Annotated in this window: 54 protein-coding genes and 1 riboswitch (2 of these 55 running past the window's edge); of the genes, 20 read left to right on the top strand and 34 right to left on the bottom strand. The window is 35.1% G+C overall.

Annotated elements, in window-relative coordinates:
* Window positions 1-1,462, top strand: partial view of a chaperonin GroEL gene (groL, locus tag NO995_RS14490; protein ID WP_240573587.1) — the 3' portion only. Its footprint begins 164 nt before the window's first position; 1,462 of the gene's 1,626 nt are visible here — the last part of the coding sequence; its start codon lies off the left edge, out of view; it ends in the stop codon at window positions 1,460-1,462.
* Between the two features lie 72 nt (window positions 1,463-1,534).
* Here the strand turns inward: groL and NO995_RS14485 are convergent, their stop codons facing one another.
* Window positions 1,535-1,963 (bottom strand): exosortase F system-associated protein, encoded by a 429-nt coding sequence (locus NO995_RS14485; protein WP_258228117.1) that lies wholly within the window; start codon window positions 1,961-1,963, stop codon window positions 1,535-1,537.
* Entirely contained in the window at window positions 1,956-2,507 is a 552-nt protein-coding gene (xrtF, locus tag NO995_RS14480; RefSeq protein ID WP_258228116.1) for an exosortase family protein XrtF, read from the bottom strand. Before xrtF ends, NO995_RS14485 begins: the two co-directional genes overlap by 8 nt.
* Before the next feature lie 77 nt (window positions 2,508-2,584).
* Between xrtF and NO995_RS14475 the strand changes: the two genes are divergently transcribed.
* The 8 genes from NO995_RS14475 to def all read left to right on the top strand — a co-directional run bounded on the left by NO995_RS14475 (window position 2,585) and on the right by def (window position 11,134).
* Window positions 2,585-3,040, top strand: a complete 456-nt coding sequence (locus tag NO995_RS14475) for a GAF domain-containing protein (protein WP_258228115.1) — start codon at window positions 2,585-2,587, stop codon at window positions 3,038-3,040.
* Between the two features lie 157 nt (window positions 3,041-3,197).
* Window positions 3,198-4,730 (top strand): bifunctional phosphoribosylaminoimidazolecarboxamide formyltransferase/IMP cyclohydrolase, encoded by a 1,533-nt coding sequence (gene purH / locus NO995_RS14470; RefSeq protein ID WP_240573591.1) that lies wholly within the window; start codon window positions 3,198-3,200, stop codon window positions 4,728-4,730.
* A gap of 168 nt (window positions 4,731-4,898) precedes the next feature.
* Window positions 4,899-5,927 carry a rod shape-determining protein gene (locus NO995_RS14465; protein WP_240573592.1) on the top strand — a complete coding sequence of 343 codons (1,029 nt, stop codon included), beginning with the start codon at window positions 4,899-4,901 and terminating at the stop codon, window positions 5,925-5,927.
* 11 nt (window positions 5,928-5,938) lie between these two features.
* A complete protein-coding gene (mreC, locus tag NO995_RS14460) occupies window positions 5,939-6,763 on the top strand; it encodes a rod shape-determining protein MreC (RefSeq protein WP_258228114.1) in 825 nt (274 codons plus the stop codon).
* On the top strand, window positions 6,756-7,259 hold the full coding sequence (locus NO995_RS14455) for a rod shape-determining protein MreD (protein WP_258228113.1): 504 nt from the start codon (window positions 6,756-6,758) through the stop codon (window positions 7,257-7,259). The genes mreC and NO995_RS14455 overlap by 8 nt, the downstream gene beginning before the upstream one ends.
* The gene (gene mrdA, locus NO995_RS14450; RefSeq protein ID WP_258228112.1) at window positions 7,260-9,203 is read left to right on the top strand and encodes a penicillin-binding protein 2; all 1,944 of its coding nucleotides are present in this window, start codon (window positions 7,260-7,262) and stop codon (window positions 9,201-9,203) included.
* Window positions 9,196-10,473, top strand: coding sequence for a rod shape-determining protein RodA (gene rodA / locus NO995_RS14445; RefSeq protein ID WP_240573596.1), 1,278 nt, complete (start codon window positions 9,196-9,198; stop codon window positions 10,471-10,473). The genes mrdA and rodA overlap by 8 nt, the downstream gene beginning before the upstream one ends.
* A gap of 31 nt (window positions 10,474-10,504) precedes the next feature.
* Window positions 10,505-11,134: a peptide deformylase gene (gene def / locus NO995_RS14440; protein WP_258228111.1), complete on the top strand. Its 630-nt coding sequence runs from the start codon at window positions 10,505-10,507 to the stop codon at window positions 11,132-11,134.
* A 1-nt stretch (window position 11,135) separates the two neighbouring features.
* On the opposite strand, the gene gldC is transcribed toward def, so the two are convergent.
* Both gldC and gldB read right to left on the bottom strand, forming a co-directional pair.
* On the bottom strand, window positions 11,136-11,474 hold the full coding sequence (gldC, locus tag NO995_RS14435) for a gliding motility protein GldC (RefSeq protein WP_258228110.1): 339 nt from the start codon (window positions 11,472-11,474) through the stop codon (window positions 11,136-11,138).
* Window positions 11,475-12,437 carry a gliding motility lipoprotein GldB gene (gene gldB / locus NO995_RS14430; RefSeq protein ID WP_258228109.1) on the bottom strand — a complete coding sequence of 321 codons (963 nt, stop codon included), beginning with the start codon at window positions 12,435-12,437 and terminating at the stop codon, window positions 11,475-11,477. It abuts the gene before it with no gap.
* A 92-nt stretch (window positions 12,438-12,529) separates the two neighbouring features.
* Between gldB and nadE the strand changes: the two genes are divergently transcribed.
* Together nadE and NO995_RS14420 are read left to right on the top strand one after the other, a co-directional pair.
* Window positions 12,530-13,318, top strand: coding sequence for an NAD(+) synthase (gene nadE / locus NO995_RS14425; RefSeq protein WP_240573600.1), 789 nt, complete (start codon window positions 12,530-12,532; stop codon window positions 13,316-13,318).
* 97 nt (window positions 13,319-13,415) lie between these two features.
* Window positions 13,416-14,045 carry a response regulator transcription factor gene (locus NO995_RS14420; RefSeq protein ID WP_240573601.1) on the top strand — a complete coding sequence of 210 codons (630 nt, stop codon included), beginning with the start codon at window positions 13,416-13,418 and terminating at the stop codon, window positions 14,043-14,045.
* On the opposite strand, the gene dnaG is transcribed toward NO995_RS14420, so the two are convergent.
* A complete protein-coding gene (gene dnaG / locus NO995_RS14415) occupies window positions 14,040-16,007 on the bottom strand; it encodes a DNA primase (protein WP_240573602.1) in 1,968 nt (655 codons plus the stop codon). The two genes, NO995_RS14420 and dnaG, sit on opposite strands and share 6 nt — an antisense overlap.
* A gap of 192 nt (window positions 16,008-16,199) precedes the next feature.
* Here dnaG and NO995_RS14410 point away from each other — a divergent pair, with 192 nt between their 5' ends.
* The gene (locus NO995_RS14410; protein ID WP_258228108.1) at window positions 16,200-16,817 is read left to right on the top strand and encodes a DUF4386 domain-containing protein; all 618 of its coding nucleotides are present in this window, start codon (window positions 16,200-16,202) and stop codon (window positions 16,815-16,817) included.
* A 36-nt stretch (window positions 16,818-16,853) separates the two neighbouring features.
* On the opposite strand, the gene NO995_RS14405 is transcribed toward NO995_RS14410, so the two are convergent.
* Genes NO995_RS14405 through NO995_RS14395 form a run of 3 tightly spaced genes read right to left on the bottom strand, consistent with a single transcriptional unit; the run spans window position 16,854 to window position 19,298 of the window.
* Window positions 16,854-17,936 (bottom strand): hypothetical protein, encoded by a 1,083-nt coding sequence (locus tag NO995_RS14405; RefSeq protein WP_258228107.1) that lies wholly within the window; start codon window positions 17,934-17,936, stop codon window positions 16,854-16,856.
* 59 nt (window positions 17,937-17,995) lie between these two features.
* Window positions 17,996-18,736: a hypothetical protein gene (locus NO995_RS14400; protein ID WP_258228106.1), complete on the bottom strand. Its 741-nt coding sequence runs from the start codon at window positions 18,734-18,736 to the stop codon at window positions 17,996-17,998.
* Window positions 18,723-19,298: an RNA polymerase sigma factor gene (locus NO995_RS14395; protein ID WP_258228105.1), complete on the bottom strand. Its 576-nt coding sequence runs from the start codon at window positions 19,296-19,298 to the stop codon at window positions 18,723-18,725. Before NO995_RS14395 ends, NO995_RS14400 begins: the two co-directional genes overlap by 14 nt.
* 383 nt (window positions 19,299-19,681) lie before the next feature.
* Here NO995_RS14395 and NO995_RS14390 point away from each other — a divergent pair, with 383 nt between their 5' ends.
* Genes NO995_RS14390 through NO995_RS14380 form a run of 3 tightly spaced genes read left to right on the top strand, consistent with a single transcriptional unit; the run spans window position 19,682 to window position 23,071 of the window.
* Window positions 19,682-21,124, top strand: coding sequence for a circularly permuted type 2 ATP-grasp protein (locus NO995_RS14390; protein ID WP_258228104.1), 1,443 nt, complete (start codon window positions 19,682-19,684; stop codon window positions 21,122-21,124).
* A gap of 22 nt (window positions 21,125-21,146) precedes the next feature.
* Window positions 21,147-22,073 carry an alpha-E domain-containing protein gene (locus NO995_RS14385; protein WP_258228103.1) on the top strand — a complete coding sequence of 309 codons (927 nt, stop codon included), beginning with the start codon at window positions 21,147-21,149 and terminating at the stop codon, window positions 22,071-22,073.
* A gap of 8 nt (window positions 22,074-22,081) precedes the next feature.
* On the top strand, window positions 22,082-23,071 hold the full coding sequence (locus NO995_RS14380) for a transglutaminase family protein (RefSeq protein WP_258228102.1): 990 nt from the start codon (window positions 22,082-22,084) through the stop codon (window positions 23,069-23,071).
* A 6-nt stretch (window positions 23,072-23,077) separates the two neighbouring features.
* Here the strand turns inward: NO995_RS14380 and NO995_RS14375 are convergent, their stop codons facing one another.
* The 9 genes from NO995_RS14375 to rsgA all read right to left on the bottom strand — a co-directional run bounded on the left by NO995_RS14375 (window position 23,078) and on the right by rsgA (window position 33,741).
* Window positions 23,078-24,055 (bottom strand): polyprenyl synthetase family protein, encoded by a 978-nt coding sequence (locus NO995_RS14375; protein ID WP_240573610.1) that lies wholly within the window; start codon window positions 24,053-24,055, stop codon window positions 23,078-23,080.
* Between the two features lie 47 nt (window positions 24,056-24,102).
* Window positions 24,103-25,143, bottom strand: coding sequence for a 23S rRNA (adenine(2503)-C(2))-methyltransferase RlmN (gene rlmN / locus NO995_RS14370; RefSeq protein WP_240573611.1), 1,041 nt, complete (start codon window positions 25,141-25,143; stop codon window positions 24,103-24,105).
* 272 nt (window positions 25,144-25,415) lie between these two features.
* Window positions 25,416-26,465, bottom strand: coding sequence for a tRNA preQ1(34) S-adenosylmethionine ribosyltransferase-isomerase QueA (gene queA, locus NO995_RS14365; RefSeq protein ID WP_240573612.1), 1,050 nt, complete (start codon window positions 26,463-26,465; stop codon window positions 25,416-25,418).
* Between the two features lie 95 nt (window positions 26,466-26,560).
* A complete protein-coding gene (locus NO995_RS14360; protein WP_258228101.1) occupies window positions 26,561-27,784 on the bottom strand; it encodes a 3-phosphoshikimate 1-carboxyvinyltransferase in 1,224 nt (407 codons plus the stop codon).
* Between the two features lie 35 nt (window positions 27,785-27,819).
* Window positions 27,820-28,146 (bottom strand): nucleotide pyrophosphohydrolase, encoded by a 327-nt coding sequence (locus NO995_RS14355; RefSeq protein ID WP_240573614.1) that lies wholly within the window; start codon window positions 28,144-28,146, stop codon window positions 27,820-27,822.
* Window positions 28,147-30,162, bottom strand: a complete 2,016-nt coding sequence (locus NO995_RS14350; RefSeq protein ID WP_258228100.1) for a DUF3857 domain-containing protein — start codon at window positions 30,160-30,162, stop codon at window positions 28,147-28,149.
* Window positions 30,163-30,167: 5 nt separating this feature from the next.
* Window positions 30,168-32,084, bottom strand: coding sequence for a DUF3857 domain-containing protein (locus NO995_RS14345; RefSeq protein WP_258228099.1), 1,917 nt, complete (start codon window positions 32,082-32,084; stop codon window positions 30,168-30,170).
* A 250-nt stretch (window positions 32,085-32,334) separates the two neighbouring features.
* Window positions 32,335-32,787, bottom strand: a complete 453-nt coding sequence (gene dtd, locus NO995_RS14340) for a D-aminoacyl-tRNA deacylase (protein WP_258228098.1) — start codon at window positions 32,785-32,787, stop codon at window positions 32,335-32,337.
* Window positions 32,788-32,790: 3 nt separating this feature from the next.
* The gene (rsgA, locus tag NO995_RS14335) at window positions 32,791-33,741 is read right to left on the bottom strand and encodes a ribosome small subunit-dependent GTPase A (RefSeq protein ID WP_240573618.1); all 951 of its coding nucleotides are present in this window, start codon (window positions 33,739-33,741) and stop codon (window positions 32,791-32,793) included.
* A gap of 88 nt (window positions 33,742-33,829) precedes the next feature.
* Here rsgA and NO995_RS14330 point away from each other — a divergent pair, with 88 nt between their 5' ends.
* Together NO995_RS14330 and NO995_RS14325 are read left to right on the top strand one after the other, a co-directional pair.
* Window positions 33,830-34,279, top strand: coding sequence for a hypothetical protein (locus tag NO995_RS14330; protein WP_240573619.1), 450 nt, complete (start codon window positions 33,830-33,832; stop codon window positions 34,277-34,279).
* Window positions 34,280-34,340: 61 nt separating this feature from the next.
* On the top strand, window positions 34,341-35,012 hold the full coding sequence (locus NO995_RS14325; protein WP_240573620.1) for a hypothetical protein: 672 nt from the start codon (window positions 34,341-34,343) through the stop codon (window positions 35,010-35,012).
* Window positions 35,013-35,064: 52 nt separating this feature from the next.
* Here NO995_RS14325 and NO995_RS14320 read toward each other — a convergent pair whose 3' ends face one another.
* From NO995_RS14320 to NO995_RS14305, 4 genes are all read right to left on the bottom strand, one after another.
* Window positions 35,065-36,147, bottom strand: a complete 1,083-nt coding sequence (locus NO995_RS14320) for a bifunctional 3-deoxy-7-phosphoheptulonate synthase/chorismate mutase type II (protein WP_240573623.1) — start codon at window positions 36,145-36,147, stop codon at window positions 35,065-35,067.
* 89 nt (window positions 36,148-36,236) lie between these two features.
* Window positions 36,237-37,088: a prephenate dehydrogenase gene (locus tag NO995_RS14315; protein WP_258228097.1), complete on the bottom strand. Its 852-nt coding sequence runs from the start codon at window positions 37,086-37,088 to the stop codon at window positions 36,237-36,239.
* Between the two features lie 3 nt (window positions 37,089-37,091).
* The gene (locus NO995_RS14310) at window positions 37,092-38,237 is read right to left on the bottom strand and encodes a pyridoxal phosphate-dependent aminotransferase (RefSeq protein WP_240573625.1); all 1,146 of its coding nucleotides are present in this window, start codon (window positions 38,235-38,237) and stop codon (window positions 37,092-37,094) included.
* Entirely contained in the window at window positions 38,234-39,061 is an 828-nt protein-coding gene (locus tag NO995_RS14305; protein ID WP_258228096.1) for a prephenate dehydratase, read from the bottom strand. The genes NO995_RS14310 and NO995_RS14305 overlap by 4 nt, the downstream gene beginning before the upstream one ends.
* 286 nt (window positions 39,062-39,347) lie before the next feature.
* On the opposite strand from NO995_RS14305, the gene gldA reads away from it, so the two are divergent.
* The 3 genes from gldA (at window position 39,348) to NO995_RS14290 (ending at window position 43,694) form a co-directional block, all read left to right on the top strand.
* Window positions 39,348-40,241, top strand: a complete 894-nt coding sequence (gene gldA, locus NO995_RS14300; protein ID WP_258228095.1) for a gliding motility-associated ABC transporter ATP-binding subunit GldA — start codon at window positions 39,348-39,350, stop codon at window positions 40,239-40,241.
* A 170-nt stretch (window positions 40,242-40,411) separates the two neighbouring features.
* Window positions 40,412-42,502, top strand: a complete 2,091-nt coding sequence (pta, locus tag NO995_RS14295) for a phosphate acetyltransferase (protein WP_258228094.1) — start codon at window positions 40,412-40,414, stop codon at window positions 42,500-42,502.
* A 4-nt stretch (window positions 42,503-42,506) separates the two neighbouring features.
* Window positions 42,507-43,694 carry an acetate/propionate family kinase gene (locus NO995_RS14290; RefSeq protein ID WP_258228093.1) on the top strand — a complete coding sequence of 396 codons (1,188 nt, stop codon included), beginning with the start codon at window positions 42,507-42,509 and terminating at the stop codon, window positions 43,692-43,694.
* On the opposite strand, the gene NO995_RS14285 is transcribed toward NO995_RS14290, so the two are convergent.
* The 13 genes from NO995_RS14285 to NO995_RS14225 all read right to left on the bottom strand — a co-directional run.
* The gene (locus tag NO995_RS14285; protein WP_258228092.1) at window positions 43,680-44,426 is read right to left on the bottom strand and encodes a head GIN domain-containing protein; all 747 of its coding nucleotides are present in this window, start codon (window positions 44,424-44,426) and stop codon (window positions 43,680-43,682) included. The two genes, NO995_RS14290 and NO995_RS14285, sit on opposite strands and share 15 nt — an antisense overlap.
* A gap of 3 nt (window positions 44,427-44,429) precedes the next feature.
* Entirely contained in the window at window positions 44,430-45,527 is a 1,098-nt protein-coding gene (locus NO995_RS14280) for an acyloxyacyl hydrolase (RefSeq protein WP_258228091.1), read from the bottom strand.
* A 127-nt stretch (window positions 45,528-45,654) separates the two neighbouring features.
* Complete coding sequence (gene metF, locus NO995_RS14275) at window positions 45,655-46,611, bottom strand: methylenetetrahydrofolate reductase [NAD(P)H] (protein ID WP_240573632.1); 957 nt, start codon at window positions 46,609-46,611, stop codon at window positions 45,655-45,657.
* A gap of 300 nt (window positions 46,612-46,911) precedes the next feature.
* Window positions 46,912-47,160, bottom strand: coding sequence for a hypothetical protein (locus NO995_RS14270; protein WP_258228090.1), 249 nt, complete (start codon window positions 47,158-47,160; stop codon window positions 46,912-46,914).
* Between the two features lie 13 nt (window positions 47,161-47,173).
* On the bottom strand, window positions 47,174-49,846 hold the full coding sequence (metH, locus tag NO995_RS14265; RefSeq protein ID WP_258228089.1) for a methionine synthase: 2,673 nt from the start codon (window positions 49,844-49,846) through the stop codon (window positions 47,174-47,176).
* Between the two features lie 3 nt (window positions 49,847-49,849).
* Window positions 49,850-50,857 (bottom strand): homocysteine S-methyltransferase family protein, encoded by a 1,008-nt coding sequence (locus NO995_RS14260; RefSeq protein WP_258228088.1) that lies wholly within the window; start codon window positions 50,855-50,857, stop codon window positions 49,850-49,852.
* Window positions 50,858-50,904: 47 nt separating this feature from the next.
* Window positions 50,905-51,032: riboswitch (SAM riboswitch) on the bottom strand.
* Window positions 51,033-51,120: 88 nt separating this feature from the next.
* Window positions 51,121-52,011, bottom strand: a complete 891-nt coding sequence (cysM, locus tag NO995_RS14255; RefSeq protein WP_258228087.1) for a cysteine synthase CysM — start codon at window positions 52,009-52,011, stop codon at window positions 51,121-51,123.
* The gene (gene epsC, locus NO995_RS14250; protein WP_258228086.1) at window positions 51,998-52,768 is read right to left on the bottom strand and encodes a serine O-acetyltransferase EpsC; all 771 of its coding nucleotides are present in this window, start codon (window positions 52,766-52,768) and stop codon (window positions 51,998-52,000) included. The genes cysM and epsC overlap by 14 nt, the downstream gene beginning before the upstream one ends.
* A gap of 159 nt (window positions 52,769-52,927) precedes the next feature.
* Entirely contained in the window at window positions 52,928-53,980 is a 1,053-nt protein-coding gene (locus NO995_RS14245; RefSeq protein ID WP_240573638.1) for an NAD(P)/FAD-dependent oxidoreductase, read from the bottom strand.
* Window positions 53,981-54,050: 70 nt separating this feature from the next.
* Window positions 54,051-54,653 (bottom strand): bifunctional precorrin-2 dehydrogenase/sirohydrochlorin ferrochelatase, encoded by a 603-nt coding sequence (locus NO995_RS14240; protein ID WP_258228085.1) that lies wholly within the window; start codon window positions 54,651-54,653, stop codon window positions 54,051-54,053.
* Between the two features lie 9 nt (window positions 54,654-54,662).
* Window positions 54,663-55,427: a uroporphyrinogen-III C-methyltransferase gene (gene cobA / locus NO995_RS14235; protein ID WP_258228084.1), complete on the bottom strand. Its 765-nt coding sequence runs from the start codon at window positions 55,425-55,427 to the stop codon at window positions 54,663-54,665.
* A gap of 20 nt (window positions 55,428-55,447) precedes the next feature.
* Complete coding sequence (locus NO995_RS14230) at window positions 55,448-57,541, bottom strand: HEPN domain-containing protein (RefSeq protein WP_240573641.1); 2,094 nt, start codon at window positions 57,539-57,541, stop codon at window positions 55,448-55,450.
* Window positions 57,542-57,608: 67 nt separating this feature from the next.
* Window positions 57,609-57,671, bottom strand: partial view of a sulfate adenylyltransferase subunit 1 gene (locus NO995_RS14225; RefSeq protein ID WP_258228083.1) — the final stretch only. 1,185 nt of this gene lie beyond the right edge of the window; only the last 63 of its 1,248 coding nucleotides appear in the window; the start codon falls outside the window, past its right edge; it ends in the stop codon at window positions 57,609-57,611.

The following is a 57,671-nucleotide window of genomic DNA, read 5'->3' as shown; positions in this document are numbered from 1 at the left end:
AGCTAAAGAAATTGAATTAGACGACGCTCTTGAAAACATGGGAGCGCAAATGGTAAAAGAAGTAGCTTCAAAAACTAACGATTTGGCAGGTGACGGTACAACCACTGCTACTGTTTTAGCTCAGGCCATCGTGAAAGAAGGATTAAAAAATGTTGCTGCCGGTGCTAATCCAATGGATTTAAAACGTGGTATCGATAAAGCTGTTGAAGCCATCACAAAAGATCTTGAAGCACAATCTCAGGAAGTAGGAAACTCTTCAGAAAAAATCAAACAAGTTGCTGCAATCTCTGCTAACAACGATGACACTATTGGAGAATTAATTGCACAAGCGTTCTCTAAAGTTGGTAAAGAAGGTGTTATCACTGTTGAGGAAGCTAAAGGTATGGATACTTATGTTGATGTTGTTGAAGGTATGCAATTCGACCGCGGTTACCTATCGCCTTACTTCGTTACAAATACAGATAAAATGATTGCTGAATTAGACAATCCTTATATATTATTATTCGACAAAAAGATTTCTAACCTACAGGAAATCCTTCCAATATTAGAACCAGTTGCTCAATCTGGTCGTCCATTATTAATCATCGCTGAAGATGTAGACGGACAAGCATTAGCTACTTTAGTAGTAAACAAATTACGAGGTGGATTAAAAATCGCTGCCGTTAAAGCTCCTGGTTTTGGTGACAGACGTAAAGCCATGTTAGAAGATATCGCTATCTTAACTGGTGGTGTTGTTATTTCTGAAGAAAGAGGATTTACCTTAGAAAATGCAGATTTAAGCATGTTAGGTACTGCTGAAACTGTAACGATTGATAAAGACAATACAACTATTGTTAACGGTTCTGGTGATGCGGACAACATTAAAGCACGTGTAAACCAAATTAAAGCGCAAATCGAAACAACGACTAGCGATTACGATAAAGAAAAATTACAAGAGCGTTTAGCTAAATTAGCTGGTGGTGTTGCTGTTCTTTACGTTGGTGCTGCTTCTGAAGTTGAAATGAAAGAGAAAAAAGACCGTGTTGATGATGCTTTACATGCAACAAGAGCTGCTGTAGAAGAAGGTATCGTTGCAGGTGGTGGTGTTGCTTTAGTAAGAGCAAAAGCTGTTTTAGAAGGACTTACTACTGAAAACTTAGACGAAGTTACAGGTATTCAAATCGTAGCTCGTGCTATCGAAGCGCCTTTACGTACTATCGTAGAAAATGCAGGTGGTGAAGGTAGCGTTGTTGTTAACAAAGTATTAGAAGGTGATGCAAACTTTGGTTACGATGCTAAATCTGAAGCTTATGTTGATATGCTTAAAGCAGGTATTATCGATCCTAAGAAAGTTACACGTGTAGCATTAGAAAATGCAGCATCTGTTTCTGGAATGATCTTAACTACCGAATGTGCTCTAGTTGACATTAAAGAAGATGCGCCAGCTATGCCAATGGGTGGTGGTATGCCAGGCATGATGTAATTGAGAGCCTCGATACGCAAATAATAAATTCAAAAAACGCTCCAACAAATGTTGGAGCGTTTTTTTATGACTTTATTTATTCAGCTTATAATAGTAAAACGCTGGTAACAACAGTAATAATATTAAAGGCTGAATAAGAAATCTTCTAAAATTGAAAAACAAGTAATAATCTTCCTGTCTCGGATTAACAACAAAATACAGGAATATTAAAATTAATACAATATATGCTACGGCATAAAAGAACACCGAAAACTTAACAATCGACAAATCTTTAAAAAACAAATAGAGAATACCTAACGACACCAAAGTATTCAACCAAAAGCGCAAACTGGTATAAAGCACAAGCTTTGCCAACTCACGCCTTGGGCTATCGATGTATAAATAGTCATTTTTAAAAAACGTAAGATACGGGTCATAAAACAAATTACCTTCGTAAGCGCGGATTAGAATCAACAATCCAAATAAAACAGCAAGCAATATGTAAGTTAAAGCTTTAGGCATTTACACGTTTTATTTTTGAAAACCGATTCACCCAAAATACCCAAAGCAAAAACATCATACCATAAATAATCACGGGAAATATAACTTCATGCAATACAGCTTCATACTCTGGATAGTAATACAACCCTAAATTAATGATAACAATTCGAATAAGATTCACCACATAAATTAAAACACTTCCAAGTAACATGTAAATAGAAGTGGTTTTAAAATCTGATGCAAAGGCAGCAATAAATGATACGAACAGAATAATCACACTAAAGGCATTACAACCTTCAATAATTCTCGAAATATAACTGCCATTCAACAAAACTTTAATAGAAGGTTCGTTTGGATGAGGAATCATATCTACCTGACACCCTAAAACCTGTAACAAATCCTGACATTGCACAGCCACTAAATGCGTTATATAATCCGGATAATACAAGGAACCGTCTGAAAATTGTAAGTAAAACTTATACCCTAACGACAACATCAAATAAACTGACAAAAAGGTCAGTATAAATTTAATAACGAGTTTGTATTTTACTAGAAGTGCTTTCAAATGATAACGTTAAAATTCCTTTTAACTGAATTTCGAAATTACAGCTTTTTAAATACTTTTGCTAAAACTTTTGAATTATGATTTTTGAAACCCTAAAACCTCAAGTAGAAACTATAATCGCAAATACGTCTAAATCGGTAGATGAGCGTCTTTTAAATATTTGCGAAATTTTAGAAGCAAATGTTAGTTATTACAATTGGGTTGGGTTTTATTTTAGAAACGGTGATAAAGAAGAATTAAAACTTGGTCCTTATGTTGGCGAACCAACCGACCACACGATTATTCCGTTTGGAAAAGGCATTTGCGGACAAGTAGCTGTAAGCAACCAAAATTTTGTAGTTCCAGATGTTGCGGCTCAAGACAACTACATAGCTTGTAGCATTACTGTGAAAGCCGAAATCGTTATTCCTATTTTTGTTAATGGTGAAAATATTGGGCAAATCGACATTGACTCTAACACCCCTGACCCGTTTACAGAAGCCGACGAACGCTTTTTAGAATTTGTTTGCGCTCAGGTGGCATCCATTTTATAGTCAAATTTCAGCTTCAAAAGCTTGCATTTTTAGCTTAATTAAAAATTGTTTTTCACCTGATTTTAAAGCAAAAAATTCTCCGTGTTTTTTCAACATTTCTAAGTCTGTTTTTGAGCAAAAAATAACTACTTTTGCACTTTATAACTAGTTTAGAAAAATGAGCAACGAAAAAACAGTAAAATCAGCATTAATTTCAGTATTTAGTAAAGACGGTTTAGAGCCAATCGTAAAAAAACTAAACGAACAAGGTGTAACCATCTACTCTACTGGAGGAACTCAAACATTCATTAACGACTTAGGTATCGACGTCGTTCCTGTTGAAGAAATTACATCGTACCCATCTATTCTTGGTGGTCGTGTAAAAACATTACACCCAAAAGTATTTGGTGGTATTTTAAACAGACAAAATAATGAAAGTGACGTTAAAGAATTGGCGGATTTCGAAATCCCTCAAATCGATGTCGTTATTGTTGATTTATACCCGTTTGAAAAAACAGTTGCTTCAGGCGCTAGCGAACAAGATATTATTGAAAAAATCGATATAGGTGGAATTTCGTTAATTCGTGCAGCTGCTAAAAACTTTGCAGATGTTACTTGTGTGGCGTCTGTTGATGATTACGCTGAATTCTTAGAAATCATTTCTAAAAACAACGGAAGCATTTCATTAGAAGATAGAAAACGTTTTGCTACAAAAGCCTTCAACGTATCATCGCACTACGATTCTGCTATCTTCAACTACTTCAACCAAAACAATGAAGAAGTAGTTTTAAAAATTAGCGAAACTAACGGTAAAGCTTTACGTTACGGAGAAAACCCACACCAAAAAGGATCGTTCTTCGGAGATTTCGACGCGATGTTTACCAAACTTAACGGAAAAGAATTAAGCTACAACAACCTATTAGATGTTGATGCTGCCGTTAACTTAATTAACGAATTTAAAGGTGAAGCACCTACATTCGCTATCTTAAAACACAACAATGCTTGTGGTTTTGCTCAAAGCGAAACGATTCACCAGGCTTACGTTGATGCTTTAGCCGGAGATCCTGTTTCTGCTTTTGGTGGAGTTTTAATCAGCAACACGGCTATTGATAAAGCAACTGCTGAAGAAATCAACAGTTTATTCTGTGAAGTGATTATCGCTCCAGCTTACGAAGACGAAGCTGTAGAAATCTTAAAAAGCAAAAAGAACAGAATTATCCTTGTTTTAAATGATGTAGAATTACCTCAAACAAACGTTAGAAGTTGTTTAAATGGAATTCTTGTTCAAGACAGAAATAATGTAACAGATACTATTGAAGGTTTAACTTACGTGACTAACAACAAGCCTTCTCAAGCCGAGTTAGAAGATTTAATCTTTGCTTCAAAAATTTGTAAGCACACAAAATCTAACACCATAATTTTAGTTAAAAACAAACAATTATGTGCTGGTGGAACTGGACAAACAAGCCGTGTTGACGCTTTAGAGCAAGCAATTCACAAAGCAAACTCATTTAACTTCGATTTAAATGGTGCGGTAATGGCAAGTGATGCATTTTTCCCATTCCCTGATTGTGTAGAGATTGCAAACAAAGCAGGTATTAAAGCGGTTATTCAACCAGGTGGTTCTATTAAAGACCAATTAAGCATCGATTACTGTAACGATAACGATGTGGCTATGGTATTTACAGGAACACGTCACTTTAAACACTAAAAACACACAAATATTAAGGTTTAAATAGTCTAAAGCTTGATAAATCTCGTATAACTACACTAAGTACGAATTTATTAAAATTTGTAGGCGTTTAAACCTTAATATATTTATTAACTTTTACTACATTTACGAGAAACGTTTTAAACCTCAAAAATTATTTAATTGCCCATGGGATTTTTTGACTTCCTAACCGAAGAAATCGCAATAGATTTAGGTACTGCCAACACCTTAATTATTCACAACGACAAAGTTGTTGTTGATGCTCCTTCTATCGTTGCTCGCGATAGAGTATCAGGTAAAATTATTGCCGTCGGACAGGAAGCCAGTTTAATGCAGGGAAAAACCCATGAGAACATTAAAACCATTCGTCCGTTAAAAGACGGGGTTATTGCAGATTTCGACGCTTCAGAACAAATGATTAGTATGTTTATTAGAAACATACCGGCATTAAAAAAGAAGTTCTTCACACCGGCATTACGTATGGTGGTTTGTATTCCATCGGGAATTACAGAGGTTGAAATGCGTGCGGTTAAAGAAAGTGCCGAGCGCGTAAATGGTAAAGAGGTTTACTTAATACACGAACCAATGGCTGCGGCAATTGGTATTGGTGTGGATATTATGCAACCTAAAGGAAATATGATTGTAGATATAGGTGGTGGTACTACCGAAATCGCCGTTATTGCCTTAGGAGGTATTGTATGTGACAAATCGGTAAAAATTGCGGGAGACGTATTTACAAACGATATTGTTTACTACATGCGTACACAACACAACTTATATGTTGGTGAGCGTACTGCTGAAAAAATTAAAATTCAAATTGGTGCAGCAACCGAAGATTTAGAGTTGCCACCAGACGATATGAGCGTTCAGGGTCGTGATTTATTAACAGGAAAACCTAAACAGGTTTCTATATCACACCGTGAAATTGCTAAAGCCCTTGATAAATCTATTTTACGAATTGAAGATGCGGTTATGGAAACCTTATCGCAAACCCCGCCCGAATTAGCTGCCGATATTTACAATACTGGTATTTATCTTGCCGGTGGTGGTTCTATGCTTAGAGGTTTAGACAAACGTTTATCTTTAAAAACAGATTTACCGGTTTATATCGCAGAAGATCCTTTAAGAGCCGTAGTAAGAGGTACAGGCATTACACTTAAAAATTTACCTAAATACAAAAGTGTACTGATTAAATAGGCGTATAAAACATGCAACAGATTATTAATTTCATAATAAGAAACAAAAACTTCTTGTTGTTCTTGTTGCTGTTTGGTATTTCCTTGTTTTTTACAATTCAGTCACATTCGTATCACAAAAGTAAGTTTATAAATTCGGCAAACTTTTTAACAGGTGGCGTTTACAATTCGGTAAGTAATATTAATGGCTATTTCAATTTAAAATCGCAAAACGAAATTTTAGCTGAAGAAAACAACCATCTAAAAAACTTACTATATAATTCAAATACCAAAGCTGATTCTGTTTTTATAGACACTTTAGACACGCAGGACATTTATAAATTTAGAACTGCTAATATTATTAGAAACAATTATTCGTCAACCGACAATATGCTTCTAATCAACAAAGGCTCTAAAGATAGTATTCATGAAGATTTTGGTGTTATTTCATCGAAAGGTATAATAGGTGTGGTTAACAAAACCAGCCGAAATTATGCTACAGTAATTTCAGTATTAAATACCACAATAAAAATTAGTGCGCAATTAAAGAAAACAAATCACTATGGCTCATTAACCTGGAATGGTAAAAATCCTGCTTTTGCACAGCTAATCGACATTCAAAAAATAGCGCCTGTTAAAAAAGGCGACACTATTGTAACAACCGGAATGTCTTCTATTTTCCCTAAAGGAATTCCTGTGGGTGTTGTTGATAATTTTAAGTTAGACGCTGCTGAAAACTTTTATGAAATTAACGTGAAGTTATTCAACGATATGACCAATATCGAATATGTTTATATTATAGAAAACACCGATAAAGAAGAAATAAACAATTTAATAAGCGGAAGAGGAAATGAATAATACCGCTTACTCAAATATTGCCCGCTTTATTGTTCTAGTACTGGTTCAGGTACTTATATGTAACCATATCAATTTCTTAGGGTATATTAATCCGTACCCATACATTTTATTCATTTTATTATTTCCGGTAAAAAACAATCGTTTATTAATTATCTTTTTAAGTTTTTTAATAGGATTAGCTATCGATTTGTTTCAGGATTCCGGAGGTATTCACGCAGCAGCAAGTGTTTTTATTGCTTACGCAAGACCATTAATTTTAAAGTTCTCCTTTGGGATGATGTACGAGCACCAAACCATTAAATTTGATAATGTGGAGTTTGGATCTAAATTCACCTATATTTCCATACTTACGCTATTGCATCATTTTGTATTGTTTTCTTTAGAAATATTTAATGCTTCAAAAGTAATTTTAGTGCTTCAGAAAACGTTATTCTCAAGTATATTTACTATTTTATTGTGCATTCTTGCAACCATTATTTTTAGCAGAAAAAAATAGATGAGACAGTTTTTGCTTTACATTATTATAGTTCTAGCAGGATTATTGTTTATTTCTAGGCTATTTTATCTCCAAATCTATAATCCGAGTAGTGATAATTTATTTGAAGACAATGCCATTAGAAAAGTTTACGATTATCCGAAGCGCGGTTTTGTTTTCGACAGAAACGGTGAACTATTAGTATCTAACCAGCCATCTTATGATGTGATGGTGATTCCTCGTGAAGTAAAGCCACTGGATACTTTAGAGTTTTGTTCTTTATTGAAAATAGACAAACAACGCTTTAAAGATATTTACGACAAAGCATACCACTACTCGCCTCGCTTACCTTCAGTATTTATTCCACAGTTATCAAAAGCTGATTATGCTGTTTTACAGGAAAAAATGCGGAAGTTCGAAGGGTTTTATATTCAGAAACGTTCGCTCAGACATTATCAGACCTCTATCGGCGCTAACGTTCTGGGAGATATTGGTGAGGTGAACTACGGAGATATGAAAAATGATCCGTATTATAAATCTGGAGATTTAAAAGGAAAGCAAGGTATCGAAGCTTCTTACGAAAATATTCTACGCGGTGTAAAAGGGATCAAGTTCATTCAAAAAGATCGATTTAATAGAAATATTGGCCCCTATAAAGAAGGGATTTATGACACCCTTCCTGTTCAGGGAAAAGACATTACCATTACCATTGATGCCAATTTACAGGCTTACGGAGAATTATTAATGCGTAATAAACGTGGTGGAGTCATAGCCATTGAGCCTTCATCTGGTGAGATTCTTGCCATGATTGCTGCCCCAACCTATAACCCCAACTTATTAGTCGGTCGCGATCGTTCTAAAAACTTCACTAAATTGTTTAACGATTCTATTGCTAAACCACTTTTCAACAGAAGTTTACAAGGTGTTTATGAACCAGGTTCCCCTTTCAAATTGATGAATGCTTTAATAGCACTTCAGGAGGGCGTTATGACACCTAATGAAACAGTAACCTGTTCAGGAGGATACCATTATGGTGGTCGTGTTATGAAATGCCACTGTGCCTATGGCACCAGAAACAATATGATTGGTGGCATTCAGCATTCCTGCAATGCATACTTTGCTACTGCCTATCGAAAAATATTAGATAAAAACGGAAGCGCTTCAGATGGCATTAACAAATGGAGTGCACACGCCAAGAGTTTTGGTTTAGGAAACTTTTTAAACAACGATTTGTTCGTGGGGCAAAAAGGAAGAATTCCTGATAGAGATTATTACAAATACATTTATCCTAATACCTTCTACTCTACTTATACCATATCAAACGCTATTGGTCAGGGTGAAGTGGCTACCACGCCTATTCAATTAGCCAATATGATAGCTGCTATTGCAAATCGTGGTTATTATTACACACCGCATATCATTAAACATATTGAAGGTGAAGAAATCCCGGAAGATTTTACAACGCCTAAATACACAACCATAGATAAACAAAATTTCGAACCGGTTATTGAGGGCATGTTACAGGTATATCGCCAAGGAACTGCATCTGCCTTACAGGTAAAAGATATTGACATTTGCGGAAAAACGGGTACGGTGGAAAACTTTGCAATTATAGACAGTGTAAAAACGCAGCTTACCGACCACTCTATATTTGTGGCTTTCGCACCTAAAGAAAACCCAAAAATTGCCTTAGCTGTTTTTGTTGAAAATGGATATTGGGGAAGCCGCTTTGCAGGTCGTGTAGCAAGTTTACTTATAGAAAAACATCTAAAAGGAGAGATTACGCGTACAGATTTAGAAGACTGGTTATTAAGACACACCTTAGAACATGAATATGAAAAGCCATATTCAGGAAAACCATTTGGGATAAACAGAGCAACAACATTAGAACAAGTATCGCCGGAAGAATACAAAGAACTAAAAGAAGAATTAGCCAAACTTAACAACCAAAATATTAATGGTTAGAGACACACATCGACATTTTAAATTTGACTGGATTACCATTTTTCTTTTTCTACTGTTAGCTGGCTTTGGTTGGATTAATATTATATCGGCGTCTCATGTTGGCGAAGGCATTGATTATTTTGACTTTTCGCAACCCTACGGCAAGCAGCTTATCTTTATCTTCTTAACCTTTATACTTATTGTATTACTACTTGCCATAGACGCTAAATTTTACGAACGGTTCTCCAGTGTTATTTATATTATATCCATGCTCTCTCTTATGGGATTATTTGTGTTTGGTAAAAATGTAAACGGAGCAACCTCCTGGTATGGCATTGGAGGCATGACGATTCAGCCCAGTGAGTTTGCCAAGACCGCAACGGCACTGGCTGTTGCCAAATACGTAAGTGACCTAAATACGAATATAAAAACCTTTAAAGACCAAATACAAGTTTTTATAATCATTATCATTCCTGCCCTATTAGTATTACTGCAAAACGATACCGGTAGTACTATTGTTTACGGTGCGTTTTTCTTTGTTTTATATCGCGAAGGATTACCAAAATTCTATTTAAATATTGGAGTTTCCCTTATCCTAATATCCATTTTATCACTAAAATTTGGAGGATTAATAGCAACAATTGTTGCAGGTATTTTAATCTTCGGGTATTATTTTTTAAATAAACGAAGATCTAATCTTTTAGCATTCGTTGCTGTTTTTTTATTATCAGCTGGTGTCGCCTTCGGAATAAAATTCTTTTACAATTCGGTATTACAACCTCACCAAAAAGACCGTATTAGTTTATGGCTTCGCTTAGAAAAAGACCCGGAAAAGTTAGAGCAAATGAAAAGAACTTTTGCTTATAATTTAAACGAGTCTGAAAAAGCCATTGGTTCCGGTGGTTTTACAGGAAGAGGTTTTATGGAAGGCACCAGAACAACTGGTAAATTTGTACCCGAACAGCACACCGATTATATTTTCAGTACCGTTGGGGAAGAATGGGGATTTCTTGGAAGTTCTCTTGTTGTTATTGTATTCATTCTGTTATTGCTTAGAATTCTTCATTTAGCCGAATTACAAAAATCACAGTTTAGTCGGGTTTACGGTTACAGTGTTGCGGCCATTATTTTTGTGCATTTCTTTATAAATATTGGGATGGTTATGGGTTTAATACCAACCATTGGTATTCCTCTGCCTTTATTTAGTTATGGTGGTTCCGGACTTTGGGCATTTACCATTTTAATCTTTATCTTTATAAAATTAGATTCGAACAGAATCAATGAATGGTAGTCTAAAACAGACTTTTATCAATCCTCATTTTATGAAAGTATATAGAATTCTTTTCTTAGGAACAGTTCTGATTATGTTCTCTTGTCACGGACCAAAAAATCTTTTTCGAAATGGATTTTCAGCCGAACAAACTGCCTTAATAATGGATTCAGACTCTTTAACTCCTATGAGTGTTTATAAAATCACAGATAAAAAAGATTCTCTTTTACTCCGCACTAAAAGTTCAAAAATAAAGGCAAATCCCGATGATGTCGTTTTACAGCAGTTTGTAAAACGTTTATATGCGACTGTAAGAGACAGTATGTCTATGGGTGTGGGCATTGCTGCGCCTCAGGTTGGAATTTTAAAAAATATTATTTGGGTACAGCGCTTCGATAAAGAAAACCTTCCTTTTGAAGTGTATTTAAATCCGGTTATAAAGGAGTATTCTAAAAAGAAACAGGTTTGCAAAGAAGGTTGTTTATCAATCCCTGATAGAAGCGACACTTTAAGCACGAGAGCTTTTAGTATAAAAATTGCTTACGATACTATAGAAGACCAACACAAAACCGAAACGGTTGAAGGCTTTACTTCGGTAATCTTTCAGCACGAAATAGACCATTTAAATGGCATCTTGTACCTCGATCACTTATCGAAAGAAATACAAGACGCCACTAAATAATTTACTGTTTTTTGATTTCTAACTTTTCAGCAAAGTAATCGCAGAAATCTTTCATGGTTGCAGTCATTTTCTCATCCTGTGTCGCTCGGTGAAACGTGTCACTCATAGCTACAAGGGTTTGATGGAAAAACACTTTCATTTCATCGACAGGCATATCTTTCGTCCATAAGTCGATGCGTAACGTTTCCTGTGCATTAGAATCCCAAACCGAAAGCAACATGGCTTTAGCTTCTTCCTGAGTAATTCCGCCATCTTCAGCAGTCCAAAATAATTTTTCTGGAATTCTATTCTCGTCAAGTTCTACTTGAAGTTCTATTTTTGAAGTATGATTTTTTGACATTTATCTTCTTGGTTTAAACTTTGAGTTATTAAAAATTTCTTCGGCATTTGCAGTAAGCATATCTTTTAAAGACACCTCATTATTTTTCATATATGCTCTTACAATTTGCCATCCTATATATTGTCCCAGTTGTCCTGGTGATTCTGAATCGATACCTTCCAAATAAAATTTAGAAAACGGTGCATCGGCTATAAATCGTCCTGATAATTTAGAATCGGTACTGAACAGCATTTCACGCTCTACAAAATAACGCCAGATATAACTTTCATTGGTTTGTGCCCATTTTAATTCGTCTTCTGTATACCCTATTCGAGACGCTTCGCTTTTAAATGGCACCATAATATCCTTAAAATACAGTTGTTTTCCGAAATATATCATTTCATCCAAAAAGGTTCTGTTATGAACAGGATAGATATATTTTTTGGCGTATTCTCCTGCCAGATCAACCACAATGTTTTCCTTGTTAAATCCTTCTCGCAAATACACTGGAATACTTTGATAAAACTCATGATCGGCCCCCAAATAATTATCTAAAGCCACAATATCAATCGTATCGGTTACTATAACGCGGTTTCTGTAATCGACATCACTGGTAACCGTAATAATTCTTGGCACATGAAATTCCGGGAAATAATATTTTAAATGATTGAAAAGCGATTCTATGTCTAATTCGGTCTGCGAAAAATTATTAAAGGTTTTATCGACCTCTTTAAACAACACCTTTTGTAAACTATCTGAAGCCTTATCTAACCAAAATGAATCTGTAAATTTTTCATTAAACATAAAAGGGTATGCCGTTTTTAAATCTTTTAATTTAGAAGGCGTTAACTTTGAAAACAATTGGTCGAATCGCTCAACCTTGGCATCAACATTAATTTTTGCAATTTCGCTCTCTAATTTATCTTCTTTTTGACAAGAAATAACACTTGCTAAAAAAATTAAAAACAATAATCCCTGTTTCATATAAAACTTAAACGCTATAAATTTTTATTAATTGGCCGATTCGTTTATTTTTGTTTACAAAGGTACTATTCTTAGAATTAAATTCATTTAATATGCAAACAGAAAAAGTTGTAGATTATATAGTTAATTGGCTAAAAGATTACGCTACAAAAGCAGGCGTAAAAGGATTTGTAATTGGTATATCTGGCGGAATCGATTCTGCCGTAACCTCAACACTTTGTGCCAAAACAGGTTTACCACTTTTATGTTTAGAAATGCCCATTCATCAGGCACCTAATCAAGTGAGTCGGGCTTTAAACCATATTGAATGGTTACAAGCTAATTTTAAAGATGTTACTATGACACAGGTAAACTTAACACCTGTGTTCGATAGTTTAATTGCTTCTTTACCATCTGTAGAAAGTGAAGAAGAACGTTTTATGTCGTTAGCCAATACCAGAGCCAGACTTAGAATGACTTCCCTTTATTACTTTGCTGCTTTAGACAGACTATTAGTGGCAGGAACAGGTAACAAAGTTGAAGATTTTGGTGTTGGATTCTATACAAAATATGGTGATGGCGGTGTAGATTTGAGCCCTATTGCCGATTTATACAAAACGCAGGTTTACGAAATCGCTAAATTCTTAGGCGTTAATCAGGAAATTATTGATGCAGCACCTACAGACGGATTGTGGGGAGACGACCGTACAGACGAAGACCAAATAGGCGCTTCGTACCCGGAATTGGAATGGGCTATGGAAAGAGATGCCGAAGGTAAGACTGCCGAAGACTTCACTGGACGTGAGCAAGAAGTGTTTAAAATCTACAAACGACTTAATACAGCTAACAAACATAAGATGATTCCTATACCTGTTTGCGAAATTCCAAACAATTTGCTTTAATTATTGCAAATCACATAATAATTACCTACTTTTGTATTAAGCTTATTCTCTCAATTATAATAACCTCTCTAACTAATTATAATAAAGCTTTAAAATTATGGTAAAAGTATTAATAGCAGACAATCACCCTATTACCAGGAAAGGGCTTGAGGTTCTATTTTCTGCATCTTCAAACATTAAAATTGTAGGAAGTGTTGACAACGGCGAAGCCGCAATGGAATTCATCAAAAATAATCCTGTAGACATCCTTTTAACAGAAGCAGATCTTCCAAAATTAAACGGGTTAACCATTTTACGTTATCTTAAAAAAGATTATCCAGACGTAAAAACCATTATTTTTAGTGGTGAACCAGAAGAAGTATATGCGATTAACGCCATTAAAGCCGGCGCTAATGGGTATTTACATAAATCTGTAAACGTTATCACCATTAACGAGGCTATCTTAAAAGTAGCTGAAGGTGGTATTTATTTAAGTAATGAGTTAACACAACAGTTAGCATTTGGAAGCCGAGCAAACAAATCTGGAACTTTCTATAAAAAACTTTCTACTAGAGAAGCCGAAGTTTTAAAACTTCTTACAATCGGTAAAAAGAATAAAGAAATTTCTAAGGAGCTTGATATTAACGAAAAAACCGTTAGTACTTATAAAGCACGTTTAATGCGTAAATTAAAAGTGACTAACTTGGTAGATTTAGTTAATCAAGCCAAACTTAAAGAATCGTTATAGAACACGATTAAGTTTTCTAGACAGTAACATTTTCAAACCAGAATAGTCTTTAACTTCTTCAAGTACATTTCTATTTACATCGGCTTTATTAGCCAATGTTTCTTGTTGAAATTCCTTGACTTTTTGGTCTATTAAAAAACAACGGAGGTTAAGTATAGTTTCACTAACTAATTGAGCAACGCTGTGCTGTTTTTCTTTAGGAAAGATATCCATGCGTTGCCAATTATCTAGTGTATAGCGTTCGTCTTCCATCAAGATATTGGAAATCTCATAACCCATATCGGGGTCTACCGAATTGATAAAACTCTTCAATTCAAAATTCTCATTCTGATTTAAAGCTTCAATAAGGGTATAATAAATGGTTTTAAACTGCGGATTCCCAAACTGCATTTCATCATCCTGTAAGTCTAAATAAATTTTCTCAAATACTTTAGCAGTATGAATAACGGGTTCCAGCTCCAATTCGCCTTTATCATTTTCCTTTAAAACCAAATCTTCAAACTCTTCAGACTTATTTCCGTAAAGCAATAAGATTTCAATAATTTTGCGCTCTAACAAATACTGAACATCAACCTTTTTAACCGTTGCAGGTTGTTGCTGATTTTTAATAACGTCGAAAGCTTTGTAATCGCCTCTACCCGACTTTTTATCATCGCCTGCATCCTTATTTGTAATTTGAGCCAAAGTACTAAAAAGAACATCTTCACTTATATCCATAATTCGGGCACACTCCTGAATATAAATTTCCTTTTTAATCTGATCCGGAATTTTTGATATACTATTAACTATATCTCTAACCGTTTCAGCCTTTTTTATTGGGTCGTTTTTAGATTCTTCAAAAAGTATGGAGGCTTTAAACTGAATAAAATCTTTGGAATTTTCGTTTAAATATTCAGTTAACTCCTCTAAAGTATTTTGCCTGGCAAAACTATCTGGGTCTTCACCTTCCGGAAACGAACACACTTTAACATTCATGCCCTGCTCCAAAATTAAATCGATACCACGAAGCGATGCACGCATACCCGCTGCATCACCATCAAAAAGCACAGTAATGTTTTTAGTAAGACGATTAATTAAGCGAATCTGCTCTGATGTTAATGCCGTTCCAGATGATGACACCACATTGGTGACCCCGGTTTGGACAAACTGAATCACATCCGTATAACCTTCAACTAAATAACAATTATCTTCTTTGGCAATACTTTGTTTGGCATCATAAATTCCGTAAAGCACATTACTTTTATGGTAAATATCACTTTCCGGTGAATTCAGGTATTTCGCCGCCTTTTTATCATTAATCAGAATTCGACCCCCAAAACCAAGCACGCGACCACTCATACTTTTAATAGGGAACATAACCCGCCCTTTAAAACGGTCGAAACGCTTTTCGTCCTTTACAATGGTTAATCCAGTTTTTTCAAGATAATCTAAATTATATCCTTGCTTTAAGGCTTCATCGGTAAAGGCCTGCCATTCATCAAGCGAATATCCTAAATCGAATCGTTTTATAGTCTCTTCGGTAAATCCACGTTCTTTAAAATAGCTCAAACCAATAGACTTACCCTGATCGGTTTTATGAAGTATTTTTTGAAAATAAGAACTTGCAAATTCACTTACCAAGTACAAACTCTCGCGTTCATTGGCCTTCTCCTTTTGCTCGTTACTTACTTCAGTTTCTTCGATTTCAATATTGTATTTTTTTGCCAAATACTTTATAGCCTCTGGATATGTAAAATGTTCGTGTTCCATTAAAAACGACACCACTGTACCTCCTTTTCCAGTGGAGAAATCTTTCCAGATTTGTTTTACCGGCGACACCATAAAACTTGGGGAACGCTCATCGCTAAACGGACTTAAGCCTTTAAAGTTGCTACCTGCTTTTTTAAGCTGAACAAAATCGCCGATAACCTCCTCGACACGGGCGGTTTCAAAAACTAAATCTATAGAAGCAGGAGAAATCAAATGGTTTGGTTTTTAATTTTAAAAGATTGCTTTGTAACGCTTTTTACTGATTGCAAAAATAGACTTAAACTCCAAAATACTAAAAATTCAAACAAAATTAATTCTCTTTTAATCGAAATGAAGATTATCTTGTTGTTGTAACATTTTAATTACAAGTTCGTCAACAAATTAAACACCCTTAAAACATAGAAAATGAACCTTCGAAAACTATCAATTATTACAGGTTTAAGCTACTTTATAATCTTCTTTGCTGCCATATTTGCAAATTTTTTCGCCATTGAAGCCTTACTGAAAAATCCCTTAGAAACCATTCAACAAAATCATCTCTTGGTTAGATTTGGAATATTAGCCTTTTTAGTCACTGTTGTTTTTGATGTTGTGGTGGCTTGGGCCCTTTACTTACTTTATAAATCAAATTATTTATCTTCATTAAGTACCCTTTTTAGAATAATGCATGCCGCTATAATGGGCGTTGCGATTTTTGCTTTACCTTTAGCTTTTAAAGCCACCACCAGCAACGACATTTTAAATCATGTACATACATTTAATACAATATGGCTCATTGGACTTTTCTTTTTTGGAATTCATTTAATTCTTTTAGGAAGAATAATTAACACGCCAAAATTTATCACATTATTTGTAATACTTGCCGGAGTCATGTATATGATTGATACATGTGCCCATTTTTTACTTCCGGATTATGATGCGTACAGCTCAATATTCTTAGCTTTAGTTGCCATACCAAGCATTATTGGTGAGATGTCCTTAGCAATATGGCTTCTGCTTAAAGGATTTAAAAATAACGCATAAAAAAAGCGACACTTAACGGTGTCGCTTTTTTAAATTCTAATCAACATCAAATCTAAGTCCGACAGATATATTATTTTGTCTGATATCCTGATTTTTAAATAGTGGTGATAAATCATATTTAACGTATAGTGCTACATCATCGATAGCCAGATATCCACTTAATCCGTAAACCAGATTACTGGTATTAAAACTACGTTTTTGTTTTTCTTTAGAACGATCTCCATCGGCTGTATATTTTAATTTTTGACGCGTTCCTACATTAAACCCACCGTAACCACCAAGACCTATTTTAAACTGATTTTTGGTTGAATACCTAAAATAATTTTCGCGTTCTATTTTTTTAGAAGGCCCGAACTCAAAATGCACCGGGAATACTAAATTAGAAACTGATAATTTAGCCTTTTTAAGTTCATGAGGAAAAAGCTCCAGATACGTTTGATCTCCATCCTGAACAAAATATTGATTATCGTTGGCTTTTAATCCATTAATTTGAAGCGACCATCCGTATTTTAATCTCATAAAATTAGACTCTTTAAACACTCTGGTTTTCCATGCCCAACCCATTTCAAAGAAACGAGAACCTCCAAATTTATAAGGCGAATCATCAAGCTTATCGCCTTCAATTATGGCATTATTAAACCCGAAAGCCAAAACAAAATCGCTTGTTGTACGTCTATCGTATTTTCTTGGCTTGTCATTTTTTTTATCGCCAACAAACACAATACTTTCACTTGTTTCGTCTCCCTTTCCAATTCTTATTATAATATTTTCATTGTCATCTTCAATATCATAATCGGTTTCATTACGTTTAAGTAATTCTATTTTATTATCTATTATAGCTACTCGATTTTCAATATTCAAAGCACGTTTTTTAGCTGCTTCTTTCTTTAAAATATCGGCTTCCAGATTGGTTAATTCACCTTTTTCAAGTCTTACATTTATAGCCTCCACTTCTTGTTTCAGCATCTCGCGTTCCTGACTTTGAATGGTTTCCTTCTCTTTTAATAAAAGTTCAATTTTCTCCTTATTATTAACATTTTGAATGGTGTCTTGCGCATTGATGAATTGCACACTTAAACACAGTGCCGTGAGCACTAAAATTTTAGTAATTGTTTGCATAACTGTTCGTTTTTTGTCCCGAAACGGGTTTGATAATTATTATTTGATTGAATGATGATTTACTGATTACGTTGTGCTACGGCTGTTTTTACAGTTCCAAAACTGGTTTTTATAGCATCGAAGATCTTACTTCTAAACGACTGGTCTAATTCGGTTTCTACATCTTGAAGTAACAAATCGGCATCGACAACACCCGTAGACTGATTTAAAATTCTTTGTTTATTAATGCTTCGCTGCGCATCCAGAAGCAAAGCTTCAATTTCATTATCTGTCACCTCTTTATTATGCGTCATTAAATCGTTAACCTTAGCTATTACTTCTTCAACCTTTTGGTCTTCAAAACTTAATTCCTTTTTAAGTTGATTATTGGAATTTTGTAATTCCTCAGACATATCTGATTGCTCCTGAGCTACTACAATTCGCTGCTCTTGTTTAGAAATAACGTCATGTTGTTTTTTAAGCATTGATTCTTCAATAACTTTATTCGTAGTATTTTCTTCAACCTTTGAAGTATCCTTAACATTTTGAGAAACAACTTCCATAGGAATTGTTTCTTCGACAACTTTAGGATTATTTACAATAACAGGTACTGTTTCTTCTGTTTTTGTAAATACAGTTACCAAAAACAAAACACCAATAAAACTCGCCGCAATACCTAACCATAAATACCTTTTGTTGCTCGACTTATTTTCATTAGCATCTAATCGTTTTGAAAGTGTATTCCACGCATCGGCCGAAGGTTTCATAGTTCTTCCTTCAAGCTTTTCCTTTATCTGTTTTTCAAAATTATTTCGTGCCATAGCTTGTTGTGTTTCTGTTCGTAATTTTATCCTGTAAAAGCTTTCTCGCTTTGAATAACTGAGATTTTGAAGTGCTTTCAGCAATATCAAGTAAACTCGCAATCTCCTGATGCTTGTAGCCTTGAATGGCATACATAATAAATACTATTTTATAACCTTCAGGTAATTCGTCTATCAGGTGTTGTATCTCTTCTACTTCAATTTCGGTAGCTATATTATTGGTAAATTCATTTTTAATATCGACTTCTTCAACCGGAAATTCCACATGTTTTTGTTGCCTTAAGTAACTTATGGATTCCCGAACCATAATTCTTCTTATCCAACCTTCAAAACTACCTTCACCTCTAAAACTCTTCAAATTTGTAAACACCTTAAAAAAACCATTCATCATAACTTCTTCGGCATGATACACATCTTTTAAATAGTATCGGCACACGCTTAACATTTTAGGCGCATGCATTTCGAATAACATGTGCTGCGCCTCGCGATTATTTTTTATCGCTCGCTTAATAAGTGCCGATTCGTTTTTATGAAGTTGTATAACTTTCAATAAGGTGTTCATTTGGTCTTCTATTTAAATAGACGAGAATTTTTAAGTAATGGTTGCCTGAGCTTTTATTTTTTTTGAAAAATTAATCAAACTACTATATACCAACAATTTAATTTACAACTAACATTAATTTAAACTCTCTTTATTAAGATTTTTAATAAATCTGTTATTGCAGACTACTAAAACACAATAAAATTAACTTCAATTCAAGAGTAAATTAGACCGTAACCGATTGATAAGTATATAATTTTATAAGAAACAAATTATGAAGCAAGTATATTTTTAGAAATATTTTTAACAAAAATGAATAAACGTTAATTTTAATTTACATATAACCTTAAATCTCTATCTATTCTTCAATTTTTAAGTATATTTAAGAACATACTTATTAATATATGAACAATAACAATCTTTTTTCTTCCTATGATAAGTTACCCAACACTTGGGATGAAATGTACAATGACGATGTGGAGTTTAGAACTCAGTATGAACAATTTATTGAATATTTAAAAAACACTTCACCCGAAAAACTATCGACCAAAGAAGAACTTGCCAAGCAGTTATTTATGAGTCAAGGCGTCACCTTTACCGTATACAATAACAATGAAGGTATTGAAAAAATATTCCCTTTCGATATTGTTCCCAGAATAATCACAGCTGATGAATGGGACAAAATAGAACGAGGCATTAAACAACGACTTAAAGCTTTAAACCTCTTTATTAAGGATATTTATCATGAACAGTTCATTATTAAGGACGGTATTATACCTAGTGAATTAATATTTTCCTGTCCTTATTATTTAAGAGAAATGAAAGGCGTTAATGTGCCTCACGATATCTATGTACATATTTCGGGAGTCGATTTAATTCGTAATGAAGATGGCGAGTTTTACGTTCTTGAAGACAATTTAAGAACACCCTCCGGAGTAAGTTATATGTTAGAAAACAGGGAAATATCGAAACGTTTATTTCCTGGCGTGTTACCCAAAAACGGCGTTCGGTCGGTATCAAATTACCCCAATTATTTATATCGAAAACTAAAAGAACTTTCTCCTATTTCTAATCCCAATGTGGTGTTATTAACACCCGGAATATATAACTCTGCTTATTACGAGCACACCACTTTGGCTAGACTTATGGGTATTGAACTTGTTGAAGGTAGCGACCTAGTCGTTAAAGATCATTTTGTTTACATGAAAACAACTAATGGTCTAAAACAAGTTGATGTGATTTACAGACGTGTTGATGATGATTATCTAGACCCTTTAGAATTTAAAGCCGAAAGTGTTTTAGGTGTTGCCGGAATTATGGCTGCCTACCGAAAAGGCAATGTTATAATTGTAAATGCACCAGGAACAGGAATTGCCGACGATAAAGCCATTTACATTTATGTTCCGGACATGATTAGATATTACTTAGGGGAAGAACCAATTTTAAAAAATATTAAGACCTATCAGCTTAGTAAACCAGAGGAACTTGAATATGTCACCGAGCACATTCGAGAAATGGTTATTAAAAAAACAGACGGTAGTGGCGGTTACGGCATGCTTATGGGACACGAAGCAAGCGAAGAAGAAATCAAAGATTATTTAGATACCGTTAAAAAGAAACCCGATGGCTTTATTGCACAACCCATTTTAAAGCTATCTACAGCGCCCTGCTTTATAGATGGAAAACTATCCCCTCGCTGTATAGACTTGCGACCATTTGCCCTAACAGGTGCTGACGGCATTGATATTTGTCCAGGTGGTTTAACAAGAGTTGCCCTTAAAAAAGGATCCTTAGTTGTTAATAGCTCACAAGGCGGAGGCAGTAAAGACACATGGGTTTTAAAATAATTTAAAAAGAAAGAACGAATATATGTTAAGTAGAGTAGCAAATAACCTTATCTGGATGAACAGATATATGGCGCGTGGTAATGGCATTTTAGCTTTATTGAAAGTAAATTTTTATGCCAATCAAGATTCACCTGAACTTTTTTCCTGGACTCCTGTCATTAAAAATTTCGCTTCATCTGAAACGGAATTTTATACCGAAGATCCCATAGAATGTATTGATTATATGATTTTTGATGTTAGCAATGACAACTCTATTGTTAATATCGTTACTAGAGCCAGAGAAAATGCAAGAAGCGTTCAGGAACATATTTCAAGAGAATCCTGGTTATGCATAAACAACTACTACTTATTCGTAACAAATAATAATCTTAGGCAACGCCTTAAAGAAGAAGACCCTATCCGTCTATTAGAAGAATTATTGGGGCATCATTTAATGTTTTATGGTACCAACGACATTATGCAAGAACGTGGTCCTGCTTATTATTTTATGAATGTTGGGCGCTATTTAGAACGCGTTATTTTAATTTCAGATTTCACAACATTAAAACTTGAAGAAATTCGGCATGCAACAGACGACTTAGAAAAGGGATTATATTGGAGAAACCTACTATTAGTTGTTGGTGGTTATCAAAAATATTTGAAAACCTATAAATCTTCATTTAATGAAGACCAAATCGTAGATCTTATTTTCAGAGATAAACTCTTTCCGCGATCGGTTTATTATTGCATTAATAAATTAAACAGACACATTACGGAGCTTATTGATGCCGGAGAACTTGGCAACAATAATTTACAATTTCTATTAGGAAAATTAGAAAGCAGTATTAAATACACCACCATTGAAAATATAAATGAACAGGGACTTCTTAATTTCGTAGAAGGCATTAAACAAGACATTCGAGACATCTCTGAAGACATCAATTCTGTTTACTACACCCCAATCAATTAAGTATTACTATGGCAAATTATTTCATAAAACATCTTACTAAATACAGTTATGACTCACCAGTTATTGATGCCGCAAACCAATTGCGTTTGCATCCAATTAATGACGATTTTCAACAAGTCAATTCCCACTATTTGGTAATTACAAACAATGCCCATGTGCAAACCTATACCGATTATTACAAAAATATGGTTGGTTCTTTTATGATTACTGATGCCATTACCGAATTATATATTGAATCTAATATTGAAGTAACCACATTCCCAAAAATATTACCAGAAGACACTGTAGATGTAGAAACCCAATGGATGGAGTTAACAAAAATAAAATACGACGATCCGTTTGTTGATTTTCTAATTCACAAACCATTCACTGGCTCAAACGAATTAATTCAATTAATTGAAGAAAAAGGCATAAAGCAAAAAACAGTTTACCAGGCTCTTCAGGGACTTTGCACCTATGTTTATAGCCAAATAAAATACACTAAAGGGGTTACCAAAGTAGATTCTTCTATAGATGAAGTCTGGGAAATAAAAGCAGGAGTATGTCAGGATTTCACAAATATCATGCTTCAAGCCGTTAGAATGTGTGGTATTCCTGCTCGATATGTTAGCGGTTATATTTGTCCTAGTAGCGATATTACCAGAGGAGAAGGCGCTACCCATGCCTGGATAGAAGCATACATTCCTTTTTATGGCTGGCTTGGTTTCGATCCAACAAATAACATCATAGCAAACGATTGCCATGTTCGTCTTGCTGTTGGACGAGATTATAACGACTGTGCCCCGGTTAAAGGCGTTTATAAAGGTAACGCCAATGCCGATTTATTTGTAAAAGTAAACGTAAGTACAGCTAAAAACGATGAAGATATAACTTTACCAGAAACGCCAATGTCCTCCATTAATAATAACAGTTACAAAAGACACATGGAACGTATTCAACAACAGCAGCAACAACAGCAACAGGATTTACAGCAACAACAAAGACAGCAGCAGCAATAACGAAAATTACTTTTTCCTATCAATCACGTAAGTCACCATAAGCTCTAAAGAATTTTTATAATCGGAGTCTGGATAGGTATTGAGTATTTCCTGAGCCTCAATTTGAAATTGCTTCATTTTACTTATGGCGTATTCTAACCCTCCGTTAGCCTTTACAAAAGCAATAACTTCCTTAACGCGCTTTTTATCCTTGTTATGATTTTTTATAGAATTAATCAGCCACTTTTTATCCTTTTTATCGGCATTGTTAAGCACATAAATTAAAGGCAATGTCATTTTCTGCTCTTTAATATCGATGCCGGTAGGCTTACCAATTTGGTCTTCGCTATAATCAAATAAATCATCTTTTATTTGAAATGCCATACCTATAAGTTCACCAAACTTACGCATCTTTTCAACATGCTCTGATTCTGGCTTTACCGAAGCTGCTCCCAAACTACAACACGCAGCAATAAGCGTTGCCGTTTTTTGACGGATGATTTCGTAGTACACATCCTCGGTGATATCTAACTTACGAGCTTTTTCAATTTGAAGCAACTCTCCTTCACTCATTTCACGAACGGCAACCGATATAATTTTAAGTAAATCGAAATCATTGTTATCGATACTTAACAACAATCCTTTCGACAATAGATAATCACCAATAAGAACTGCGATTTTATTTTTCCAAAGAGCATTAACTGAAAAGAAACCACGACGTCGGTTACTATCATCAACCACGTCGTCGTGAACTAAAGTTGCGGTATGGATTAATTCTATTACAGAAGCTCCTCGGTAAGTTCGTTCAATAGCCTCGCCATTAGAGACCATTTTAGCAACCAGAAACACAAACATTGGTCGCATTTGCTTTCCTTTTCGGTTGACTATGTATGTGGTAATTCGGTTTAACAAAGCCACCTTGCTCGACATTGAAAGGAGGAACTTTTGCTCGAAAAGATCCATTTCAAAGGCGATGGGTTGTTTTATTTGCTCTACTATTTTCAAATGCTTTAGCTAAGGAGATTCAAATATAAGTTTTAGCAGCTAAATTTCTAACTTTTATTTGCTAATTGTCCGCAAGCCGCATCAATATCTTTACCACGACTTCGACGTACATTAACCACGATGCCATTTTTCTCTAATGAAGAAATATAATTTTCTAAAGCCTGATTAGAAGCTTGCTGAAACTCGCCATCATCGATTGGGTTATATTCTATAATATTAACCTTACACGGCACATATTTACAGAACTTCACAAAAGCATCAATATCGTTTTGAGTATCATTAATGCCATCCCAAACCACATACTCGTAAGTAATTCTGCGCTTGGTTTTGGCATACCAGTATTCTAAGGCTTCACGTAAATCGGTAAGCGGAAAAGTTTCATTAAACGGCATAATCTTGGTTCGCACCTCATCTACTGCCGAATGTAATGACACGGCAAGATTAAATTTAACCTCATCATCGGCCATTTTTTTAATCATTTTAGGCACACCTGAAGTTGATAAGGTAATACGTTTTGGAGACATCCCTAAACCTTCATCAGAGGTTATTTTATCGATGGCTTTAATTACATTATTGTAATTCATAAGCGGTTCGCCCATTCCCATGAATACAATATTACTTAACGGTCTGTCGTGATATAAGCGGCTTTCATTATCGATAGCCACCACCTGATCGTAGATTTCATCAGGGTTTAAGTTACGCATACGTTTTAAACGTGCTGTCGCACAAAAACGACAATCCAAACTACATCCCACCTGGCTGGATACACAGGCTGTTGTTCGTGTTGGCGTTGGAATTAAAACCGACTCGACCACCAAACCATCATGTAAACGTACTGCATTTTTAACCGTACCATCACTACTACGTTGCATGGTATCGACTTTAATATTGTTAATCACAAAATTATCTTCAAGCATTTGGCGGGTTTCCTTCGAAATATTAGTCATATCGTCGAAAGAATAGGCGGCCTTTTGCCATAACCATTCATAAACCTGGTTACCACGAAATGCCTTATCGCCTTGCTTTTCGAAAAATGCTCTTAACTGCTCTTTGGTTAGTGCGCGTATGTCTTTTTTTGTTGTTGCCATAGATGATGCAAAAGTAATGATTTTGGGGTTACGATTAGACTTAATTAGAAAGGTTAGATTTTTAGACTAATGACGGATGACCAGTGATGGACGACAGCAAAGTTAAATTGGAAACTCAAAACAGGAATTCAAGTAAAAGCAACTTTCAATTACCATCTTTTTTGCGTTAAGGATTGAAGCAAGCTACCGTGTAGCGCGTAAAGCCCGACCCGCAAGGTAACGCCCTAATTTAAAGAAAGAAAAAAGCCTTGTAAAAACAAGGCTTTAAATTTTTATAAGATTAACATGGCATCACCGTAACTGTAGAACTTGTAGCCTTCTTTTACAGCTTCGTCATATGCTTTTTTCATGAAATCATGACCAGCAAACGCAGAAATCATCATTAATAATGTTGATTTTGGAGTATGGAAGTTTGTAATCATACAGTTTGCGATACTGAAATCGTAAGGAGGGAAAATGAATTTATTAGTCCAACCTTCGTACTCGTTTAATTCTCCATTTGAAGATACCGAACTCTCAATAGCACGCATAACGGTTGTACCAACAGCACACACACGTTTTTTACTACGAATACCTTTGTTAACGGTTTCTACAGCTTTTTCATCGATTTTAAGCTCTTCGCTATCCATTTTGTGCTTCGATAAATCTTCTACCTCAACTGGGTTAAAAGTACCTAAACCAACATGTAAAGTCACCTCAGCAAAGTTTACACCTTTAATTTCCAAACGCTTTAATAAGTGCTTAGAGAAGTGAAGACCTGCAGTTGGTGCTGCAACAGCTCCTTCGTTTTTAGCATAAATAGTCTGGTAACGCTCTTCGTCTTCCGGCTCTACTTGTCTTTTTATGTATTTAGGAAGTGGTGTTTCTCCTAATTCGTTTAATTTTCTACGGAATTCTGCATAAGAACCATCGTATAAGAAACGTAAAGTACGACCTCTAGATGTTGTGTTATCGATAACCTCTGCTACTAAAGTATCGTCGTCTCCAAAATATAATTTGTTTCCAATTCTAATTTTACGAGCCGGATCTACAAGAACATCCCAAAGACGTTGTTCGTCATTCAGCTCTCTTAATAAGAATACTTCAATTCTTGCTCCGGTTTTTTCTTTATTTCCGTAAAGACGGGCAGGAAATACTTTGGTATTGTTCAGGATTAAAACATCATCTTCATCAAAATAATCAACAATATCCTTAAACATTTTGTGCTCAATAGTTTGCTTTTTTCTGTCTAAAACCATTAAACGCGCCTCATCTCTGTTTTCCGCCGGATATTCCGCTAATAATTCATCTGGTAAGTTAAAACCAAAGTTTGATAATTTCATCTGTTTACTTTTATTGTTTTTTAATTTACTTCAATACGTCGAAGGCTGCAAATATACAATCTGCAGATAGGCCTTGTCAAGTAAATATGTGATTATTATTTAGTTATTTTAAAACCAATGGATTCTAAGTCGTCCCAGAATGTAGGATATGACTTTGAAACCACCATAGCATCTTCAATAATAACCGAGGTTTTAAGGGCGATTGGAGCAAAAGCCATAGCCATTCTGTGATCGTGATACGTAGCGATTGCCACACCACTGTTAATGGTAGTAGCTTCAGCTAAATGAAGGGATTCGTTAGTAATTTCTACTACCCCTCCTAACTTTTCAATTTCAGTTTTTAGAGCAACCAAACGATCGGTTTCTTTAATTTTAAGGGTATGCAACCCTGTTAAATCGCATTTTATTCCCAAAGCAAAACAGGTTACTGCTATAGTTTGAGCGATATCAGGAGCATTGGTTAAATCGTATGAAAACGCCAAAACCTCCTTGTCTGTTTTTGTTAATGTAACCGAGTTATTTTTGAAAGCCGTTTCAACTCCGAAATGTTTATAAATTTCCACTAAAGCCGAATCGCCTTGAAGTGAATTTTCTTTATATGATGATAAGGTAATTTCTGTTCCTACTGCACTTAAGGCTGCCAAACTAAAATAATACGATGCCGAAGACCAATCCGACTCCACCACCAAGGTTTTCTGTTCTAAGTCCTTTGGCGCTGGTTTAACCACAATAGTGTTCCCTTCAAAAGAATTTTCAACCCCTATTTCTGTTAACAAACTTAGGGTCATATTAATGTAAGGCACTGAAGTAATTTTTCCTTCCAGCGTTAACTCCAATCCGTTTTCTAAACGCGAGGCAATTAACAATAAAGCAGAAATGTACTGACTACTTACATTAGCCTGTAACGACACTTTATTTTTAGCTAGCTTTTTGCCCTTTATTTTAATTGGCGGGTATCCAGCATTTTCAACATATTCTATGTCTGCTCCAAGTTCCTGAAGCGCCTCGACCAAAATTTGAATTGGGCGTTCCTTCATACGTTGCGAACCCGTAAGGGTAACTTCTCTTCCTTCCTGAACCGCAAAAAAGGCAGTTAAAAATCGCATGGCAGTACCTGCATGATGAATATCTACAACCTCTGAAGACGAACTTAATGCTTTGGTCATTAAATTACTATCGTCGGAATTCGAGATGTTTTCAAGATTAAACTGCGGATATAGGGCCTTTAAAAGTAACAATCGGTTAGATTCACTTTTTGAACCTGTAATTTGTATAGCCGATTGCTTAGCTATTTCAGATTTTTGAAGCGTGATATGCATAATAATAGTTGGTCTGTTTTAACAAAGCCGCTAATTTACTTTAATTTTTCGTTATTATGATGCCTATCGTGGTCACGTTTTCCCTTCTTATCCATTCTTTTATCGAAAGCTGCCTGTAAATCGACTCCTGTCTGGTTAGCTAAACACAAAACAACAAATAATACATCGGCCAGTTCTTCTCCTAAATCTTTATCCTTATCGCTTTCTTTTTCGCTTTGTTCACCATAACGACGAGCTATTATACGAGCAACTTCTCCAACTTCTTCGGTTAGTTGCGCCATATTGGTTAACTCGTTAAAATAACGAACCCCGTGATTTTTAATCCACTCGTCTACTTCCTGTTGTGCGTTTTGAATATTCATTTATACTTTAATTAAAACGATTTGCTCTGATTGTTTTTCAATGAGTTTGCTAAAATACGCTTTTAATTGCTCATAATATGCAGGAACAATAATGGATTGATTAATGTCTGTATCGAAAGTAATATGTACCGTTTTACCATCTGGACTTGCTTTAACGATATATTTAAATGCTCCCAAATTATCTGGCAACAGCATCTGAACTGATTCCGGTGTGCTTTCAACTTTATAATTCTCTGGCACTTTAACCACAAATTTGTACTTATTACTCTTTGGATAACTAAAATCTACAGGGAATTCTCTTTTCTCCAGCTTAAATGGATTTTCAGTAGTCTTCAAGAAGAACAGTGGAGAAAAATAAATCTTGTTATTAATTACATCTGCCTGACTTTCTAATGAAAACTTGAAGGATTCAATAACTGGCTTAGATATATCTTTTTCATTTTGCACATTAAACTCTGAAATTTCTATATTTCCAAATTTACTTTCAAGCTTCTCTAAATATTTATCTTGTCCTTCTTCAAAAAAATCATCTCGATAATTCATGGCAAAATAATTACTTCTTAAAAATCGCACATTACCCTCAAGATCTCCTGATTCATTTAAGCTTGCTAACAAAGACACCTGATTTACCGATTTTTCTTTAGGATATAAATTTACCGTACTCGAGGTTTTGTTTTCTCTTACAATTCTTCCCTCCCAGTTCAACGCTCTCACAGGTAAAACATTAGGCAACCCGTGGCTTGTAGTTGCATCTAGAAGCACTATTCCGTCAGGTGACTCTATAGCAGAAACAACATAATTATAGCCATCTAAGGTTGGAAATAAAGGAATACCATTATCTCTTGTACTAACTAAAACCGGATTGGCCGTTAGTCCGGCATAACGAAGCATCGATGTTAACATAAGATTGATATCAGCTACATTTCCTTCCTTTCTTAAATAAGCTTTTTTAACACCTTCCTGAGCATACTTACTGGTATAACCATTCCATTTCATTGAGGATTTTACATAGTTAAAAATTTTAGCCGCTTTTGCCAAGGGTTGAGATTCACCTGCTATTAAAGCCTCTATATCTTCCTTATAATAAGAACTCCTGTTTAACTCATCGCCAAAACCAGGGCTATCATAAATAGTTTTAACCACATCTTCCCAGGTTGTTGCAAAATATTTGATTGGGGTTAAAGGCCAATTAACAAACGAGAGCTCATAACTTACGGCCGATCTGTAATTATTAATATTATTTACATGAGGTTCATCTTTTAAAGCAGGCACATCTTTTAAATTAAAATTATTGTAAATACGGATATAATCCTGTGTACTTGTGCTGTAGGAAGTGGTCGTCACCCGATTATTTGTACTTCTTTCTTTATTGTTAAATCTAAATTGATCCGATTTACGTTCAGTCTTTGGAATAACAGATAAATACCCTTTAGACATCATTTTAAAATTAAAGTATTCAGGAGAATCAAACCGAGCTTCTACAATTTTTACAGGAATAGCATGTTGAAAGTAAAAATCATCTACCATCCAGAAAAAAGGTGAAACAACGGTATATTTATACTCAATAACACTGCCTTCCTTTATATTAGGCATTGTGAAGGTTACCTGATTTAAATATTTATGTTTTTCGGTTTCAAAAACACCATCTTTATCAAGTTTCACTTCTTCTGCCTTACCCCCTTCCAAATTATAAGTATAAGCCTTTAATCCTTGAAATTCTTCCTCCTTATTATTTCCTACACGAAGATTAATAACCTTTGTTGCATAATTAAACCCTTCTTTATTGTATATTTTTATACGTTCCTGAACCTCGGTTTTCATATAAAATTCGTCTAACTGTTCATCATATTCTAGGTGTGACCATCTATACTTATATAAATAAGTCGCATTAGCAGAAGAATCCAACGGATTCACTTTTTCTTCTAATTCTTCGGTTGATATTTTTCCAAATTTGACTTCTTGAGAAAATGCCTTGACTGAAAGACAAATACAAAGTAAAAAGGTTGTTAATTTCATATGGTTTAGTTTTTAGTAGTATTCTTAACAAGGGCTATTTTTGCATTATCAGATTTAGAAATATCTATTCTGAAATTTCGAAAATCATCATAATCTTCTTTAGGAAATACACCGTCATTTATAACGAGTTTACGTTTATAAATAACATTTTCATCTTCGAGTATAAACTCTGCCCTATAACTCCCGAACTTATTTTCGATTTCGATTTTTTCTGGCAGTGCTTCAACTTTATAATTTTCAGGTAAAGTTATTTTCACCTCATCTTCATCTATAAAGCCTCGTTTAACTTTAATTGGATATTTTCTGTCTTTATATTTATCAGGGATATTAATATTTCTATTTAAGGCATTAACTGTTAACAACATGATATTACCAGCCTTTTTAGTGTAATTCGGCACATAAAAACCAATTTGCTCTGCAAATGAAACATCAGATTTGTTATTATCTATTTCAATCTTATCAATAGATATGGTGTTTAGATAATCCCATCTATCCTTATAATACACATCTAAATCACGAGCACTTTGTGACTCCAACCTATACTTATCATCATACTGAATTCCTTTTGATATAATATTTACATCAACATTAATTGATCCTTCTGGATTGATTGTATAGTTTCCTTTTAAAAACTGGGTGTTTTCTTCTGTTTTATACTTTTTGGTATGTTTTATTTCACCTCCTTCAGGTGTAACAACCAATACATCTCTATCATCGGTAAAATCACCTATAAACCCAAATGGCACATCCTGACTTGTGCATTCTAACCATACAGGTTCTTCATTAGTTGGGATTGATAAAATAACATGATTTCCTTGCATTAAAGCAAAATCTTGCTCCATACTTCTTTGAGAATTACCGGCATAAATAACACAATAATTAGACTTAACTCCAACGGCTTTTAGTAATGCCATTGTATAATTAGTCAATCCTTTACAATCCCCATAACCTAATTCATCTACTTTAGATGCTTTAAAAGGTTTCCAGCCACCAATCCCTACCTGAACACTTATATATCTAACTTTATTTTGAACGTATTCATATATTTTTTTGGCCTTTTCTATATCAGACATGTCATCTTTTACAAGATTTCGAACATAGTCAACTGTACTTTCAGGTAAATCTAAAGTGTCAAATAGCAAATCATTATACATCCATTTTCCAAAACCATTCCAGTCTTCTACTTCTGCCTGAACGCCTTCTAAACTAAACTGCTTAGAGGCTATTAAAACTCGAGGCGCAATTTCCAACAGATTAGGACAATAATCTTCAGGTTTATAAGCTTCGAGATTTTTGACAAAATAACTTATTAATCCTAATTCTTCTTTCTTTTCTAATTCCAGACCCTCTAAATACTTTTCCTTTTTTCTAATCTGAATATCTTTAGGGTAAGTTATACTATAATTACTTTCTTCTACACTAACATAACGCTCATTGATTGGCATAAATGAAGGAATAAAGGCTGTATTACCTGTAGATATTTCACAAATAAATTCAACCGTATAAGGATAAGCTGAAGGTGTATAATCTAAATACTTTACTCTGGAATCGGAATACAAGGTAGCACCATCTACAGCACTGACATCCTTAAAATTTTTCTCTTTTATTTTCTTAATTACCGCTCCAAACTTGTTATATATAGTCGCTTCCAGATTCTTAATCTTCACATTATTATCATAATGCACATAAGCATTAAGATTGTCATCTCCACTTTTATTTAGAATTGTAATAATTCGTCTTTCTGAAACCAGCATTTCATCGATTTTCAGCAGATCAATACGGGTTTCATCTAAACGAACAACGGCATTAGCACCATCACTTAGCGATTCAGGAATATTTGAACTTGTAAATAAATTATTTTGTGAAAAAAGAATGAAAGAGATAAAAAAGAATGATAACTGTAAATAGTTTTTAAACGCCATAAACCTTAGTTTATAATTTCTCAATTAATTATTTATTATTAATCCTCTGTTAAGAGGATAGTTTAAGAATTAATTAGGTTGAGAGAATTAGCTAAGGCTAGGGTTAATTATAATTCTTACTTTCAAAAATAAAAAAAGTATGCAAAAATCCTAATCCAATTCATACAAACGAATTATAAATTCACGAGAACTTGTATATCATCCTCAGTAAAATCAAGGAATTAAAACGAAAAAAAAAATTAAGAAAAGATTATTCTTTATTTTTTGAATCTATAATAATGGTTACCGGTCCGTCGTTAAGAAGTTCGACTTTCATATCGGCACCAAATTCTCCGGTTTGTATTTTTTTACCTAAATCGGTTTCTATTTGTTTCACAAAGGCTTCGTAAAGCGGAATCGCTATATCGGGTTTTGCCGCCTTTATATAACTCGGTCGATTTCCTTTTTTTGTTGCAGCATGAAGTGTAAACTGACTTACTACAATAACATCGCCATTAACATCAATTAATGATTTATTCATCACCTGATTGTCGTCTTCAAAGATGCGAAGGTTTACTATTTTATTAGACAACCAATTAATATCTTCCTGAGTGTCTTCGTTGACAATTCCTAATAAAACCAAAACACCATTTGAAATCGACGCTACTTTTTCACCTTCTATTGTTACACTTGCTTTAGTAACACGCTGAATAACTACCTTCATATTTTATTCTTTTTCCCAGTTATCAGTTCGGTAGTGTTCCTCGTCTCCTTCAATAATTTGCAAGTAACTACGGTAACGGGAAAAGGCTATTTCATCGTTATCTAAAGCTTCCTTTACGGCACATTTTGGCTCCTTAATATGTAAACAGTTATTAAACTTACAGTCTTGTTTTAAAGCAAAGATCTCCGGAAAATAATCACCTACTTCTTCCTTTTCCATATCAACTACTCCGAAACCTTTAATTCCTGGTGTATCGATAATTTGTCCTCCAAAACTTAAATCGAACATTTCAGCAAACGTAGTGGTATGCTGCCCCTGACTGTGGAGTGCTGATATTTCTTTAGTTTTTATATTCAATCCCGGCTCAATAGCATTTACCAAAGTTGATTTCCCAACTCCCGAATGTCCTGAAAACATGCTTATTTTATCTTGCATTAAGGCTTTTACCTTATCTACATTTTTTCCAGACTTTGCCGAAACGCCAATGCATTCGTAACCTATTTTTCGGTATACATGAGCCAAATATCTAACTTCATCTAAAGTTTCTTCGTCGTAAGCATCAATTTTATTGAAAAGCAAAACCGTTTTAACTGAATAGGCTTCGGCGGTTACTAAAAACCGATCGATAAAACTAGTTAAGGTTGGCGGATTATTAATGGTAATCATCAAAAATACCTGATCGATATTTGATGCGATAATATGAGTTTGCTTCGACAGGTTCACCGATTTACGAACAATATAGTTTTTACGATCGTGAATTTTATGAATTACTCCGGAAACCTGATTATTTTTTGTCTCCAGTTCGAAATCTACATAATCGCCCACAGCAATCGGGTTTGTACTTTTAATTCCCTTAATACGGAATTTACCTTTTATACGGCAATCGTAAGTTTCACCTAATTGTGTTTTAACGGTGTACCAGCTTCCTGTAGATTTATAAACGAGTCCTGTCATATCGGCTTCAAAAGTACTCTAAAAAAATTATTTTCTCAGTAAGAATATATTTATATTTAACCGTTTAACACCAATACACCTAACTATTATGAAACGTATTTTATTTGTCTTTCTTTTAGGAGTTCTATTTTTTAATGAGGCTCAAGCTCAAATTGAATATAAAGTTATTACCTCGGTAGAATCGATTGTTCCCAATGGATTAGGGCGTTCTCGATTAATTTCTTCTGTTGAAGAAAAAAACTATAAAGATTTTACAACTGAACAAACCGAAGATGATAATACCAGAAACAAATCGGACCGAGGGGATATTCGCGTGAAAGATTTTGAAGAAACCAAACTTTTAAACTTTTACAACATAGGAGGCATTCGTTTTCAAAATATTGCAGCTAACGATGCCGTTTTAAGTTCCAAAATAAACACTATGGTTCAAGAAGGCTGGGAACTGGCTTTTGTTACTAGTGCCGTTGAAAGTGATAGTGGCAAAGACGATGGACAAGGTATTTTTATAACGCGCTACATTTTTAAAAGAAATAAATAAATCTATTATATTTAAGGAGTTAACTAATAATTTGTTCCTTTTAAAATTAAATTAACAACCTATGAAAAAGCACTTTTTAAAGTTTACTTGCATCACCTTACTATTAATATCAGCGATGTCATGCTCTAGTGTAGACGTATTAAATTCCTGGAAAGGCGACAATATCAATTCTGTTAAAGAGAAAAACATATTAGTTATTGCTCGTACAGACAACACAACAGCTCGAATAACCTTCGAGAATAGCATTGTTGAAGAACTGGAAAAACGAGGCATTAAAGCTACCCCAAGTTTTAATAAGTCTCCTGAATTTAATCCTGATAAAAAGATTACTCAGGAAGATGAAAAGAAAATTAAATCCATTATCGAAGCTAATGGTTATGAAGGAGTCATTTTAACCATTGTTAAAGACACTCAAGAATTAACTAAAACCGTAACCGATGGTGGTTACTATGCGGGGAGTACCTACTATGGCTATTACCCAAGATATTATCATGGGTTTTATGGGTATTACTACCATCCCATGGCATACTCGACTTTAGGGAATTATGTTCCGGAAACCTCAACCACATACACTTCTAAAAACTACATTTTAGAAACGGTAATTTATAATTTAGATGAACCAGAAGACAAACAACTCATTGGTGTTGTCACTTCAAAAATTGAAGATCCATCAGATCTTTCATCAGCTTCTAAGCAATACGTAAAAGCCATTGTAAAAAGTTTTAATAAGTAGCCTCTATTTATTTAATATAAAAAAGGCTCGCCATTGGCGAGCCTTTTTTGTTTTATCCGTTAAGGATTTTTTCCTGGTGATTAATCGATTCCTGGTGAATCGCTTTAAACATTTTAAGAACAAACTCTTCACTTAATCCGTGAGCTTCTCCTTCCAATACCATTTTCCCTAAAATTTCATTCCAACGCTTAGATTGTAACACGGCAACATTCTTTTGCTTTTTAAGTGCTCCAATGCCATCTGCTGTTTTCATACGCTTTCCAAGTAATTCGATAATTTGATTATCAATTACATCAATTTGCGCTCTTAAATTATCAAGAGATTTATTGTATTCCGCTTCAGAATCGCTCTCTTTTCTAATTTTTAAATCTTTCATAATCTGCACTAAGGTTTTTGGTGTTACCTGTTGTGCTGCATCACTCCACGCATTTTCCGGATCGTAATGTGTTTCAATCATTAATCCATCGAAATTTAAATCTAATGCCGATTGAGATACATCAAAAATCATATCACGTTTTCCAGTAATGTGAGACGGATCGTTAATTAATGGAATATCCGGATATTTGTTTTGGAAATCGATAGCCAATTGCCATTCCGGGTTGTTTCTGTACTTTGTTTTTTCGTAAGTCGAGAATCCACGGTGAATAGCTCCAATATTTTTAACACCTGCATTATAAATACGCTCTATACCTCCTAACCATAAGGCTAAATCTGGATTTACTGGATTTTTAACCAATACCGGTTTATCTGTTCCTTCTAAGGCATCGGCAATTTCCTGCATAATAAATGGACTTACCGTAGAACGAGCACCAATCCATAGTAAATCGATATCGTGCTCTAAAGCTAATTTTACATGGGCAGCGTTAGCAACTTCGGTACATACTTTCATACCGGTTTCTTCTTTCACTTTTTGCAACCATTTTAAACCTAAAGCTCCTACTCCTTCAAACATACCTGGACGTGTTCTTGGTTTCCAAATACCTGCTCTAAAATAACTCACATCAGTATCTTTTAGCTCATGAGCTATTTTCAATACTTGCTCTTCTGTTTCAGCACTACATGGCCCTGCAATTACTAACGGATGACTTAATTGTAAATCATCTAACCAGGTTCTCATTTCTTTTTTGTTTTCCATTTTTGTTTAATTTACCTAAAAATCTACTAGATGTGATGGCTCACATGGGTTCAATTTACTTTACTAATATTATTCTTAATTCGTCTTAGTTAATTAATACCGTTAAGTATTTCTTTTATATGATTGGTTTGTTTCATTTCATTAAAAATAGCCTCGAAATCGTCACCTTTCATCAGGTCTTTAAAATGCGTGAGATTATTTATGTATTCTTCTAATGTTTCAATAACATTGTCTTTATTTTGCTTAAAAATAGGTGTCCACATTTCTGGTGAACTTTTTGCCAGACGCACCGTTGAAGCGAATCCACTGCCTGCCATATCGAAAATATCGCGTTCATTTTTTTCCTTTTCAATAACCGTTTTTCCTAACATGAATGAACTAATGTGTGACAAATGCGACACGTAAGCAATGTGCTTATCGTGGGCTTCAGGATTCATATAACGAATACGCATCCCGATATCAGTAAATAACTTTAAAGCTTTCTCCTGAAGTTTGAACGTTGTTTTTTCAACTTCACAAACAATATTTGTTTTACCAACAAAAAGTCCTTCAATAGCTGCGCTTGGCCCCGAATACTCGGTTCCTGCAATAGGATGCATCGCTAAAAAATTGCGTCGCTTTGGATGGTTTTCAACAACTTTACAGATATCTAATTTCGTCGAGCCTACATCAACTACAAGACCTGTGTCTGAAATGTTATCAAGTACCGTTGGCAATATTTTTACCGTCGCATCTACAGGTATAGATACGATAACCAAATCGGCTTGATTTAAATCCTCTAAAGTCGCTTTTTTATCTATGAGTTTAAGTGCTAAGGCTTCATCTAAGGTATTATCATTTCTACCAATACCGTGAATAACCGCATTTGGATTATTCTTTTTAATATCGATAGCCAGACTACCTCCAATTAAACCTACACCTATTACGAATATATTGTTCATCTTTTATTTAAATCTTGCAATGGCTTCTTCTAAATCTTCTGTCGATCCACATAAAGAAAACCTGATGTATCCTTCTCCTTTTGTTCCGAAAATGGTTCCCGGAGTAATAAACAAATGATTTTCTTTTAACACTTTATCAATAAATGGCTCTGCCTCTATACCTTCAGGTAATTTCGCCCAAACAAATAATCCCACCGCATTTTTATCGTAAGTACATTTTAATGCATCGGCTAATTGCCAAACCAAATCGCGTCGTTTTTTATACACACTATTAAGTGTACTAAACCACATATTTGAACAGTTTAAAGCCTCAATAGCTCCTTTTTGAATGCCGTAAAACATACCTGAATCCATGTTACTCTTAACCTTAAGTACATTACTGATGTGTTTACCATCACCAACAACCATTCCTACACGCCAACCTGCCATATTAAACGTTTTACTTAAAGAGTTTAACTCCAGGCAAACCTCTTTAGCTCCTTCAACACTTAAAATACTTTTTGGATCGTCGTTTAAGATGAAGGTATACGGATTATCGTTAACAATTAAAATATTGTGTTTTTTACCGAAAGCTACCAAATCTTTATAAACCGAAGCACTTGGCACGGCTCCCGTTGGCATATGTGGATAATTAACCCACATAATTTTTACTTTACTTAAATCTTGCTTCTCTAAAGCTTCAAAATCAGGTTGCCAGTTATTGGCTGCATCCAACTCATAAAAAACAGGTTCTGCACCTACTAATTTGGTTACCGACTGGTACGTTGGGTATCCTGGGTTTGGAATTAACGCCGCATCTCCTTCATTTAAATAAGCCATAGAGATATGCATGATGCCCTCCTTACTTCCCATTAACGGTAATACTTCGGTTAACGGACTTAAGCTTACTGAAAAATGATTTTTATAAAAACCACAAATAGCTTCTCTTAATTCAGGTAATCCCTGATAACTCTGATACTTGTGTGCAACAGGACTTGAAAATCCTTCAACCAATGCTTCAATTACCTTTTGCGGTGGTTGTAAATCCGGACTTCCAATACCTAAATTAATTATTGGTTTTCCACTTGCAATAAGTGCGCTAACTTCTCTTAATTTTTTTGAGAAGTAGTATTCTTCTACCGTTTGCAGTCTGTTAGCTACTTCAATCATACTTTTCCTTTTTTATATTCCCCAAGCACTTTAAAATTATGTGCCATAATATCCATCAGAGACTTTGCCTTTTTAAAATCTTCATAAGTGTCAAATGTAACATCTACGAAGAAAGCATATTTCCATGGTGTTTCAACAATTGGCAAGGATTGAATTTTTGTTAAATTCAACTTACAATCGCTCATTACATTTAATATTGCTGCCAGACTTCCGCGTTTATGATCGGCTTCAAACTTTACCGAAGCTTTACTAATGTTAGCTTCATCAACTTCCGAATTATTTCGTTTTACAATTACGAAACGTGTTTCATTATGTTGAATGGTTTGAATACTTTTCGCCAAGATATCTAACTCAAACAATTCAGCCGCCATAACGCTAGCAATAGCTGCAACACCTTTTAACTGGTGCTTTTGAATACGTTGCGCAACCTCAGCAGTATCTTTATCTTCAACCAGTTTAATATGTGGGTGAAGTTTAAAAAACTCCTTACACTGCAATAAGGCCATAGGGTGCGAATACACTTCTTTAATTTCCTTGATATTCTGCCCCGGCAAAGCCAGTAAATTGTGCTGAATATCTAAATAATGTTCTCCTACGATGTGTAACCCAAACTTGTCTATTAACGCATAGTTTGGGATAATAGAACCGGCTATAGAATTTTCTAAAGCCATAATTGCGGCATCGCATTCTCTTGTAATTAGAGAATCTACTACCTGATCGAATGTTAAACATTCAATCACTTCAACTGGTTTTTCAAAAAATTGTTGTGACACAATATGATGAAAAGAACCAAGCACACCTTGTATTGCAACTGTATTTATCATGTATAAAAAAAGTCCCGATTTTCACCGAGACTTATATCTAAATTTATTTTATAAATTATACATACTATGCCTCGTTCCTTTTACTAAAAAAGAAATAAAACCAAAAGTTAATGTATGTATAATATCCTGTTGTTCTCATAATTACATTGCTAATGTAAATAATATTTTAAAATATCAAAATACTAAAAAACCTTTTTTTGAGATATAAATAAAAGTTTTAAAGAATTTACAGGAAATCTCACTTTATGTTAGATAATCATTATTTTTGAACAAATATTTTCTTAATATGTCTATAGAGGTTTCGGGTATTACAAAGCTTTACGGCAACCAAAAAGCGTTAAACAACATATCGTTTAAAATAGAAAAACCAGAAGTAGTTGGTTTCCTGGGGCCTAATGGTGCGGGTAAATCGACCATGATGAAAATATTAACGACTTACTTAAACCCTACCGAAGGACTAGCCAAAGTAAACGGATTTGACGTAAACCTTAACAAACAAGAGGTACAACAAAGTGTTGGTTATTTACCAGAACACAACCCACTATACTTAGACTTATATATTAAAGAGTATTTAGCTTTTAATGCCAATATATATAAAGTAGGTAAGCAACGTATTCATGAAGTTATAGAACTTACAGGTTTAACACCTGAAGCGCATAAAAAAATCGGACAACTATCTAAAGGATATCGTCAGCGCGTTGGTCTGGCTAATGCTCTTTTACATGATCCGGATGTTTTAATTTTAGATGAACCTACTACAGGACTTGACCCAAACCAGTTAATTGATATTAGAAACCTGATTAAAACTATTGGTAAAACAAAAACTATTTTCCTTTCTACTCATATTATGCAGGAAGTTGAAGCTATGTGCGACCGGGTCATTATTATTAATAAAGGTGAAATTGTTGCCAATAAAAAATTGAAAGATCTTCGCGACGAAAAACAACAAGTGGTGATAGTCGAGTTCGATTATCGTGTTGAAGATGCTTTTCTACTAAAACTTCCAAAAGTTGAACAGGTTGTTAACACCCACGATTTTGTTTACGAAATTACATTTGCCACATCCCAGGATATGCGCTCTCATGTTTTTGACTTTGCTCACGACAACCAATTAAAGATTTTACAACTCAATCAAAAAAATAGCAGCCTGGAAAATTTATTTATAGACCTTACAAAGTAAACCTTAGAATTTGATTTTTAGTTAAAAAATCATAAATTACTAATGTTTATTAACACATTACTTAAAAGCATGACAAATGTCATTTGTGTTAATATTATTGGTTTTAATTTTGCATAAGCTTTCAATAATGACAAGCTACAACTCGATTTTATAAACAAAATACATATACCATGAGTAAAGGAATTTATGTTGCAACCATAGAACCTAATAGTGGAAAATCTGTAGTGGTTTTAGGCTTAATGCGTATGCTTTTAGGTAAAACCGCAAAAGTAGGATACTTCCGTCCTATTATTGATAATCCAAAATCTGATGAAACAGATATCCATATCCATACCGTACTTTCTCATTTCGAGATTGACATCAATTATAAAAATGCCTATGCCTTTACTCGTAATGAGGTTTTAGATCTATATAACCAAGGTAAGTCTGGAGATGTTATCGATCAAATTATTACCAAATACAAATATTTAGAAGAACGTTTCGATTATATATTAGTTGAAGGTACCGACTTTTCAAGTGAAAATTCAACTTTAGAGTTAGACCTTAACATGCTAATCTCTAAAAACCTGAGTTTACCAGTAATTATAGTTTCTCAAGGGGATAACAAAAGTGTAAAGGAAATTATAGATAATGTACAATTAGCTCACGACACTTTTAAACAAGAAGTCGATGTACTTTCTATTATTGCCAACAAAGTAAACCCTATTGATGTAGAACCTTTAAAAGAATTACTGCAATCGCGTATACCACAAAATACCGATATAACAGTAATTCCTAAAATAGCAAGTTTAGCAAGCCCAACCGTAAAAGAAATAGTAAAACTTCTTGATGGAACGGTGCTTTTTGGAAAAGACCATTTAAACAACCTGATTGAAAATTACAGTGTGGGAGCTATGCAATTGCGTAACTATTTAACACATTTAAAAGATAACGCTCTGGTAATTACTCCTGGAGATCGCGCCGATATTATTTTAGGAGCTTTACAAGCGAACATTTCTAAAAATTACCCAAAAATTTCGGGTATTGTTTTAACAGGTGGTTTAATTCCTGAAGATCCTATTTTACAATTAATCGAAGGACTTTCGAGTATTGTGCCAATTATCAGCTTGAAAGAAGGCACCTATTATGCTACAAACCGCATTGGCAAAACAAAATCTAAAATCTACGCTGAAAACACTGAAAAAATTAATTCAGCAATTTCGGTTTTTGAAAAATATACCAATACAGATCATTTAGCTGATAAATTAATCACTTTCGAATCTGAAATATTCACGCCAAGAATGTTTCAGTACAACTTATTACAACGCGCTTTAAAAAACAAAAAACACATCGTTCTTCCCGAAGGTTACGACGAACGTGTATTACGTGCAACCGCAAAATTAATTGCTGCGCAAGTTGTCGACATCACCTTAATTGGTGACAAAGACAAAATTAAAGAACGTGTTGAAAAATTAGACATTCCATTAAATATTGAAGATGTTAACATAGTATCTCCAACAACGTCACCATATTACGACGATTATGTTAATACCTTCTACGAATTAAGAAAACATAAAAATGTAAATCTTGAAATGGCTCGCGATGCTATGACAGATGTATCTTACTTTGGAACCATGATGATTTATAAAGGACATGCCGACGGTATGGTTTCTGGTGCGGTACATACCACACAACACACCTTACGTCCTGCCCTACAATTTATTAAAACAAAACCTGGGGTAAATATTGTTTCTTCTATTTTCTTTATGTGTTTAGAAGATCGTGTTTCTGTATTTGGTGATTGCGCCATTAACCCGAACCCAAATGCGGCAGAACTTGCCGAAATAGCAATCCAATCGGCCGAAAGTGCTAAAAACTTTGGTATCGAACCTAAAGTAGCTATGTTATCGTACTCATCTGGTGCTTCAGGAAAAGGTGCCGATGTAGATAAAGTACGTGAAGCTGCCGAAATTGTAAAACAAAAAGATCCACAATTAAAAATTGAAGGTCCAATTCAATATGATGCTGCCGTAGACATGAAAATTGGTAAAAGCAAATTACCAGAATCTGAAGTTGCCGGACAAGCAAGCGTATTAATATTCCCAGATTTAAACACCGGAAACAACACCTATAAAGCCGTTCAACGAGAGACTGGTGCTCTTGCTATTGGCCCAATGTTACAAGGACTTAACAAACCTGTAAACGATTTAAGTAGAGGCTGTACAGTAGAAGATATATACAGTACAGTTATAATAACCGCAATTCAAGCTCAAGAAGAATAATAACATGCAAGTATTAGTTTTAAACTCGGGAAGTTCATCCCTTAAATTTCAATTATTTTCCATGCCGGAAGAAACCATTATCTGTTCAGGAGTTGTTGAACGTATTGGTTTTAATGATGCCATTTTTAAATATGACAATAAGAAAAAAGCGATTGAAATTGAAACTTCAATCTTAAATCATCGAAGTGCTTTAAAACTTGTATCTCAACATTTATTAAGTAAAGAGGTTGGCGTTATTAAATCTCCAGACGACATTGCCATAGTTGGACATCGTGTGGTACACGGAGGCAAATCGTTTAGTGACACAACCGAAATCACTAAAGTGGTTAAAGATAAAATTAAAGACCTGATTGCTTTAGCACCGCTTCATAACCCTGCCAATTTAGAAGGCATCGAAGTTGCTGAAGATATTTTTCCTAATGCTAAACAGGTAGCTGTTTTCGATACGGCGTTTCATCAAACCATTCCGGAAAAGGCCTATAAATTTGCTATTCCAAACGAATTGTTAACAGAACATCGCATTCGCTTATACGGTTTCCATGGCACCAGTCATAAATACGTTTCGGAAAAAGCCATTGAATATTTGGGTAAAAAAGAATCTAAAATCATTACTATTCACTTAGGAAACGGGTGTAGTATGACGGCTATCAAGAATGGCGAAAGCATAGACCACTCCCTTGGTTTCTCTCCTATCTCAGGGTTAATTATGGGAACAAGATCGGGAGATATTGATGCATCAGTAATTTTCCATTTAAAAGATAAATTAGGCTACGATTTAAAGCAAATTAACACTCTTTTAAACAAGCAAAGTGGTATGCTTGGGTTAACTGGTTACAGTGATTTAAGAGATATTGAAACCATGGCTGAAAAAGGCAATAAAGATTGCCAGTTAGCTTTAGAGATGAATGCTTACCGTATTAAAAAATATATAGGTGCTTATGCAGCTGTTTTAAATGGATTAGATGCTATTGTATTTACTGCCGGAATCGGTGAGAACTCACAAACTATTCGTCAATTGGTTTGTCAGGATATGGATTTCTTTGGTCTGGATTTAGATAAAACCAAAAATAGTGTCAGATCTAAAGACACTAGAGAAATAAATACAGAGGATTCTAAAACAAAAATTTTAGTGATTCCTACTAATGAAGAATTAGAAATTGCTAAGCAGGCGGTTGAATTATTTGAAAATTAATCGGCCTTTATATTCTTCAACAACATCAATAATATCTGGTTTGGTTACGGCAATAACGTCTCCAACACCAGATATTTTTCCTTTTATAGATTGCTGCGGATTCACAATCATATCATTAGAACTACGATTCCAAATCGTTACATTCTGAGCAATAAGATTCTCCCCTTCAAAACGCGAAGTTCCAGAAGCAAACGTAACATTCAGATTATTTGTTTGTCCTGAAAAATAACAATTCGACGCATTGTTAAATACTGCACGTAATGTATTATTATTAACTTGAAGTTTAAAATTAGCACTGGTAAAGCTATCGGGCGCATTAAAACTTTCAGATAACAGTGTTAAACTCGGATAAGTCAACACACCATCGGAACTAATATCATATTGCGTTGAACTTCTAATTTCAGTAATATTTGGAGATGTTACTAAAACCTTTGTAACCCCATAATCTCGAACATAGTTACAGGTGTTATTATCAGTTAAAATAAGTTGTCCATTATCTACAACTGCTTCAACATCATTTATTAAATTTTCACCGGTTTCAACAACTACCTTTTGCTCTGCTCCTTGTTTTACAATTAACTCGATGTCGCGATTTACCAATATTTTTGTAAATGCTTCAACCGTAAATTCCTGCTGAATAATAGCCCCTGTTTTTTGAAAACAATCGCCAGCATTTTCACTGTCGCAAGCGAAAAAGAAAACTAAGCTTAAAATGTAAATTAAATTCTTCATAATCTATAATCTTACCCCAATTCCAAATTCAACAGCCTCTGCTTTAGCCCCGTGTGATTTTAAGGTCATGGCTCCAAAAAATTTGTTTCCAAAATAACGTTTTAAACCAATACGCAAATAGGTGCGCCCTTCAAAATCGAACGGATAATAAACATAATAACCAAATTGGGTGACTAACGATATACGGTTAACAAATAATTCGTGACCTGCAAAAATCCCTACACGTTTATAATCTTCGTCTCCCGAAACATTCTCTTCAGGATAAGAGACACTTTGGTAATAAATCAATTCCTCTAAAAACTTTGAGAAAAATGCATCAACACCCAACTGAAGTGCACTTTTCACATTAATGCGCTTATCGGCGTAAGCCGAAGCAACATAAAACGGAAACTGCCCAGAACCAACCACATCACTTTCATTGATTCCGGTTCTAAATGCAAGATTATATTTTATAGGCTCTGTGAATTTTTCTTTGACACCTTGAAGAGTAGTTGAATATTCGGGCTCTTCTTCATCAATATTATAAGTAACACCAACATTTAAAGTCATGGAATTAGTACTCAAATTCGGTGCTTTAACATTCGCATTCGAATAATGAATTAAAGACAAACCCGCCTGCACACCAAAACGCCCGAAAACGCGTTCCTTTTTATAGTTAAGCATCGCAAACGTACTACTTAGTATGTGTGATCCGAAAGCTATATTTCGGTAATTATCGACCTTATCGTAAGGACGATCGGTGTAAGCGATTCCCTGAGCAACACGAAACATTAAATTTCTATTTAAAAAATAAAAATTGTAATGCGCATAAGCTGAAGCTACTGTACCTAAAGCATCACTTTTTAAATTTTGATAAACATAGGTTACTCCATAATCAGGGTAATTATAACGCTGTTCCCAATCGTTATAACCGTAAGTTTTTTTATTCCAGCTTAAAATATAACCTTCAGGATGTCCTTCTATTAAGTGGAGAATATCATTATTATGCAGAGCGATATTCCCTCTAAAGTAACTTAAATCAATATAAGAAGAATGTGTTTTTTGCTGCCCGAACACAACTAAAGAACACAATAAAAAGGTGTAGGTTAAAAACGATTTCATTAAAACTTGTTACTTTTCAAATCTTTGGTTCTGTGCTGTTTCTCCTATTTTATACAAGATGATACAGCACAAATACCCTCGATTTATTTTTTACTCACCATGTGAGTAAGCAAAAGTAACAGAATTATTAAAACAATTCCGATGCAATCGCTTTTATATTATCGCTTTTACCCATCGAATAGTAATGTAAAAATGGTACGCCAGCTTCTTTCAACTCTTTAGACTGCTGAATGGCAAACTCGATTCCTACCTGTCTAACCGCGTTATTATCTTTACATGCTTCAACAGCATCAATTAAGTCCTCTGGTAAATCGATTTTAAATACCTGTGGTAAAATTTGTAAATGACGTTTAACAGCAATAGGCTTAATTCCTGGAATAATAGGCACAGTAATTCCAATTTCGCGTGCTTTTTCAACAAAGTCAAAATACTTTTTATTATCGAAAAACATTTGAGTTACCACATAATCAGCACCAGCATCAACCTTTTCTTTTAAGCGTTTTAAATCGGTGTTAAGCGATGGCGCTTCCATGTGTTTTTCAGGGTAACCCGCTACACCAACACAAAAATCGTAGTTGTGTTCCACTTCGATTTCGTCATGTAAATACTTTCCGTTATTTAAATTTGAAATCTGCTGAACTAAACCAGTAGCATAAGCATGTCCACCTTTAGTTGGCACAAAATAGGGCTCGTCTTTTCTTGAATCGCCACGTAAAGCCACTACATTATCAATACCTAAATAGTGACAATCAACAAGAACATATTCAGTTTCTTCTTTGGTAAATCCACCACATAATAAATGCGGAATAGCATCTACGTTGTACTTATGCATAATAGAAGCACAAATCCCCACCGTTCCAGGACGCATTCGAGTAATACGTTTATCTAAAAGTCCGTTACCTTTATCGACATACACATACTCTTCTCGCGAAGTTGTGACATCAATAAACGGCGGATTAAATTCCATTAACGGATCGATATTATTATATAAATCCTGAATATTTTTACCCTTTTGCGGCGGGATCACTTCAAAAGAAAATAAAGTCTTTCCGTTCGCTTTTTTAATGTGATCTGTTACTTTCATGCTGAATTTCTATCAGTTTTTATCTTAGATAAAATAAGCCACCGTTAACGCAGCAAACCCTAAAACAAAAAGCTGAAAGAAAAACACTAATGCCTCGCTTTGTATCTTTTTCATGGTTTCAATTTTGCTGCAAATGTCTTATTTACATCGTTTTTATTTGTTACGGAAAAAGAAACAAATTGTTAACTCTTCCACTTATATTTTTGGCGTTACCAATACCCTGAATTTAGTTCAGGGCCTCGGTCGCGCTTTCTGCTTTATCTTTTTATCGTTCCTCTAAAAAGGATACCACGGCAATCGCTAACGCAAGCTTACCAACAACTTCTTTACGTAGTCGTAATCTTCTTCATACTCCCAGTAAATCCATCGCCCGTTGGTATAATCGGTTAAAATATACTTTTCACTAACCGATTTTATTCTTGAAATAGCAACCACTTTTTTAGAAAAACCTTCAACAACCACATGCTCTAAAACTTCATTGTTTTCAGCATCATAACCATGAGAAATCATGTGGCTTCCTAACGATAATTCTATAAAATCGACTGTCATAATTCTTTAACTATTAGTCAGCGATATTTGGATGTAACCATTTATCGGCTTTCGATTTATCTATGCCTTTACGATTTGCATAATCGGTTACCTGATCGTCGGTAATTTTACCTAAACCAAAGTACTTCGCTTCAGGGTTTGCAAAATAATACCCAGAAACCGCAGCTGCTGGCCACATCGCTAAACTCTCTGTTAATTTAACACCAATAATGTTTTCAACATCTAAAAGTTCCCAAATGGTTTCTTTTTCTAAATGGTCTGGACACGCCGGATAGCCCGGTGCCGGACGAATACCTTTGTAACTTTCTTTAATTAAATCGTCGTTTGTTAAATCTTCATCATCAGCATACCCCCAGTGCTTCGTTCTAATTTGCTTGTGTAAATATTCGGCAAAAGCTTCAGCAAAACGATCGGCGATAGCCTGAGCCATAATACCGTTGTAATCATCGCCTTTTGCACGATAATCATCAGCTAATTCCTGAGCACCAAAAATCCCCACACAAAACGCACCGATATAATCGGTTTTACCACTCTCTTTAGGCGCAATAAAATCGGCCAACGCATGATTAGGAATCCCTTCACGCTTGCTTAATTGCTGACGCAACGTTCTGAACACGGCTACTTCTTTTCCTTTCTTCTGAACCGAAATATCATCATCATTGATGCTATTCGCTTCAAACAATCCGAAAACCGCTTTTGGTTTTAAAAGTTGCTTCGCAATGATTTCTTCAATCATCTCCTGAGCCTCTTTATACATAATAGAAGCCTGCTCACCAACAACCTTATCCGTTAAAATATCCGGGAATTTACCATGTAAATCCCAGCTTCTAAAAAACGGACTCCAATCGATGTAAGGCACTAATTCTTTCAAGCTTAATTGCTTCAACATCTGAACACCTAATTCCTTAGGTTTTATAATTTCAGTCTGTTCCCAATCAATTTTATATTTACGTTTACGTGCTTCTTCAATAGAAATAAACGATTTCTCTTTTCCGCGTTTTAAAAACTTCTCACGGAATTCATCGTAGTCTTTTTTAAGTTTAGCAACGTATTCATTTGATGTTTTCTTGTTTAACAAATCACCTACAACGGTAACTGCACGCGATGCATCGTTAACATGAACCACGGCATTTTCGTACTGCGGATCAATTTTTACAGCTGTATGTGCTTTTGAAGTGGTTGCTCCACCAATTAACAACGGCACACTAAAATTCTCGCGCTGCATTTCCTTTGCTAAATACACCATTTCATCAAGCGATGGTGTAATTAATCCCGAAAGTCCAATAGCATCAACACGCTCTTTAATGGCTGTTTCAATAATTTTTTCTGGTGGAACCATAACCCCTAAATCGATAATCTCGTAGTTGTTACATGCCAACACCACACTTACAATATTTTTACCAATATCGTGAACATCTCCTTTTACAGTTGCCATTAATACTTTTCCAACAGGCTCTGATTCTTCAGACTTTTCAGCTTCAATAAACGGATTTAAATAGGCTACGGCTTTCTTCATCACACGAGCTGATTTTACCACCTGAGGCAAGAACATTTTACCAGCGCCAAACAAATCACCAACCACATTCATACCAATCATTAAATGACCTTCAATCACATCAATTGGCTTTTCAGATTCTAATCTGGCTGCTTCAACATCTTCAATAATAAAAGCGTCAATTCCTTTTACCAAAGCATGAGTAATACGATCCTGAACAGGATTTTCACGCCAAGATAAATCGACTGTTTTTTCGGCTTTTGTCCCTTTTACAGTTTCGGCAAACTCAAGTAAACGCTCGGTAGCATCATCACGACGATCTAAAACAACGTCTTCAACATGCTCTAATAAATCCTTCGGAATATCGTCGTAAACCTCCAACATGGTCGGGTTTACAATACCCATATTCATTCCGGCCTGAATGGCATGGTATAAAAACACCGAGTGCATAGCTTCACGAACAGTATCATTTCCCCTAAACGAAAACGACACATTACTCACACCTCCACTTACACTTACATTCTCCAGATTTTGACGAACCCAGCGTGTAGCTTCAATAAAATCGATAGCATTTTTTCGGTGTTCGTCCATTCCGGTAGCAACCGGAAATATATTTAAGTCGAAAATGATATCTTCTGAAGGAAAACCTACTTTATCAACAAGAATACGATAAGAACGTTCTGCAATCTCTATTCTTCTTTCATAATTATCGGCCTGCCCAACTTCATCAAACGCCATAACGATAACCGCAGCACCGTAACGTTTAATTTGTTTTGCTTCCCAGATGAATTTCTCTTCACCTTCTTTTAAGGAAATGGAATTTACCACACATTTCCCCTGTACCACCTGTAAACCAGCTTCAATAATTTCCCATTTCGAGCTATCAATCATGATAGGTACTCGAGAAATATCTGGTTCGGCAGCAATTAAATTAAGAAAACGTACCATAGACTCTTTTCCGTCTATAAGTCCGTCGTCCATATTTATATCAATAATCTGTGCACCACCATCTACCTGATGACGTGCTATATCTAAGGCTTCATCGAATTGTTCGTCTTTAATTAAACGTAAAAACTTTCGTGATCCTGCTACATTTGTTCGCTCTCCTACATTTATGAAATTACTGTTCTCATTTAAAACCAAAGGCTCTAAACCAGACAATTTCATGTATTTTGTTTGCTTTACTTTCATTGATTAAAGTGTCGCTGTTTCAACTGCTTTTCTTGGTTTGTATTTTGCAGCTAAATCTGCAATAACTTTAATATGCTCCGGTGTTGTTCCACAGCATCCACCAATTATATTTATTAAATTTTTCTTTAAATACTCTTCAATTTGCTCACCCATTTCTTCAGGAGATTCATCGTATTCTCCAAAGGCATTTGGTAAACCGGCATTTGGGTGGGCTGAAATGGCAAAATCAGTTTTATTTGCAATCGCCTCTAAATGCGGCTGTAATAAATTCGCTCCTAAAGCACAGTTAAATCCAATAGATAATAACGGAATATGTGATACTGAAATTAAAAAAGCTTCAGCTGTTTGTCCAGATAAGGTTCTTCCCGAAGCATCGGTAATCGTTCCGCTTAACATAACCGGAACATCAATATTACGCTCATCTTTCACCTCTTCAATAGCAAATAATGCTGCTTTAGCATTCAGCGTATCGAATACGGTTTCTACCAATAATAAATCGGCACCACCATCTAATAGGGCTTCAACTTGTTGTTTATAAGCAATACGTAACTCATCAAAAGTCACTGCACGATATCCAGGATCGTTAACATCTGGAGACATACTTGCCGTACGGTTTGTTGGTCCGATAGAACCTGCTACAAATCGCGGTTTATGTGGTTCCTTAGCGGTAAAATCATCAGCAACTTCCTTTGCTATTTTTGCTGATTGATAGTTTAACTCATACACCAAGTCTTCCATATGATAATCGGCCATAGCGATGGTAGTCCCAGAAAACGTATTGGTTTCCACGATATCGGCTCCGGCTTCAAAATATTTGGCATGAACTTCTTTTATAGCCTGCGGCTGGGTAATTGACAATAAGTCGTTATTCCCCTGTAATGGTGTTGGATAATCTTTAAAACGCTCACCTCGAAAATCTTCTTCGGTAAATTTATAGCGTTGCAACATGGTTCCCATGGCTCCATCTAACACTAAAATACGCTCCTCTAAGGCTTTGTGTATGTTTGACATTTTGATAATTTATATCTGTATGTCATCAAGAAAAGTAAAAAGACTTTCCGTTATCTTTCTGATTAGTTCCTTAAATAAATTCAGGACAAAGCAGTAGAACGTAGCACCTTCTTTAAAAGATAAAGGGTTGCCAAGGCTTCAACGGGTCTATTCCCTCTACCTTTCTTGATAACATTAATTATTAAGTTTATGAACTAGGGGTGCAAAAATACTATATATATTTTTTTTATCCTCATGAAATGAAGAAAAATAAAATATCCTGATTATTCGAACAGAGAAGATGACAAATATCGATCCCCACGATCGCAAATAATAGCTACAATAACGCCTTTATCGATAGTTTTTGCGATTTCTAAGGCACAATACACCGCTCCGCCACTACTCATCCCAGCAAAAACACCGGCTTCTTTAGCCAGTCGTTTGGTTGTATTTTTTGCGTTTTCTTCACTCACATCGACTACAACATCTACTTTTGAGCGGTCGAAAAACTTGGGCACATATTCTTCCGGCCATTTTCTAATTCCCGGAATTTTAGCACCATCTTCGGGTTGAGCACCTACAATAGTAACATCTTTATTTTGTTCCTTTAAAAACGTAGACACGCCCATAATGGTTCCTGTTGTTCCCATAGCCGATACAAAATGCGTGACTTCACCATCAGTATCTTTCCAAATTTCAGGACCTGTAGTTTTGTAATGTGCTTTCCAGTTATCGTTATTTTCGAACTGATTTAATAATACATAGCCTTTTTCATCACGGAGTTTAAAGGCTAAATCGCGAGAACCTTCAATACCAACATCGGCAGGTGTTAAAATCACTTCTGCGCCATAAGCACGCATGGTTTTCACCCGTTCTTCAGTGGAATTTTCAGGCATGATTAATACCATATTAACCCCGAACAAACTTGCTATAAGCGCTAAAGCAATACCGGTATTTCCGCTTGTTGCTTCAACTAAAGTTCCACCAGGTTTTATATCACCTCGCTTTAAAGCTTCATTAATCATATTAAAGGCAGCACGATCTTTCACACTTCCTCCAGGGTTATCGCCCTCAAGCTTTAGATATAACTTTAAATTGTCTTTTCCCACCAAGTGACTCGCATCGATAAGTGGTGTGTTTCCTATATGATTTAAAATACCTTTAACGGATGCCATTCTTTTTGGGTCTGATTTTTATTTCGGTTTGATAGGTTACTAATGAATTTTCCGGAACGGATTGCGTAATCCAAACGTTTGCCCCAATGGTACTGTTTGCACCTATTGAAATATCACCTCCAAGGATCGTTGCATTAGCATAAATAGTAACATTGTCTTCGATGGTTGGGTGACGCTTAGTTGACTGCATACTCTTTTTTACCTGAATTCCTCCCAAGGTAACTCCCTGAAAAATCTTCACATTATTTTTGATAATTGAAGTTTCTCCAATAACGATTCCTGTTCCATGATCTAAGAAAAAGGATTCCCCAATAGTCGCTCCAGGGTGAATATCGATACCGGTAATACCATGCACATATTCACTCATCATTCTCGGAATTATAGGTACTTGCTGTACATACAATTCGTGACTTAAACGATAAATAGAAATCGCGTAAAAACCAGGACAAGCCAGATATACTTCCTCCAAACTTTTTGTTGCCGGGTCGAAATTAACCACAGCTATAGCATCCAATTCAAGCTTTTCTTTTATGATAGGGAATTTAGCCTGAAATTCATTCCAAACGGCTTCACCATTATCAATCTGAAAGTTGCAGGAAATGTCTAAAAATGTTTTTCTGAGACACTCTAATTCGTCATCATGAGCGTCGAACAAATAATAAAACAGGTTCTTAGTAAAGCTTTCTACAACATCCTTGAGACGGACATTATATTTTTTATTAACCAACTTATCGTTTAACTCTTTGCTCAGTTTCATTAGTTTACAGATTTTAACGCTAAGATGCAATTCATATAATTAATCGATTCTTTTCATTTTGAATGTCTTAACTATATGAATTGCATCTTAAAAAATTAAAGTATACAGTTATGGTCGGTATTCCTACTTAAAGTTTACACCTTATAAAGATACACTATCTTATTGAATAGACTGTACAACTGCTTTTGGTGCTTCTTTACGAGTTCCGTCGAAACCATCAATTCCACTTACTGTTGTATATTTCAACACATATTTTTTACCTGGGTTGATGATGCGGTATGCCGCCTGACACATTAATGTCGCTTCGTGGAAACCACAAAGAATTAATTTTAATTTCTCTGGATAGGTATTAACGTCACCAATAGCAAAGATTCCATCTATATTGGTTTGGTAGTTTCTTGAGTTATCTACTTTAATCGCATTTTTCTCAATTTCTAACCCCCAATCTCCAATAGGACCTAATTTTGGTGATAATCCGAATAGCGGAATAAAATGATCGGTTTCAATCTTGAATTCTTCACCGTCTTTATTTACAGTAACCGATTCTATTTTACCATCGCCATTTAATCCGGTAACCTCAGCTGGAGTAATTAAATTGATTTTCCCTAAAAGTTTTAATTCACTTACCTTTTCAACTGAATCTAAAGCGCCTCTAAACTCATTTCTTCTGTGAATTAAGGTAACTTCTGAAGCCACGTCGGCAAGAAAAATACTCCAGTCTAAAGCAGAATCTCCTCCACCAGAAATAACCACTTTTTTATTTCTATAAACTTCAGGATCTTTAATGAAGTATTCTACGCCTTTATCTTCGTAATTCTCAATACCGTCAATTGCAGGCTTTCTTGGCTCGAAAGACCCTAAACCTCCAGCGATAGCCACTACAGGTGCCTGATGCTTTGTTCCTTTATTGGTTGTTACAATGAACGATCCGTCTTCTTGTTTTTCAATGGTTTCAGCTCGCTCACCTAAAGTGAATCCCGGCTCGAATTGTTTTCCTTGCTCTAACAAGTTTTTTGTTAAATCGCCAGCTAATACTTCCGGAAATCCAGGAATATCATAAATTGGCTTTTTAGGATAAATTTCTGAACACTGTCCGCCAGGTTGTGGCAACGCGTCAATTAAATGACATTTAAGTTTTAACAATCCTGCTTCGAAAACTGTAAATAACCCTGTTGGTCCTGCCCCTATTATTAGTATATCTGTCTTAATCATTTTTACGATTCTTTTTTATCATGCGACTTCCTTCAACTTTTTTATCATCACATGAAACATTAATTACATTTTATTCTTCTTGATTCGACTTAATTGCGGATGTTTCAATCAATCCTTTGGTAAATTCGTTTAGTGTTTCCACCTTTTGTTCGAAATCACCTTTTATAGTTTTTCTATATTCGTTTAAATTCTTCACCAAATCGTCAACATTTTCAGGAATCACATCCTCAAAAAACTGACGTAATCGTTTGGCTGTTGTTGGCGATTTTCCGTTTGTTGAAATCGCCACTTTCACGTTTCCTTTTGTAACAATACCTCCCATATAAAAATCACAATACGGTGGATTATCGGCAACGTTTATTAAAATACTACGTTTGCGGCAATGTTTATGCACTTTAACATTAACTTTAGGCACATCGGTGGTCGCAATAACAATATGATGTCCTTTTAAAAAACGCTTTTTATACTTCGATTCTATTAATTTCACATGGCCTTTTTCGGCTAATGCCAACGTCCCTTCTCTAAACATTGGAGACACGATGGTGACATTAGCATCTGGACTTGATTTTAACAGAAATCCTAATTTTTCTTCAGCAACATTTCCCCCTCCTACTATGAGTACGTTTAGCTGGCTTGTCTTTAAAAAAACAGGATATAAATTATTCCTTTCCATACTTTAAGACTAAACCATTTTATTTATTTCTTCACACATCGTTGATAACTCTACTCGTTTTTCAACCACATCTCCAATAACAATAATCGCAGGCGAGGCTAATTGCCTTTCAGCAACTATAGCTTCAATCGTACTAACGGTTCCAATACCAACATTTTCATCTGCTCTCGTACCATTTTGGATGATAGCCATTGGTGTATCCTGCTTTCCTTCCGACTTAAAAATTTCAACAATTTCAGCCAATTTATGCATCCCCATAAGGATAACAACTGTAGCTGTTGATTTTGCTGCTAAAGGCACATCGGTTGACAAACTATGGTTTTTAGTAGTCGCTGTAATGACCCAAAAACTTTCGGAAGATCCACGCTTTGTTAATGGAATGCCTTGATAAGCCGGCACAGCAATCGCCGATGTAATTCCAGGAACTACAAAAGTTTCCAAACCAAAACCTCTGGCATGATCTATTTCTTCTGCACCACGACCAAAAATAAAAGGGTCGCCACCTTTTAATCGTACAACATGACCTTTTTCTTTGGCCTTAGCAACAATTAACTCATTGATTTGTTTCTGCTGAAAAGCATAGCACCCTTTACGTTTACCCACAAAAATCAACTCGGTATCTACTGAAGCATACTTTAAAAGTTCTTCATTAATCAATGCATCATAAAGAATCACATTAGCAGCCTCAATAGCTTTAATGGCTTTCAATGTAATTAACTCAACATCGCCTGGCCCTGCGCCTACAACTGTTAATTTCGGGGTTATTTTACTCATAGCTCTGCTTTTTATGGCCATTAGGCTACTACACTCTTATCTGCTTCTCTAAAAGCTCTCACTTTATCTAAAAACTGATTTGCTTCTGCAATATACCTTACAGCAAACTCCTCTGTAGGAGCAAATTTATTAATTTGATAGATGATATCAGAGAAAGAAGCTCCCAAATCTAATTTACCACTTGCCACAAACTCAGTATCAAAATCACTAATGATGCCCGCATGTGTGTTTGTCTTTTTGTTTTCAGCTAACAAAATGGCTTTCGCCGAATTAACCAAAGAACTGTAAGCGTGGTAAATAGCACTTGAATACACTTTATTATTTAAGGATTCCTGCGCATTTTCAATTTTCTCTTCACTTTCTAAGAACAGGGTTGCTACTAGATCAATTACAACACCTGCACACTCTCCAACACCAATCTCTTTTTCGTACTTTTCTTCGTTACCCCAGTCGATAAAATCTTCTGGTGTTAAATTAGTCACATCCTGAAGATCGTTTAATAAATCGTAAAAATAACGATCTCCTGTGGCTTTATAATACTCAATAAACGATTTTCCGTTGGAATTTGCTTCAAAATCATCTAAAATTCGACGTAATGCCTCAGGTCCTCTACGACTTGGCACTTTCACTACCTTGTCGGCAAATAATCCGTTACCATCACCTAAGTTACCACCGCCTAACAAGACTTGCAAGGCCGGCGCTACTAATTTATCTGGTGTACGAACTGACATCCCTTGAAAACCAATGTTAGCCATGTTGTGCTGTCCGCAGGCATTCATACATCCACTAATTTTAATTACAACATCGTCGTTGTTTAAATATTGTGGATATTCAGCTTTAATAACGCGCTCTAACTCATCTGCAATACCTGTACTACTTGCAATACCTAAATTACAGGTATCAGTTCCCGGACACGCTGTAATATCAACCGCTTTATTATAACCTACTTCTACGAAACCTAATTTTTCCAATTCCGTATAGAAAAACGGCACTAATTCTTCCTTAACAAAAGGAATCACAATATTCTGACGCAATGTTAAACGAATTTCTCCTGCGGCGTATTTATCTACCAAATCGGCTAATAAACGGGCTTTATCGGTATAAAAATCACCTAAAAGCACTTTTATTCCTATAGCCACATAACCTTCCTGCTTTTGAGGAATTAAGTTTGTTGATTTCCAGATTTCAAAAGCCTTTTGATCTTTAATCTCAACCTGTGGTGCTTCAACCGAAACGGGCACCGAAACTTCGTAAGCATCAGCATCAATAGCTACCGTTTTAAATTCAATCGCATTTTGCTCTTCTTCAACTAAAGCTTTGAAAGCCTCTAAACCAATATCCTTGATTAAGAATTTCATACGTGCTTTGGCGCGGCTTTTACGCTCACCGTAACGATCAAAAATCCTTAATACACCTTCCATAGTCGGGATGATTTTATCGCTTGGAAGAAAATCATAAAGCACATCGGCATGACGTGGCTGCGACCCAAGTCCACCACCAATCATCACTTTAAATCCACGAACCCCATTTTCACTTTTAGCAATAAAACCTAAATCGTGCATGTAAGCTAATCCTGTATCGGCATCGGTTGATGAAAACGACACTTTAAACTTACGTCCCATTTCCTGACAAATTGGATTTCTTAAAAAGAACTTATACAAGGCATCTGCATATGGCGACACATCGAATGGTTCGTTAACATCGATACCTGCGGTTTCACTGGCTGTTACGTTTCGTACCGTGTTTCCACAGGCTTCCCTTAACGTAACATCGTCTTTTTCAAGTTCAGCCCAAAGTTCCGGCGTTCTATTTAAATCGACATAGTGAATCTGGATATCCTGACGCGTGGTAATATGCAAACGTCCACGAGAATACTCATCACTTACATCAGAAATTCTTCTTAACTGGTTGCTCTTTACTTTTCCGTAAGGTAATTTAATACGAATCATTTGCACGCCTTCCTGACGTTGACCGTAAACACCACGAGCTAAACGCAGACTTCTGAATTTCTCTTCATCAATATTTCCATTATTAAACAACTCGATCTTTCGAGCTAATTCAATAATATCCTTTTCTACAATTGGATTCTCTATTTCTGTTCTAAAACTTTGCATAATTCAGCCTGTCTAGCCTCCAAAACGGAGGAAGATTTCATTGGTTTTATTGGTTAAAATTTAATTTTTACTGGATAAACCCTGCTCCTACCGTATTGTTGGATTGCGTATCAATTAAAATGAAAGAACC

Origin of the sequence: Aestuariibaculum sp. M13 (assembly GCF_024723255.1) — a bacterium.
Lineage (GTDB): Bacteria > Bacteroidota > Bacteroidia > Flavobacteriales > Flavobacteriaceae > Aestuariibaculum > Aestuariibaculum lutulentum.
Note: the sequence above shows the minus strand (reverse complement) of the source record. Positions and strands in the feature narration are given on the sequence as shown.

Bases quoted from the DNA above. Each gene is read 5' to 3' on its own strand.
- NO995_RS14485 (WP_258228117.1), bottom strand. From the start codon at position 1,963: ATGCCTAAAGCTTTAACTTACATATTGCTTGCTGTTTTATTTGGATTG.
- NO995_RS14475 (WP_258228115.1), top strand. From the start codon at position 2,585: ATGATTTTTGAAACCCTAAAACCTCAAGTAGAAACTATAATCGCAAAT.
- purH (WP_240573591.1), top strand. From the start codon at position 3,198: ATGAGCAACGAAAAAACAGTAAAATCAGCATTAATTTCAGTATTTAGT.
- NO995_RS14465 (WP_240573592.1), top strand. From the start codon at position 4,899: ATGGGATTTTTTGACTTCCTAACCGAAGAAATCGCAATAGATTTAGGT.
- mreC (WP_258228114.1), top strand. From the start codon at position 5,939: ATGCAACAGATTATTAATTTCATAATAAGAAACAAAAACTTCTTGTTG.
- NO995_RS14455 (WP_258228113.1), top strand. From the start codon at position 6,756: ATGAATAATACCGCTTACTCAAATATTGCCCGCTTTATTGTTCTAGTA.
- mrdA (WP_258228112.1), top strand. From the start codon at position 7,260: ATGAGACAGTTTTTGCTTTACATTATTATAGTTCTAGCAGGATTATTG.
- rodA (WP_240573596.1), top strand. From the start codon at position 9,196: ATGGTTAGAGACACACATCGACATTTTAAATTTGACTGGATTACCATT.
- def (WP_258228111.1), top strand. From the start codon at position 10,505: ATGAAAGTATATAGAATTCTTTTCTTAGGAACAGTTCTGATTATGTTC.
- gldC (WP_258228110.1), bottom strand. From the start codon at position 11,474: ATGTCAAAAAATCATACTTCAAAAATAGAACTTCAAGTAGAACTTGAC.
- gldB (WP_258228109.1), bottom strand. From the start codon at position 12,437: ATGAAACAGGGATTATTGTTTTTAATTTTTTTAGCAAGTGTTATTTCT.
- nadE (WP_240573600.1), top strand. From the start codon at position 12,530: ATGCAAACAGAAAAAGTTGTAGATTATATAGTTAATTGGCTAAAAGAT.
- NO995_RS14420 (WP_240573601.1), top strand. From the start codon at position 13,416: ATGGTAAAAGTATTAATAGCAGACAATCACCCTATTACCAGGAAAGGG.
- NO995_RS14410 (WP_258228108.1), top strand. From the start codon at position 16,200: ATGAACCTTCGAAAACTATCAATTATTACAGGTTTAAGCTACTTTATA.
- NO995_RS14405 (WP_258228107.1), bottom strand. From the start codon at position 17,936: ATGCAAACAATTACTAAAATTTTAGTGCTCACGGCACTGTGTTTAAGT.
- NO995_RS14400 (WP_258228106.1), bottom strand. From the start codon at position 18,736: ATGGCACGAAATAATTTTGAAAAACAGATAAAGGAAAAGCTTGAAGGA.
- NO995_RS14395 (WP_258228105.1), bottom strand. From the start codon at position 19,298: ATGAACACCTTATTGAAAGTTATACAACTTCATAAAAACGAATCGGCA.
- NO995_RS14390 (WP_258228104.1), top strand. From the start codon at position 19,682: ATGAACAATAACAATCTTTTTTCTTCCTATGATAAGTTACCCAACACT.
- NO995_RS14385 (WP_258228103.1), top strand. From the start codon at position 21,147: ATGTTAAGTAGAGTAGCAAATAACCTTATCTGGATGAACAGATATATG.
- NO995_RS14380 (WP_258228102.1), top strand. From the start codon at position 22,082: ATGGCAAATTATTTCATAAAACATCTTACTAAATACAGTTATGACTCA.
- rlmN (WP_240573611.1), bottom strand. From the start codon at position 25,143: ATGGCAACAACAAAAAAAGACATACGCGCACTAACCAAAGAGCAGTTA.
- queA (WP_240573612.1), bottom strand. From the start codon at position 26,465: ATGAAATTATCAAACTTTGGTTTTAACTTACCAGATGAATTATTAGCG.
- NO995_RS14360 (WP_258228101.1), bottom strand. From the start codon at position 27,784: ATGCATATCACGCTTCAAAAATCTGAAATAGCTAAGCAATCGGCTATA.
- NO995_RS14355 (WP_240573614.1), bottom strand. From the start codon at position 28,146: ATGAATATTCAAAACGCACAACAGGAAGTAGACGAGTGGATTAAAAAT.
- NO995_RS14350 (WP_258228100.1), bottom strand. From the start codon at position 30,162: ATGAAATTAACAACCTTTTTACTTTGTATTTGTCTTTCAGTCAAGGCA.
- NO995_RS14345 (WP_258228099.1), bottom strand. From the start codon at position 32,084: ATGGCGTTTAAAAACTATTTACAGTTATCATTCTTTTTTATCTCTTTC.
- dtd (WP_258228098.1), bottom strand. From the start codon at position 32,787: ATGAAGGTAGTTATTCAGCGTGTTACTAAAGCAAGTGTAACAATAGAA.
- rsgA (WP_240573618.1), bottom strand. From the start codon at position 33,741: ATGACAGGACTCGTTTATAAATCTACAGGAAGCTGGTACACCGTTAAA.
- NO995_RS14330 (WP_240573619.1), top strand. From the start codon at position 33,830: ATGAAACGTATTTTATTTGTCTTTCTTTTAGGAGTTCTATTTTTTAAT.
- NO995_RS14325 (WP_240573620.1), top strand. From the start codon at position 34,341: ATGAAAAAGCACTTTTTAAAGTTTACTTGCATCACCTTACTATTAATA.
- NO995_RS14320 (WP_240573623.1), bottom strand. From the start codon at position 36,147: ATGGAAAACAAAAAAGAAATGAGAACCTGGTTAGATGATTTACAATTA.
- NO995_RS14315 (WP_258228097.1), bottom strand. From the start codon at position 37,088: ATGAACAATATATTCGTAATAGGTGTAGGTTTAATTGGAGGTAGTCTG.
- NO995_RS14310 (WP_240573625.1), bottom strand. From the start codon at position 38,237: ATGATTGAAGTAGCTAACAGACTGCAAACGGTAGAAGAATACTACTTC.
- NO995_RS14305 (WP_258228096.1), bottom strand. From the start codon at position 39,061: ATGATAAATACAGTTGCAATACAAGGTGTGCTTGGTTCTTTTCATCAT.
- gldA (WP_258228095.1), top strand. From the start codon at position 39,348: ATGTCTATAGAGGTTTCGGGTATTACAAAGCTTTACGGCAACCAAAAA.
- pta (WP_258228094.1), top strand. From the start codon at position 40,412: ATGAGTAAAGGAATTTATGTTGCAACCATAGAACCTAATAGTGGAAAA.
- NO995_RS14290 (WP_258228093.1), top strand. From the start codon at position 42,507: ATGCAAGTATTAGTTTTAAACTCGGGAAGTTCATCCCTTAAATTTCAA.
- NO995_RS14285 (WP_258228092.1), bottom strand. From the start codon at position 44,426: ATGAAGAATTTAATTTACATTTTAAGCTTAGTTTTCTTTTTCGCTTGC.
- NO995_RS14280 (WP_258228091.1), bottom strand. From the start codon at position 45,527: ATGAAATCGTTTTTAACCTACACCTTTTTATTGTGTTCTTTAGTTGTG.
- metF (WP_240573632.1), bottom strand. From the start codon at position 46,611: ATGAAAGTAACAGATCACATTAAAAAAGCGAACGGAAAGACTTTATTT.
- NO995_RS14270 (WP_258228090.1), bottom strand. From the start codon at position 47,160: ATGACAGTCGATTTTATAGAATTATCGTTAGGAAGCCACATGATTTCT.
- metH (WP_258228089.1), bottom strand. From the start codon at position 49,846: ATGAAAGTAAAGCAAACAAAATACATGAAATTGTCTGGTTTAGAGCCT.
- NO995_RS14260 (WP_258228088.1), bottom strand. From the start codon at position 50,857: ATGTCAAACATACACAAAGCCTTAGAGGAGCGTATTTTAGTGTTAGAT.
- cysM (WP_258228087.1), bottom strand. From the start codon at position 52,011: ATGGCATCCGTTAAAGGTATTTTAAATCATATAGGAAACACACCACTT.
- epsC (WP_258228086.1), bottom strand. From the start codon at position 52,768: ATGAAACTGAGCAAAGAGTTAAACGATAAGTTGGTTAATAAAAAATAT.
- NO995_RS14245 (WP_240573638.1), bottom strand. From the start codon at position 53,980: ATGATTAAGACAGATATACTAATAATAGGGGCAGGACCAACAGGGTTA.
- NO995_RS14240 (WP_258228085.1), bottom strand. From the start codon at position 54,653: ATGGAAAGGAATAATTTATATCCTGTTTTTTTAAAGACAAGCCAGCTA.
- cobA (WP_258228084.1), bottom strand. From the start codon at position 55,427: ATGAGTAAAATAACCCCGAAATTAACAGTTGTAGGCGCAGGGCCAGGC.
- NO995_RS14230 (WP_240573641.1), bottom strand. From the start codon at position 57,541: ATGCAAAGTTTTAGAACAGAAATAGAGAATCCAATTGTAGAAAAGGAT.